This window comes from Muricauda sp. MAR_2010_75, assembly GCF_000745185.1.
GTDB lineage: Bacteria > Bacteroidota > Bacteroidia > Flavobacteriales > Flavobacteriaceae > Flagellimonas.
Genome location: NZ_JQNJ01000001.1, coordinates 692058 through 749728, shown reverse-complemented (window position 1 = coordinate 749728; position 57671 = coordinate 692058). Strand labels below are relative to the sequence as shown.

At 41.6% G+C, this 57671-nt stretch carries 56 protein-coding genes and 1 tRNA gene (2 of these 57 cut by a window edge); 36 read left to right on the top strand and 21 right to left on the bottom strand.

The annotated features are described in order from the left end of the window. The 6 genes from FG28_RS03365 to FG28_RS03340 form a co-directional block, all read left to right on the top strand. Nucleotides 1–136, top strand: partial view of a 6-carboxytetrahydropterin synthase gene (locus FG28_RS03365; protein ID WP_036379986.1) — the final stretch only. 275 nt of this gene lie to the left of the window's left edge; the window shows 136 of its 411 coding nt (coding positions 276–411); its start codon lies off the left edge, out of view; the stop codon is at nucleotides 134–136. A gap of 192 nt (nucleotides 137–328) precedes the next feature. After that, on the top strand, nucleotides 329–778 hold the full coding sequence (locus FG28_RS03360; protein WP_036379984.1) for a helix-turn-helix domain-containing protein: 450 nt from the start codon (nucleotides 329–331) through the stop codon (nucleotides 776–778). A gap of 418 nt (nucleotides 779–1196) precedes the next feature. After that, nucleotides 1197–4448 (top strand): SusC/RagA family TonB-linked outer membrane protein, encoded by a 3252-nt coding sequence (locus FG28_RS03355; RefSeq protein WP_036379982.1) that lies wholly within the window; start codon nucleotides 1197–1199, stop codon nucleotides 4446–4448. A 19-nt stretch (nucleotides 4449–4467) separates the two neighbouring features. Continuing rightward, nucleotides 4468–6201: a SusD/RagB family nutrient-binding outer membrane lipoprotein gene (locus FG28_RS03350; protein ID WP_036386104.1), complete on the top strand. Its 1734-nt coding sequence runs from the start codon at nucleotides 4468–4470 to the stop codon at nucleotides 6199–6201. A 35-nt stretch (nucleotides 6202–6236) separates the two neighbouring features. After that, nucleotides 6237–7133, top strand: coding sequence for a hypothetical protein (locus FG28_RS03345; protein WP_156102192.1), 897 nt, complete (start codon nucleotides 6237–6239; stop codon nucleotides 7131–7133). Nucleotides 7134–7400: 267 nt separating this feature from the next. Beyond that, nucleotides 7401–7475, top strand: a tRNA-Val gene (locus FG28_RS03340). A 5-nt stretch (nucleotides 7476–7480) separates the two neighbouring features. Here the strand turns inward: FG28_RS03340 and FG28_RS20555 are convergent. Continuing rightward, nucleotides 7481–7642: a hypothetical protein gene (locus tag FG28_RS20555; RefSeq protein ID WP_156102191.1), complete on the bottom strand. Its 162-nt coding sequence runs from the start codon at nucleotides 7640–7642 to the stop codon at nucleotides 7481–7483. Nucleotides 7643–7827: 185 nt separating this feature from the next. On the opposite strand from FG28_RS20555, the gene FG28_RS03330 reads away from it, so the two are divergent. Genes FG28_RS03330 through FG28_RS21110 form a run of 3 tightly spaced genes read left to right on the top strand, consistent with a single transcriptional unit; the run spans nucleotide 7828 to nucleotide 8738 of the window. Continuing rightward, nucleotides 7828–8034: a helix-turn-helix transcriptional regulator gene (locus FG28_RS03330; RefSeq protein ID WP_036379977.1), complete on the top strand. Its 207-nt coding sequence runs from the start codon at nucleotides 7828–7830 to the stop codon at nucleotides 8032–8034. Nucleotides 8035–8049: 15 nt separating this feature from the next. Further along, complete coding sequence (locus tag FG28_RS03325; protein WP_036379976.1) at nucleotides 8050–8517, top strand: hypothetical protein; 468 nt, start codon at nucleotides 8050–8052, stop codon at nucleotides 8515–8517. A 14-nt stretch (nucleotides 8518–8531) separates the two neighbouring features. Then, complete coding sequence (locus FG28_RS21110; RefSeq protein WP_081894204.1) at nucleotides 8532–8738, top strand: DUF6980 family protein; 207 nt, start codon at nucleotides 8532–8534, stop codon at nucleotides 8736–8738. Nucleotides 8739–8746: 8 nt separating this feature from the next. Here FG28_RS21110 and murF read toward each other — a convergent pair whose 3' ends face one another. Together murF and gldJ are read right to left on the bottom strand one after the other, a co-directional pair. Beyond that, entirely contained in the window at nucleotides 8747–10021 is a 1275-nt protein-coding gene (gene murF / locus FG28_RS03320; protein WP_036379973.1) for a UDP-N-acetylmuramoyl-tripeptide--D-alanyl-D-alanine ligase, read from the bottom strand. A gap of 63 nt (nucleotides 10022–10084) precedes the next feature. After that, nucleotides 10085–11737, bottom strand: a complete 1653-nt coding sequence (gene gldJ, locus FG28_RS03315) for a gliding motility lipoprotein GldJ (RefSeq protein WP_036379971.1) — start codon at nucleotides 11735–11737, stop codon at nucleotides 10085–10087. Nucleotides 11738–12138: 401 nt separating this feature from the next. Here gldJ and porV point away from each other — a divergent pair, with 401 nt between their 5' ends. The 6 genes from porV (at nucleotide 12139) to FG28_RS03285 (ending at nucleotide 18543) form a co-directional block, all read left to right on the top strand. Beyond that, nucleotides 12139–13287, top strand: a complete 1149-nt coding sequence (porV, locus tag FG28_RS03310; protein WP_036379969.1) for a type IX secretion system outer membrane channel protein PorV — start codon at nucleotides 12139–12141, stop codon at nucleotides 13285–13287. Nucleotides 13288–13362: 75 nt separating this feature from the next. Next, complete coding sequence (gene cdd, locus FG28_RS03305) at nucleotides 13363–13854, top strand: cytidine deaminase (RefSeq protein ID WP_036379967.1); 492 nt, start codon at nucleotides 13363–13365, stop codon at nucleotides 13852–13854. A gap of 81 nt (nucleotides 13855–13935) precedes the next feature. After that, entirely contained in the window at nucleotides 13936–14934 is a 999-nt protein-coding gene (gene pdhA, locus FG28_RS03300) for a pyruvate dehydrogenase (acetyl-transferring) E1 component subunit alpha (protein WP_036379965.1), read from the top strand. Nucleotides 14935–14938: 4 nt separating this feature from the next. Further along, nucleotides 14939–16576 (top strand): pyruvate dehydrogenase complex dihydrolipoamide acetyltransferase, encoded by a 1638-nt coding sequence (locus FG28_RS03295; RefSeq protein WP_036379960.1) that lies wholly within the window; start codon nucleotides 14939–14941, stop codon nucleotides 16574–16576. A 94-nt stretch (nucleotides 16577–16670) separates the two neighbouring features. Continuing rightward, the gene (locus FG28_RS03290) at nucleotides 16671–17666 is read left to right on the top strand and encodes a M28 family peptidase (protein ID WP_036379958.1); all 996 of its coding nucleotides are present in this window, start codon (nucleotides 16671–16673) and stop codon (nucleotides 17664–17666) included. Between the two features lie 193 nt (nucleotides 17667–17859). After that, the gene (locus FG28_RS03285) at nucleotides 17860–18543 is read left to right on the top strand and encodes an SDR family oxidoreductase (protein ID WP_036386098.1); all 684 of its coding nucleotides are present in this window, start codon (nucleotides 17860–17862) and stop codon (nucleotides 18541–18543) included. Here the strand turns inward: FG28_RS03285 and FG28_RS03280 are convergent. Further along, nucleotides 18540–20936 (bottom strand): glycogen debranching protein, encoded by a 2397-nt coding sequence (locus tag FG28_RS03280; RefSeq protein ID WP_036379956.1) that lies wholly within the window; start codon nucleotides 20934–20936, stop codon nucleotides 18540–18542. The two genes, FG28_RS03285 and FG28_RS03280, sit on opposite strands and share 4 nt — an antisense overlap. 99 nt (nucleotides 20937–21035) lie before the next feature. On the opposite strand from FG28_RS03280, the gene FG28_RS03275 reads away from it, so the two are divergent. The 3 genes from FG28_RS03275 (at nucleotide 21036) to FG28_RS03265 (ending at nucleotide 24251) form a co-directional block, all read left to right on the top strand. Continuing rightward, nucleotides 21036–21641 (top strand): SprT-like domain-containing protein, encoded by a 606-nt coding sequence (locus tag FG28_RS03275; protein ID WP_036379954.1) that lies wholly within the window; start codon nucleotides 21036–21038, stop codon nucleotides 21639–21641. Nucleotides 21642–21710: 69 nt separating this feature from the next. Further along, nucleotides 21711–22790, top strand: coding sequence for a mannose-1-phosphate guanylyltransferase (locus tag FG28_RS03270; protein WP_036379952.1), 1080 nt, complete (start codon nucleotides 21711–21713; stop codon nucleotides 22788–22790). Between the two features lie 6 nt (nucleotides 22791–22796). Beyond that, nucleotides 22797–24251 carry a DUF389 domain-containing protein gene (locus FG28_RS03265; RefSeq protein ID WP_036379949.1) on the top strand — a complete coding sequence of 485 codons (1455 nt, stop codon included), beginning with the start codon at nucleotides 22797–22799 and terminating at the stop codon, nucleotides 24249–24251. Between the two features lie 20 nt (nucleotides 24252–24271). Here the strand turns inward: FG28_RS03265 and FG28_RS03260 are convergent, their stop codons facing one another. Both FG28_RS03260 and FG28_RS03255 read right to left on the bottom strand, forming a co-directional pair. Then, nucleotides 24272–25039, bottom strand: coding sequence for an ABC transporter ATP-binding protein (locus tag FG28_RS03260; protein ID WP_036379948.1), 768 nt, complete (start codon nucleotides 25037–25039; stop codon nucleotides 24272–24274). Beyond that, nucleotides 25039–25776 (bottom strand): ABC transporter permease, encoded by a 738-nt coding sequence (locus FG28_RS03255; RefSeq protein ID WP_036379947.1) that lies wholly within the window; start codon nucleotides 25774–25776, stop codon nucleotides 25039–25041. The genes FG28_RS03260 and FG28_RS03255 overlap by 1 nt, the downstream gene beginning before the upstream one ends. Nucleotides 25777–25895: 119 nt before the next feature. Here FG28_RS03255 and pafA point away from each other — a divergent pair, with 119 nt between their 5' ends. Next, entirely contained in the window at nucleotides 25896–27566 is a 1671-nt protein-coding gene (gene pafA / locus FG28_RS03250) for an alkaline phosphatase PafA (RefSeq protein ID WP_036379945.1), read from the top strand. On the opposite strand, the gene FG28_RS03245 is transcribed toward pafA, so the two are convergent. The 4 genes from FG28_RS03245 to gcvP form a co-directional block, all read right to left on the bottom strand. Next, nucleotides 27567–28076, bottom strand: a complete 510-nt coding sequence (locus FG28_RS03245) for a GNAT family N-acetyltransferase (protein ID WP_036379942.1) — start codon at nucleotides 28074–28076, stop codon at nucleotides 27567–27569. Between the two features lie 56 nt (nucleotides 28077–28132). After that, nucleotides 28133–28978 carry a glycosyltransferase gene (locus tag FG28_RS03240; protein WP_036379940.1) on the bottom strand — a complete coding sequence of 282 codons (846 nt, stop codon included), beginning with the start codon at nucleotides 28976–28978 and terminating at the stop codon, nucleotides 28133–28135. 116 nt (nucleotides 28979–29094) lie between these two features. Next, entirely contained in the window at nucleotides 29095–30153 is a 1059-nt protein-coding gene (locus FG28_RS03235) for a 3-oxoacyl-ACP synthase III family protein (RefSeq protein WP_036379938.1), read from the bottom strand. A 162-nt stretch (nucleotides 30154–30315) separates the two neighbouring features. Next, on the bottom strand, nucleotides 30316–33168 hold the full coding sequence (gene gcvP / locus FG28_RS03230; RefSeq protein ID WP_036379935.1) for an aminomethyl-transferring glycine dehydrogenase: 2853 nt from the start codon (nucleotides 33166–33168) through the stop codon (nucleotides 30316–30318). Between the two features lie 124 nt (nucleotides 33169–33292). Here gcvP and FG28_RS03225 point away from each other — a divergent pair, with 124 nt between their 5' ends. After that, nucleotides 33293–34117 carry a hypothetical protein gene (locus FG28_RS03225; protein WP_036379933.1) on the top strand — a complete coding sequence of 275 codons (825 nt, stop codon included), beginning with the start codon at nucleotides 33293–33295 and terminating at the stop codon, nucleotides 34115–34117. On the opposite strand, the gene FG28_RS03220 is transcribed toward FG28_RS03225, so the two are convergent. Further along, complete coding sequence (locus FG28_RS03220) at nucleotides 34108–34344, bottom strand: hypothetical protein (RefSeq protein ID WP_036379930.1); 237 nt, start codon at nucleotides 34342–34344, stop codon at nucleotides 34108–34110. The genes FG28_RS03225 and FG28_RS03220 overlap by 10 nt on opposite strands. A 2-nt stretch (nucleotides 34345–34346) precedes the next feature. Then, the gene (locus FG28_RS03215) at nucleotides 34347–34901 is read right to left on the bottom strand and encodes a sigma-70 family RNA polymerase sigma factor (protein WP_036379927.1); all 555 of its coding nucleotides are present in this window, start codon (nucleotides 34899–34901) and stop codon (nucleotides 34347–34349) included. Nucleotides 34902–35126: 225 nt separating this feature from the next. Here FG28_RS03215 and FG28_RS03210 point away from each other — a divergent pair, with 225 nt between their 5' ends. Beyond that, a complete protein-coding gene (locus FG28_RS03210) occupies nucleotides 35127–35453 on the top strand; it encodes a hypothetical protein (protein ID WP_156102190.1) in 327 nt (108 codons plus the stop codon). A gap of 21 nt (nucleotides 35454–35474) precedes the next feature. On the opposite strand, the gene FG28_RS03205 is transcribed toward FG28_RS03210, so the two are convergent. From FG28_RS03205 to FG28_RS03190, 4 genes are read right to left on the bottom strand one after another with little or no spacing between them, the layout of a single operon-like run. Continuing rightward, nucleotides 35475–37502, bottom strand: a complete 2028-nt coding sequence (locus tag FG28_RS03205; protein WP_036379922.1) for a M3 family metallopeptidase — start codon at nucleotides 37500–37502, stop codon at nucleotides 35475–35477. After that, on the bottom strand, nucleotides 37499–37897 hold the full coding sequence (locus FG28_RS03200; protein WP_036379920.1) for a hypothetical protein: 399 nt from the start codon (nucleotides 37895–37897) through the stop codon (nucleotides 37499–37501). Before FG28_RS03200 ends, FG28_RS03205 begins: the two co-directional genes overlap by 4 nt. A gap of 10 nt (nucleotides 37898–37907) precedes the next feature. Next, nucleotides 37908–38399, bottom strand: coding sequence for a 5-(carboxyamino)imidazole ribonucleotide mutase (gene purE, locus FG28_RS03195; RefSeq protein ID WP_036379919.1), 492 nt, complete (start codon nucleotides 38397–38399; stop codon nucleotides 37908–37910). A gap of 4 nt (nucleotides 38400–38403) precedes the next feature. After that, nucleotides 38404–39558, bottom strand: coding sequence for a 5-(carboxyamino)imidazole ribonucleotide synthase (locus tag FG28_RS03190; RefSeq protein WP_036379917.1), 1155 nt, complete (start codon nucleotides 39556–39558; stop codon nucleotides 38404–38406). Nucleotides 39559–39677: 119 nt separating this feature from the next. Here FG28_RS03190 and FG28_RS20415 point away from each other — a divergent pair, with 119 nt between their 5' ends. The 8 genes from FG28_RS20415 to FG28_RS03150 all read left to right on the top strand — a co-directional run bounded on the left by FG28_RS20415 (nucleotide 39678) and on the right by FG28_RS03150 (nucleotide 47425). Continuing rightward, nucleotides 39678–40784 (top strand): adenylate kinase, encoded by a 1107-nt coding sequence (locus FG28_RS20415; RefSeq protein ID WP_081894202.1) that lies wholly within the window; start codon nucleotides 39678–39680, stop codon nucleotides 40782–40784. A 2-nt stretch (nucleotides 40785–40786) separates the two neighbouring features. Continuing rightward, nucleotides 40787–41347 (top strand): hypothetical protein, encoded by a 561-nt coding sequence (locus FG28_RS03180; RefSeq protein WP_036379915.1) that lies wholly within the window; start codon nucleotides 40787–40789, stop codon nucleotides 41345–41347. Next, nucleotides 41344–42345, top strand: coding sequence for a GTPase ObgE (gene obgE / locus FG28_RS03175; RefSeq protein ID WP_036379912.1), 1002 nt, complete (start codon nucleotides 41344–41346; stop codon nucleotides 42343–42345). Before FG28_RS03180 ends, obgE begins: the two co-directional genes overlap by 4 nt. Before the next feature lie 66 nt (nucleotides 42346–42411). Further along, entirely contained in the window at nucleotides 42412–42936 is a 525-nt protein-coding gene (locus FG28_RS03170) for a DUF4136 domain-containing protein (RefSeq protein WP_036379910.1), read from the top strand. A gap of 155 nt (nucleotides 42937–43091) precedes the next feature. Next, nucleotides 43092–45116 carry a S9 family peptidase gene (locus FG28_RS03165; RefSeq protein ID WP_081894201.1) on the top strand — a complete coding sequence of 675 codons (2025 nt, stop codon included), beginning with the start codon at nucleotides 43092–43094 and terminating at the stop codon, nucleotides 45114–45116. 254 nt (nucleotides 45117–45370) lie between these two features. Further along, nucleotides 45371–45583: a hypothetical protein gene (locus FG28_RS03160; RefSeq protein ID WP_036379908.1), complete on the top strand. Its 213-nt coding sequence runs from the start codon at nucleotides 45371–45373 to the stop codon at nucleotides 45581–45583. Nucleotides 45584–45641: 58 nt separating this feature from the next. Beyond that, nucleotides 45642–46700: a sensor histidine kinase gene (locus FG28_RS03155; RefSeq protein WP_036386092.1), complete on the top strand. Its 1059-nt coding sequence runs from the start codon at nucleotides 45642–45644 to the stop codon at nucleotides 46698–46700. Continuing rightward, entirely contained in the window at nucleotides 46697–47425 is a 729-nt protein-coding gene (locus FG28_RS03150) for a LytTR family DNA-binding domain-containing protein (protein WP_036379905.1), read from the top strand. Before FG28_RS03155 ends, FG28_RS03150 begins: the two co-directional genes overlap by 4 nt. Nucleotides 47426–47532: 107 nt before the next feature. On the opposite strand, the gene FG28_RS03145 is transcribed toward FG28_RS03150, so the two are convergent. From FG28_RS03145 to FG28_RS03135, 3 genes are all read right to left on the bottom strand, one after another. After that, the gene (locus tag FG28_RS03145) at nucleotides 47533–47910 is read right to left on the bottom strand and encodes a DoxX family membrane protein (RefSeq protein ID WP_036379902.1); all 378 of its coding nucleotides are present in this window, start codon (nucleotides 47908–47910) and stop codon (nucleotides 47533–47535) included. A gap of 96 nt (nucleotides 47911–48006) precedes the next feature. Continuing rightward, nucleotides 48007–48792, bottom strand: coding sequence for an SDR family oxidoreductase (locus FG28_RS03140; RefSeq protein ID WP_036379900.1), 786 nt, complete (start codon nucleotides 48790–48792; stop codon nucleotides 48007–48009). Between the two features lie 3 nt (nucleotides 48793–48795). Further along, the gene (locus tag FG28_RS03135; RefSeq protein WP_036386089.1) at nucleotides 48796–49107 is read right to left on the bottom strand and encodes a cupin domain-containing protein; all 312 of its coding nucleotides are present in this window, start codon (nucleotides 49105–49107) and stop codon (nucleotides 48796–48798) included. Nucleotides 49108–49203: 96 nt separating this feature from the next. On the opposite strand from FG28_RS03135, the gene murC reads away from it, so the two are divergent. Then, a complete protein-coding gene (gene murC / locus FG28_RS03130) occupies nucleotides 49204–50559 on the top strand; it encodes a UDP-N-acetylmuramate--L-alanine ligase (protein WP_036379898.1) in 1356 nt (451 codons plus the stop codon). Nucleotides 50560–50574: 15 nt separating this feature from the next. Here murC and FG28_RS03125 read toward each other — a convergent pair whose 3' ends face one another. Next, on the bottom strand, nucleotides 50575–51024 hold the full coding sequence (locus tag FG28_RS03125) for a DUF1569 domain-containing protein (RefSeq protein WP_036379894.1): 450 nt from the start codon (nucleotides 51022–51024) through the stop codon (nucleotides 50575–50577). Nucleotides 51025–51081: 57 nt separating this feature from the next. Here FG28_RS03125 and radC point away from each other — a divergent pair, with 57 nt between their 5' ends. The 6 genes from radC to FG28_RS03095 are packed head-to-tail and all read left to right on the top strand — an operon-like array spanning nucleotide 51082 to nucleotide 56684. Continuing rightward, nucleotides 51082–51780 (top strand): DNA repair protein RadC, encoded by a 699-nt coding sequence (gene radC, locus FG28_RS03120; RefSeq protein WP_036379891.1) that lies wholly within the window; start codon nucleotides 51082–51084, stop codon nucleotides 51778–51780. 13 nt (nucleotides 51781–51793) lie between these two features. After that, the gene (locus FG28_RS03115) at nucleotides 51794–53089 is read left to right on the top strand and encodes a polysaccharide deacetylase family protein (protein WP_036379889.1); all 1296 of its coding nucleotides are present in this window, start codon (nucleotides 51794–51796) and stop codon (nucleotides 53087–53089) included. Further along, nucleotides 53082–53771, top strand: a complete 690-nt coding sequence (locus FG28_RS03110; protein ID WP_036379887.1) for a YjjG family noncanonical pyrimidine nucleotidase — start codon at nucleotides 53082–53084, stop codon at nucleotides 53769–53771. The genes FG28_RS03115 and FG28_RS03110 overlap by 8 nt, the downstream gene beginning before the upstream one ends. Before the next feature lie 52 nt (nucleotides 53772–53823). Continuing rightward, nucleotides 53824–54372 (top strand): hypothetical protein, encoded by a 549-nt coding sequence (locus FG28_RS03105; protein WP_036379884.1) that lies wholly within the window; start codon nucleotides 53824–53826, stop codon nucleotides 54370–54372. Further along, nucleotides 54369–55823 (top strand): DUF5723 family protein, encoded by a 1455-nt coding sequence (locus FG28_RS03100; RefSeq protein ID WP_036379882.1) that lies wholly within the window; start codon nucleotides 54369–54371, stop codon nucleotides 55821–55823. Before FG28_RS03105 ends, FG28_RS03100 begins: the two co-directional genes overlap by 4 nt. A 12-nt stretch (nucleotides 55824–55835) precedes the next feature. After that, the gene (locus FG28_RS03095) at nucleotides 55836–56684 is read left to right on the top strand and encodes a hypothetical protein (protein WP_036379879.1); all 849 of its coding nucleotides are present in this window, start codon (nucleotides 55836–55838) and stop codon (nucleotides 56682–56684) included. On the opposite strand, the gene FG28_RS03090 is transcribed toward FG28_RS03095, so the two are convergent. Further along, a protein-coding gene (locus tag FG28_RS03090; protein ID WP_036379877.1) for a replication-associated recombination protein A crosses the window boundary here: on the bottom strand, nucleotides 56681–57671 show its 3' portion. It continues 287 nt past the right edge of the window; the window shows 991 of its 1278 coding nt (coding positions 288–1278); the start codon falls outside the window, past its right edge; its stop codon occupies nucleotides 56681–56683. The genes FG28_RS03095 and FG28_RS03090 overlap by 4 nt on opposite strands.

Here is a 57671-nt window from a genome sequence, read left to right as displayed (position 1 = left end):
GGGCATTTTCCCAACCACGGAATATTTTGTGAAAGTCATCTACGACATTTTAAAGCCGAAGCTGGAAAAAGGCCAATTATTGCACATTACCCTGCACGAAACGCAAAAGAATTCGGCAGAATATGGAGATTGGTAACAAATTTCCGAGATTAAATGCCTTTCTGATTATTTTGTGATTCAACTGAATCCGTAATTAAATATTCCATTTCATTCTCTCATTTGTCAATTGATTATGGGTATTCATCAATTGATAGGTCTCTGAGCTTTACTAACCCATTATATTATCTGTGACAAAAAAGTTTTGTACACGATAATGACTGATTTTTAGATGAAAGGGCTTTTCCATATTTTAATGCCAAATAGCAGCGTTCAGTTCTCTGGGAATAAAAATACCAATACGTCTAAATATGAGAAATCTGGTTTAACAAAGGAAGAAGCGTCAAGGATTAGGAGTAAAGTGGAAAAGGCGCTTAAAATTGATAAATTATACCGAAACAATGTCTTGGGTCTTAACGAGTTGTCCCAACATATAAAAGAGGACAGGTACAAGGTTTCCCAAGTCCTAAATGAATACTTGCAGAAAAACTTTTATGGATTGTTGAATCACTACAGAATCTGTGAAGCAAAAGACCTTCTTTTGGTACAACCATCATTGAGTGTAAAGGCGATAATGTATGAAGTTGGATTTAATAGCAAAACCAGTTTTTACAGTGCCTTTAAAAAAGAAACAGGCTTAAGTCCGAATGATTTTCGGAGTATGGAGGCATACGCTTCATAATTTATATTGAACACTACATTCCCAATTTACTTTTCATCCTTATTTCAAATTAATCTCGATTACTTCTTTGATTTGGGTCCAATTGTATCAGCTTTTTGGTTTATGTGAGTTTTGTTTTTGGTTGGGGAATTTTAAGGAGAGGTAAAAATTTGTTAAAAAAAGTACTTGCCGTTGGGAGACTACTTTTTTATCGTCCGCCCCGTTTTAAAAATACTCTTTCTATATAATGATACAATTGTTTTGTCCCTGCAATTGTAAAGGTAAGGTGGTGAGATGCCTTACTACCTTTTTAAAAAAGACTTTCCATTAAGTTTTGTTTTTTGTATTAAGGAATTATTTGAATTAGCTATCAAAACATTCTCCCACCTGCCTTTCTCAGTTGCACTAACTCAAATTTACTAACAAAACTGTTAACTCTATGAAAGTAACAAAACTGTTTGGGACATTAGCCTTTTTGGTATTGTTCATGACATCAGCATGGTCCCAAGAAAAAACAATCACGGGTACCATAGTTGACCAAGACGGATTACCACTCCCAGGGGTCAATATTGTGGTTGAAAACACCACAAACGGTACCCAATCTGACTTTGATGGCAACTATACCATTAGTGCCAGCACAGGTCAGATACTTGTATTTACATATCTAGGACAAAGAACCGCACGGCGTATAGTCGGTGCAGGAAATGTGATCAATGTCCAGATGGAAGAGGATGCCCAGGCTCTTGAAGAGGTCATTGTAACAGCCCTTGGTATCAAAAGGGAAAAACAGGCACTTGGATATGCCGTCGCTGAGGTGAGCTCAGAGGAGCTGGAAAACAAAGCCGAAGGAGATCTTGGCCGTGTGCTTATGGGTAAGGCCTCTGGGGTAAACATTACGGCCCAAAGTGGTCTTTCCGGATCTGGTACTAACATTATTATTAGGGGCTATAACTCCTTTAGCCAGAGTAACCAACCTTTGTTCATTGTGGACGGGGTTCCTTTTAATGCTGATACCAACCCTTCTGGTCGGCTAGGCTCCAGACAAGATTTTATTAATGGTAACAATGGTTCGAGCCGATTCTTGGATTTGGATCCAAATAGTATAGAAAGTGTTAATGTACTGAAAGGTCTAGCGGCCTCTACTCTATACGGCTCTTTGGGTAGGAACGGTGTAATCTTGATTACCACCAAGGCCGGATCAGGGGGAGAGGGAGCCAAAAAAACGGAGATTACTGTGAACTCTTCCATATTCTTTAATAAAATAGCTTCCACCCCTGATTATCAAGACCAGTATGGAGGAGGTTTTGACCAGTCTTTTGGATGGTTTTTTAGCAATTGGGGCCCCAGTTTCAACAGAGAAGGGGTTTCGGGCTGGGGCAATAGTGCTGCCTTTGATGCCAATGGTACGTTACCCCATCCCTACTCTACTTCTGCTGCAGGTCAACAGGCCTTCCCTGAATTTGCAGGGCAGCGTTATGAGTGGAGACCTTATGATAGTTTTGAAAATTTCTTCAAAACAGGTACTGTAGCCAATACATCCATAAACATTAGTGGTGCATCCAATGATGGAAAGGTTTCATATAATGCAAACTATGGTTATCTAAAAGACAATGGATTTACCCCTGGAAACAGTCTTAATCGTAATAATTTAAGTGTAGGAGGGCGAGCAGAACTTAGCAATAAGTTTACAGCATCTGGCACACTCAACTATGCCCGCACCAAGTTTATTTCTCCACCTGTTGCATTGAGTCAGGGTAATGGTGCAACTGGATCTGGTTCTTCTGTATTTGGTGATCTTTTCTTTACACCAAGAAGTATTGATGTAGTTGGTTTACCTTATCAAAGTCCTATTGACGGGAGAAGTATATATTACCGTCAAGGGAACGATATACAACACCCGCTATGGACAGTGCATAATGCGCGTACCTCACAAGAAACCAATAGAGTGTTTGGTAACATGGCTTTGCAGTACCAGTTTAGTGATAATTTGAACTTGGTATATCGTGTGGGACTTGATGTGTACAGTGAAAACAATGTAAACTACCAGAATAAAGGAGGTATCAATGGAAATGTTCCCCAACCAAGATTGGCCAGTGGTATTTATGAGACTTGGAACAATACCAATACCATTTGGGATCACAACTTTACATTAAATGGAGATTATGACATTTCTGAAACGGTTGGAGCCACTTTTAATGTTGGGTTCAATGGAAGAAGGGAGCTTTTTGACCAGAGTGGTGTCTCTAGTGATGGTCAGCAGGTATTTGGGGTGTTGAGACACTTCAATTTCTTAAACCAGAATGAAATCCAAGGAACATCTGAAAGAAATGTTGTAGGTGCTTATGGACAAGTGGAAATGGATTATGAAAATTATGTCTTCGTTACACTGGCAGGTAGAAATGATTGGGTATCCAATCTTGCCAAAGCCAATAGATCTTTGTTCTATCCAAGTGCAAGTTTGTCCTTTGTTCCTACGACCGCTTTTGACGGATTAAAGAGTGATGTGTTAAACTACCTTAAGATAAGGGCTGGTTATGGAACATCAGCAGGTTTCCCCGATGGAAACTCTGATAACTACCCAGTTTCCAATCGCTTGATTTTGGATACACAGGATTTCCAAGATAATACGGGGACCAATATTGTTACCAACACAAGTCCACTCACCTTGGGGAACCCAAATCTAAAGCCCGAACAAGTGGCAGAAATAGAACTGGGGATAGAGTCTAGGTGGTGGGATGGAAGAATAACAATGGATGCCTCGGTCTATGAGCGTACTACCACCGATCTTATTGTCTCACAACCCTTGGACCCCTCCACGGGATTTTACCAAACCAGCACAAATGTCGGAGAAATAAAGGGACAGGGCATTGAGGTTGATCTTGGGTTAAACTTCTTCAGGAGCAATGAAGAAGGTGGCTTTAACTGGAATGCCAATATTAATTTCTCTGCAACTGAGACCGAAGTTGTTGACTTGGGTCAAGATACTGACCAAATCGTCTACTCTGGTTTTGGTAACCTTGGGAACGCTGCGATAGAAGGCCAACCCTTAGGTGTAATTTATGGTAGCAGGGTACTAAGGAATAAAGATGGTCAGTTGGTTGTAAATACTATAGGGGATTATGTACAAGACCCGCAAGATGGAGTTATAGGGGATCCGAATCCAGACTGGGTAGCTAACCTTAACAATAGCTTTTCAATCAAGAATTTTACCCTAGGTTTTCAATTTAACTATACACATGGTGGAGATATGTGGTCCAGTACCATATCCACACTCTTGGGTAGGGGTCTTATAACGGAAACTATAGATAGGGAGAACACTTATATATTACCAGGGGTTCAACAGGAAGATGGAAGAGTGAACGATGTACAGATTAACAACTCAGATTACTTCTTCAACAATATTTTTGGCGGACCATCTGAATTACAAGTTTTTGATGCCTCGGTAATGAGGTTACAAGAAGTAAGTCTTGGATACAACGTGCCCAAAAAGTTTTTGAAAGACACCCCATTTGGCGCTCTATCTTTTTCAGCTACTGGTTTCAACCTATGGTATAGGGCGTTCAATACCCCCAAGGGCGCCAATTTCGATCCCAATACATCCGGTACTGGAGTAGGTAATGGTTTTGGCTTTGAATTTTTGAATGGGCCAAGTTCAAAAAGATATGGCTTCAGTGTAAAAGCAACTTTTTAAGATGAAAATAGACAGAAAAATGAAAAGAATAAATCAATATATAATATTGGCCTTTTTTACAGGCTTGTTCATGTTGACTTCTTGTGAGTCTACTGAATTAGATCTTACCAATGACCCAAATTTTTTAACACCTGAGCAAGCGAGCCCCGACTTCTTTATTGCCTCTTTGGAAGAAGATTTTGCCAGACAATTGGATGGAGATGCAAACGGAGATTCTGGGGATAATTACGTAACCGGTGGTTTCCAAAATGGCGATGGACTTTCTCCATTGGGCATGGAGCTTACACGTATTATGCAGATGCGTAGTAGGAACTATGAAAGTACATATCAAGATAGTGATGTGGATGATGAATGGGACAATGCATATAGAGGTATCCTGAAGGATATCCGTTTAATGACCCCATTGGCTGAAGAGGCGGGACTAACCAGACACATAGGTATTGCACAGTTCATAGAAGCCTATGTCATCTCATCATTGGTCGATTTCTTTGGTGATGTTCCCTATTCAGAGGCAGTTCAGGCACCGGATATTGTTAATCCGGTATTGGACACTGGAGAATCTGTTTATGCAGCAGCCCAATCTCTATTAGATCAGGCCATTGTAAACTTTACCAATACAACGGCAGCAAATCCGTCATTGGAACTGTTTTACAATAATGATTACAGCAAATGGGTAAAAGCAGCCAACACCCTTAAGATGAAACTATACCTTCAGACAAGATTGGTAGATCCAGGAGCCGTAACTGCGTTTAATGCAATTGTAGCATCAGGAAATTATATCACGGACTCGACGGATGATCTAGATTGGAATTGGCCAGGGACCAGTGCAGCACAGCCTGACAATAGACACCCTCGATATGGGTTGAACTATGTATCCAACGGGGCTTCGGATTATTGTTCCAATTGGCTAATGGGATTGATGCAAACAAATAACGATCCTAGGATTCGTTATTATTTTTATAGACAAACTAATGCTGTTCCTGGGCAGGAGATTGCTCCTGATGAACAAACCATTCGTTGTTCTCTCCAACCCTCACCTATCCACTATGTAAACGGTGGATTTACATTCTGTTCTCTGCCAAACGGCTATTGGGGTCGAGATCATGGTGATGATGAAGGTACTCCGCCTGATGGCCCTAAACGCACTACATGGGGTGTGTATCCTGTGGGGGGACGCTTTGATGACAACTACTTTAAGCCTGTGGCACAGCCAACAGATCCCCTCTCTTTTGGGGGGGGAGGTACTGGTATAACCCCTATCCTTAATGCTTTTATGGTTGATTTTTGGCGTGCTGAAATAGCTTTAGCGCAAAGTGATGCCACAACAGCACGAACTTTTATGGAAGCAGGTATTACAAAGCAGATTGCAAAGGCACGTGGTTTTGTCTCTCTGGACCCAAATGCAGACTTATCTTTTGAACCTACAATAATGGATGTTGCCAATTTTATTACCGCCCAAGGGGATGCTTTTGAAAACGCATCTGGGAGAGATCAATGGAACATTTTGGCAGAGAACTATTTTGTCTGTCATTATGGTAATGGAATTGAAACGTACAATTTTTACAGAAGGACTGGGTTTCCAAATAGTTTACAGCCCAATAGAGAAGGAAGTCCAGGAACATTCCCAAGGATAATGTTCTACCCAAACCAAGCAGTAACTTCAAATGCCAATATAACGCAAAGGACAACCTTGTCGGAGCAAGTTTTTTGGGACAACAACCCCTCGGGGCCAGCATTTCCGTTTTCGAACTAGTCAAATAAGAAATGACGAAACAAAAAATTAATATCATGAGAAAAATAAATTTATATATATCATTTGCCACCTTAGTTTTGTTGATGGGAATATCTTCGTGTAGTTCAGAAGACAAACTTGTAGATGAAGTTCTGGCAAAAACAGAGCGTGGATTAATATTGAGAACCATTGCAGTTAATAGTGCGACATTCGATTTCTTTGATCCGTCATTATCGTGGAGTGTAACAGTAGAAGCTCAGGATTCTGAGAATGGAGAGCTTCTTTCGGCAGTAGAAGTTTATATGACCTTTATTGATGGTAATACCCCTGGAACGGAAGCGTTGGTAAAAACCATTCCTGCCTCGGCTTTCTCCGAGGGCCCCTTTGGACTTCCAAGAGGCGAAATTTCCGCAACTTTGGCTGAAGTGCTTACAGCACTTGGATTACAAAATGGTGACTATGACAGTTCAGATTCCTTTAACATAAGACTTGTGGCTGTTCTTACTGATGGAAGAGAGTTTACAAACAATGCGGCTGGTACAGTAGCGAACGGTTCATTTTTTAGTTCGCCATTCGCTTATTCGGCTCAGTTTTTCTGTTCATTGACTGATGCCTCAAATTTTGACGGTAATTATGTTGTAGTGGCAGATGCATGGGCAGACTATGCTGAAGGGGATGCCATTCCTGTGGAGTTCGTTTCAGATTACACATTCCGAATTTTGTCTACAAATAATCCATTTATAGCAAATCCAGGGACTTCTTATATGGAGTTGACCATAGACCCGACGGATGGAAGTGTCACAGTAGCTTCAAACGAATGTTTTAATTATGGCGCGGGTTTCTGTCTTGACGTCACTGGAAGTGGAAGTGTCGGTACATGTACAGGGGACATAAATGTGGTCATTGATTTTGGAGGATTTACCGGTAACGCGTTCTCTCTCACAAAACCATAATTACTTTAAAAGCATAATAGAAAAAGCTCCTATTTGGGAGCTTTTTTGATTATGTTTATATCGATGCCTTCTGGTTATCAGCATTGGAACTACCCTACCTAATTGTATTTTCCTACCACAGAATATGTTGTAAAAATCATCTATAATATCCTAAAAACCAGCCTATAAAAAGAGCAATTACTGCGCATTATCCTGCACGAAACACAAAAGAATTCGGCAGAATATGGAGATTGGTGACAAATTTCCGATATTGCACCGCTTTTTAATGGGATATTAGCTCAGTTGGTTTAGAGCACTGCCTTGACAGGGCAGAGGTCACTGGTTCGAATCCAGTATATCCCACTTTTCTACTCGTATTTAGCAATCTGTTTTCTTAGTTTTTGGTTACTCCGCTCCAAACGTTCGTTTTGGTGCCGTAAACGGCCCAATGCCTTTTGTAGGGCTTGTAGGCTTTCTTGTTGCAGGCCAATGATTTGTTCTAGGTCTGATATGGTGAAACTTTTGCTCATGACTTCTAATTTATTTGCATATAAAGACAATAAATGTTGACTTAAAAATATAACAAAAAGCTTATTAAAGCAAATAAAATGATGTAAAAAACAAATAAAGTTGTTTATTAAATCAATAATTATTACTTTTTCAATCAATTAAATTTGTTTAATTCACAAATAGATTTAATCTAAGGGCAATAAAAGTGGCCAAAAAAGTAATTAATAGACTTAAAGTTGTTTTAGCGGAACAAGGAAGGACCAATAAATGGTTGGCTGGGAAGTTGGACAAAAATACCGCAACTGTATCTAGATGGTGTACCAACGACGTGCAACCTTCTCTTGAAACATTGGTGGAAATAGCAAAAGTGTTGGATGTGGATGCAAGGGAATTAATTGCTTCGACTAAATAAAGTTCAAATAACAATATGATGTTCAGGAAAATGTTACGAATAGCTGCTTGTCTTTTTATCATTTTTCAGTCAGTTTCGTGTATTTCTCAATCCACCAATGGTTTCAGTATTCAGGGAAATTGGTTTCCAGAATATCTAGGGAATATTAACGAAGCTTACACGGAATTCTATATCGATGATACTAATATTTATTATTTTAATCCTACTTCAGAGTCAATTTCGGCCAATGAATATTATATCACCAATTCAAAATTGTATTTCAGAAATGTCAATGTTGATTCTGATAAGCTAATGGGAACTTTTTCAATCAAAAAGGATACTTTAATTATTGTTAATGAAGCAGGAAATAGCTTATTCTTGAAACAAAAGGAATTGCCGAATTTGGAAGATTTAATCAATGATGATACTTCCTTTGATATTTTTTTCGAGGGTTATGTTAATCGTGAAGCTATTTGGAATGAAAACAAGCACAAGCCGCAATGATAAAGTTCAAATAAATGATTTCAGAAAGGAATCCTTATTGTTGTGAAATGATGAAAGTCTTCACAACATTTAATTGTGATTTACACAAAGACAAATATGAGTGCCCCGATACTTTAATTGACCATAATACTAAGTCGGAGTATTATTCGATAATCATTCATGATGGTGGAACTTCAGGAATTGAAATCAATTTTTGCCCGTGGTGTGGAACTAAATTATAATAATAAAACTACAACAAATCCAACACTCGCTCCAAGGCCATTCCTCTACTTCCCTTGATCAACACCATTCCCTTTTCTAATGGATTTTTTTGGAGGTGTTCTTTTAAAGCATCAAAGGAGTCAAATTTGGCAAGTGATGTTTTTGTTCCAAAAAAGCTCTGCCCTACCAAGAAGACAGCATCGAATTCAAGCGCTTTCGCCAAATCGGCGATAGCTTGGTGTTCTTCAGCAGCGGTTGGCCCCAGTTCAAACATATCACCAATAATGAGCGTTTTATTTTCCGCTTCCATGGCATTGAAGTTTTCCAAAGCAGCACGCATGCTGGTGGGGTTGGCATTGTAGGCATCCAAAATTATTTTCAGCCCGTTTTTCTCTATGAGCTGCGAGCGGTTGTTCTGCGGTTGGTACGATGCAAGAGCCGTTTTAATGTCTTCCAAGGGGACATTAAAATATTTGCCCATCAAAATGGCAGCGCAGCAATTGGGGAAATTGTACTTTCCAATGAGTTGCGTTTTCATTCGAATTCCTTCGACTTCAAGAACCACATACGGATTGGCTTCAATGAATTGGATATTATAGTATTGGTGGTCTTTTGTGCTGAACCCTATTTTTTTGATGTAAGAATCCAACTTTTCCCGTTGAATGGGGTCGTCCGCATTCATGAAGATATGCTTATCATGGGTCATAAGGTGTTCATACAACTCACTTTTCCCCTGAATGACACCTTCCACACCTCCAAAACCTTCCAAATGGGCTTTTCCAAAGTTGGTGATGTAACCGAAATCGGGTTGGGCAATGCCACATAGAAATGCAATTTCCCTTTTGTGGTTGGCGCCCATTTCAACAATGGCAATCTCGGTATCTTTTTCTATGGATAACAAAGTCAGTGGAACACCGATATGGTTGTTGAGGTTGCCTGTGGTGGCTATGGTCTTGTATTTTTTGGAGAGTACGGTGTTGATCAATTCCTTTGTGGTTGTTTTTCCGTTGCTGCCTGTAAGGGCAATGATTTGGGCCTTGCTTTGTTTTCTGTGATACAATGCAAGTTCTTGAAGGGTTTCCAAAACATTCTGGCATAGAATATATTGTCCTGAGGCATTGTATTCTTCCTCATCAATTATGGCATAGGCGGCACCTTTTTCCAAGGCTTCCTTCGCAAACTCATTTCCGTTGAAATTGGGTCCTTTCAAGGCAAAAAAGAGGCAGTTATCCGTGATTTTTCGCGTATCTGTGCAGATGGTGGGGTGCGCTAAAAAAAGCGTATGAAGCTGTTCCATTGTCATAAATCGAAGATAAAAAAAAGCCCCGACCAAATGTCGGGGCTTTTAAAAATTCGTAAGATAAATTTATCTAGCTTTTTTATGTCGAACCGTCTTGTTTTTGGTTTTGGATTTTGATCCAACCCTGGACATGGCACATCTGAATCCGATATCGTCCGTGGCCATATATTGTGGCAGGTATCTGCGTTGTGCTGGGTCTAACCAGAAAGCCCTGTCCCTCCAAGAACCTCCTTTGTACACACGAACTTCATCATTGATCAATGAGGTTCTATAGTTGGAGGTGTCATATTGACGAACAAGCTCTCCAGTGGAATCACGCTCTACCTTGTGTTTTGGAGAATCGTACATTTTCCTGTTGTCTTCTTCATCATTGAATCTACTAAAGAATCTGGAGGATCCTGGGTCACCATCTCTATATCCACGGTTATCGCTTTTGTCAAAATTTGTTCTTAAATAGGTTTCTTGCTCTGTAACCGGAACTTCTTTGATTTCACCGGGAAGGTTAACAGCAACAATTTTTCCGTTGGGCAAAGTGTCATAAACAATTTTGTCTTCCAATATCTCAACTTTGCCATCTTCACCAATGGCCTTTTTCATGAAAACGTTCCCACGATAGTAGTTGAAGTCACTGATTTCATCATCCACAATAGGTCGATATACATCGGCTACCCATTCGCTAACGTTTCCGGCCATATCATATAGGCCAAAATCATTGGGTTTGTACGATTTAACCTGGGCGGTAATATCGGCACCATCATCAGACCAACCTGCGATTCCACCATAATCCCCTTTTCCTTGCTTAAAGTTGGCCAACTGGTCTCCACGACCTACGCGCTGTCCATTTCGGGTATAATCTCCTTCCCAAGGATATTTTTTTCTACCGCGGTAGTTGTTATATTCCCTTGACCCTACAAGAGCCTGAGCGGCATATTCCCATTCGGTTTCCGTAGGAAGTCTATATTCAGGCATGATTACGCCACTGCTTCTTTTAGCAAATGCATTGATGGAATCACGCTTTTGTTTTCCTTGTAAAGAATCAATTTCACCACCATATACAGACTCTGGATTGTTCAGATAGGCCTCGGTGCTGAAGGTTCCCTCAACTTCACCATTCATTACTTTATACTTGGTGTCATCGGCCAAATAACCTTCTCTTTCCAACATTAATTCGTTTACCCTGTCTGTCCTCCACTCTGCATATTGAGTAGCCTGTACCCAATTAACACCAACAACAGGATATTCAGCGTAAGCTGGATGCCTTAGGTAGTTATTGGTCATGGTCTCGTTAAAGCCCAACCGGTTTCTCCAAACCAAAGTATCTGGCAAAGCCCCTTTGTAAATGTTGGCATAGGTGGGATTTTCTGGAGGGTAGACCTCTTTTAGGTAATCCAAGTACTCCAAATACATCACATTGGTTACCTCGGTTTCATCCATGTAGAATGATTGTACGTGTTGTTGTGTAGGAGTGTTGTTCCAATCATGCATAATGTCATCCTGGACCTTACCTTTGGTAAAGGTTCCTCCTTCAATAAAGACAGTTCCGGGAGGGGTTTCCTGCTCCTTAAAATCTGAATTGTATTGAAATCCACCTTCTTTCGCATTAATTTTCCATCCCGTGGCTCTGGAGACGTCTTTAGAGGATGATGAGTTTTTACAACTCGAAAAGCTTCCCACTACAATGGCGCAAGAAAGTACAACTTTGATAAAGTGCTTTTTCATAATTTGGGCTTGAGTACTTTAAACTTAAGGCTTTACGCCCTCAGTAACTTCAATTTGTTTTGATTTTTTAAATCCTTCAATGGCATTAAAACGATGTTTTAACCATAATATTTTGTGCTCATAAAATATTTGTATCAATGCCGTTATCAACAATTGCTACACTTCTGTAACGCATCTGGGTTTAAAATAGTATGGATCGTCTTTGTTTTAACGATTTTATATGTGATTAGAACGGAAAAACAGGATTTAATTCATACATTATCTTGTCATTTGTCTAAAATTTGTTCAAAAAACGGCACCACGCTATAAGAATTTGCCCAAAAGCCCGTTTACATGTAAACGTCTATGACAGTTTTTAAACCTAGAACTTTACTATTCACTAAATACACTAATACGTTAAAATGAAAAAGTTACTGATATTGGTAGTGTTCCTTGCCGTAATTCCTCGGTTGAGCGCACAGCAAGAAAGAGCCATTACAACAGCCGTTCCTTTTTTGACCATTTCTGCAGATGCCAGGGCCTCTGGTATGGGTGATATGGGCGTGGCTACCTCTTTTGATGCGTATTCGCAACAATGGAATCCCGCCAAATATGCATTTGCAACCCAAAAAATGGGAGTGGGTGTAAGTTATACGCCCTATTTGGAAACTATTGTCAATGATGTATCCTTGTTAAATGCCAATTTTTATAATAAGCTCAATGAACGAAGTGCTTTTGCTTTTAGCATTAGGTATTTTGGTTTGGGAGAGATTGAGTTCAGAAGGGATTTTACGGAAATTAATCCACGAATCGTAAAACCCAATGAGTTTGCATTGGACGGTTCCTATTCCTTGAAGTTGAGCCAAACTTTCTCTATGGCTGTTGGCGGGCGATTTATAAGTTCCAATCTAAGGTTTCAGGATGAGACACAGGACTCACAGGCGGCCAACGCCTTTGCTGTTGATGTAGCTGGGTTTTTCCGTTCCAGGGAAATTGCATATAACAATTTTGATGGCCGTTGGAGAGCTGGTTTCAATATTTCTAATATTGGAGGTTCCCTACAATACGATGAAGGAGGACAGGAAAACTTTTTGCCCACCAACTTAAAATTTGGTGGTGGATTCGATTTTATTTTCGACCAAGACAACGTTTTGGCCCTGAGCACCGAGTTCAACAAACTATTGGTGCCAACCCCAAGGGATTTTAATGGAGACGGGCAAATAACACCTGAAGACAATGATGAATACCAAAACATTAGCTTCTTTAAAGGAATTTTTGAGTCCTTTGGTGATGCCCCCGATGGTTTCAGTGAAGAACTTAAGGAAATCACTTGGGCACTTGGTGCCGAGTATCGGTTTAGGGAAGCCTTTATGTTGAGAAGTGGGTATTTTAATGAAAGTGAAGAAAAAGGATCCCGTAAATTCTTTACGTTGGGAGCTGGTTTCAAATTTAAATCGGCGCAGATAGATCTTTCGTATCTGTTCTCTACCTCACAGGTGAAGAACCCTTTGGAAAATACACTTCGTTTTTCGCTTACCTTTAATTTTGGCGAGGAGTTCTATAACGATTAAAGAACCATAAAATAGTATTGTGAAAAGCCTGTCCACCAACAGGCTTTTCTTATTTTTGGTAAAGACCCAATTAATATGGAAAAAAAGCAGATCAGTTTTGAACTTTCCATCTATGAAGATGTAAGCGAGCTTTCACAAAGTGAGCAAAAATTGTTACATGCCGCCGAGCAAGCCCGTGAAAATGCCTATGCGCCCTATTCCAATTTTCAGGTTGGGGCCGCTGTTTTACTTGCAAATGGGGAGACTGTTATTGGGAGTAATCAAGAAAATGCATCCTACCCTTCGGGACTCTGTGCAGAACGTGTGGCCGTATTTCAGGCTGGGGCAAGATACCCCAAAATCCCCCTTAAAATATTGGCAATAAGCGCACGATCAAAAGATCATTTGGTTGATTTGCCCGCCGCGCCCTGCGGCAATTGCAGGCAGTCCATTATGGAATACGAACAAAATCAAAAATCACCTATTGTTATCTTGCTAAAGGCAGAAAAGGGTCCAATATATAAATGTAGTTCCATGGCAGATATTTTGCCCTTGGCTTTCAATAGTTCATTTTTGGGGGATTCTTAAACCAATTCTTTTTCCAAAACAGATATATATGTATTTTTGCTCTCCCTACTGCTAGGGAATTTCACACTAATAGTATCGTTGATGAAAAAAATCACCAAAGAAGTTTACCTTAAATGGTATGAGGACATGTTGTTCTGGAGAAAGTTCGAGGACAAATTGGCCGCTGTATATATTCAACAAAAGGTTAGGGGCTTCCTCCATTTGTACAATGGCCAGGAAGCTGTTTTGGCAGGATCTCTCCATGCCATGGACCTTACCAAAGACCGGATGATAACCGCGTACCGTAATCACGTGCAGCCCATTGGAATGGGAGTGGATCCCAAACGTGTTATGGCCGAGCTTTATGGTAAGGTTACGGGAACCTCAAAAGGTATGGGAGGCTCCATGCACATTTTTTCCAAGGAGCACCGCTTTTATGGTGGTCATGGAATTGTAGGGGGACAGATTCCGTTGGGAGCTGGACTGGCCTTTGCCGATAAATATTTTAAAAGGGATTCAGTAACGTTATGTTACATGGGAGATGGTGCCGTGCGTCAAGGTTCGTTGCACGAAGCATTTAACCTGGCCATGTTGTGGCAACTACCTGTTGTGTTCATTTGCGAGAACAATGGTTACGCCATGGGAACATCAGTGGCCCGTACTTCCCACTCCACAGAAATCTGGAAATTGGGCTTGGGTTATGAAATGCCCTGTGGGCCTGTGGATGGAATGGACCCAGCCATTGTGGCCAAGGAAGTGGACAAAGCCATTGAACGTGCCAGAACGGGTGGTGGCCCAACCTTCTTGGAGATGAAGACCTATCGTTATCGAGGACACTCCATGAGTGATGCGCAGCATTATCGTACCAAGGAAGAAGTGGAGGAATACAAAAAAATAGACCCCATTACTCAAGTAAAAGATATTATTCTTGAAAAGGGATATGCTTCAGAAGATGATTTAAAGAAGATAGACAAAGGTGTAAAAGCTTTGGTGAGCGAATGCGAAAAATTTGCGGAAGAATCCGACTTTCCACCAGTACAGCAACTGTACGATATGGTATACGAACAAGAGGACTATCCATTTTTACAACATAAATTATAAGTAGATGGCAGAAGTAATCAACATGCCGAGATTGAGTGATACCATGGAAGAAGGTACCGTGGCAAAATGGCTCAAAAAAGTAGGTGATAAAGTGGAAGAAGGCGATATTTTGGCCGAAATCGAAACCGATAAGGCTACCATGGAGTTTGAATCCTTCCATGAAGGAACACTTCTTCACATTGGAATAGAGGAAGGTGATGGTGCTCCGGTTGATTCACTTTTGGCCATAATCGGTGAAGAAGGTGAGGATATTTCTGCCTTGCTCAATGGAGGAGGTGCAGCCGAATCCAAAGAAGAAACCGCTGAGGCTCCCGAAGCCAAAGCTGAGGAAAGCTCTACTGAACCAGCCAGTGCACCTACTGAAATACCAGAAGGGGTTGAAATCATTACCATGCCCCGTTTGAGTGATACCATGGAAGAAGGAACCGTGGCCAGTTGGTTGAAAAAAGTGGGTGATGAAGTGGAAGAAGGCGATATTTTGGCCGAAATCGAGACCGATAAGGCAACAATGGAGTTTGAATCTTTTTACTCCGGTAAATTATTGCACATCGGTATTCAAGAGGGCGAAGGTGCCCCTGTTGATTCACTTTTGGCCATCATTGGCCCAGAAGGAACAGATGTGGATGCCGTATTGAAGGCGCAAGCGGGTGGCGGCTCCTCGGCAAGTGCACCTAAAGAAGAAGCTACACCAAAAGAGGAGTCTAAAATAGAAGAAGCACCTAAGGTAGAAGCTACCACTTCCCAAGATGGAGCTCGCATTTTTGCTTCACCATTGGCCAAAAAAATAGCGGAAGAAAAAGGTATCGACCTTTCCAATGTAAATGGTTCAGGTGATAACGGAAGAATTGTGAAACGGGATGTTGAAAGCTATCAGCCTTCACAAACCACTGCTCCCACTGCAGAAAAATCCAGTGAAACAGCTACGGCACCCGTGGCCCCGATAAGTTCGCCTGTAGGTGAAGAGAGTATGGAAGAAGTGAAGAACTCTACCATGCGTAAGGTAATTGCCAAGCGTTTGGGTGAGTCCAAATTCACCGCGCCACATTACTATCTTACCATTGAGGTGGATATGAGCAATGCAATGGCTTCAAGGTCACAAATCAATAATTTGCCCGATACCAAAGTATCGTTCAACGATATGGTATTGAAAGCCTGTGCCATGGCCCTTAAAAAACACCCACAAGTAAATACTTCTTGGAATGGTGAAACTACGGTCTACAAACACCATGTGCACATGGGTGTGGCCGTTGCAGTGGATGAAGGACTTGTTGTTCCCGTGATTAAATTTGCCGACCAACTCAGTCTAACCCAACTTGGAACTGCTGTGAAGGACTTGGCAGGTAGGGCAAGAAGCAAGAAAATAAAACCCGATGAAATGGAAGGAAGCACCTTTACCGTTTCCAATTTGGGAATGTTTGGTATTCAGGAGTTTACTTCAATCATCAATCAGCCCAACTCCGCTATTTTGTCCGTGGGCGCTATTGTGGAGAAACCCGTGGTCAAAAATGGACAAATCGTGGTTGGAAACACCATGAAGATAACATTGGCGTGCGATCACCGAACCGTGGATGGTGCCACAGGGGCACAGTTTCTTCAGACCCTAAGGGCCTATTTGGAGAATCCGGTGACCATGTTGGCATAAATTGTCAGTTTCGAGAGCAGTCCAGAACTTACTATATAGAAGCATCCTTTTAGGATGCTTTTTTTATCTTTAGAAAATTCAAAAAACGAAAAAGATGAAAATGTTCTTACATGCATTTGCCCTGATATTTCTGATGTCGTGTGGCTCAACCCAGTTGGTGCAGACCCCTTCAAAAGGAGGAGAGCAGAGTGTAACGGTCAACACTGCAAAAAGTGATAATGACTCCTTTACCAATTCGGAGCGAATAGGTGAAATCATGAACTATCTCGCTTCAGATGATTTAAAGGGTCGTGATTCAGGGAGTGAGGGCATTGAAATGGCCGCCAAATACATCGAAAATTATTTTAAATCCTATGGGGTGAAGCCTTATTTTGATTCATACCGGGATACTATTGCCAATTATAAGGACCCTTCCTATAATATTGTGGGAATCGTTGAAGGGAACGACCCGGACTTAAAAAATGAATATATTGTGATTGGTGCCCATTACGACCATATTGGTACCATTGCACCTGAAAATGGTGATTATATTGCCAACGGAGCCAACGACAATGCATCGGGAACCACTTCTGTAATGGAAATGGCACGTTACTTTGGGATACATAAGACCAATAAGCGCAGTTTAATTTTTGCACTTTTCACTGCAGAAGAAAAGGGATTATTGGGATCAGAGCATTTGGCAAAAAAATTAAAGGAACAGGACCTGAATCTGTATACCATGCTCAATTTTGAAATGACAGGTGTACCCTTACAGGGTAAGGACTATTTTGTATACATCACAGGGTATGAGCGTTCCAACTTGGCCGAAGTGAGCAATGCCTATGCTAAGGAAAATCTTGTCGGTTTCTTGCCAACAGCAAAAGAATACAATTTATACGAGCGTTCGGATAATTACGCCTTTCATAAGGAATTTGGGGTTCCCTCACACACTTTTTGTACGTTTGATTTTACCAATTTTGGGCACTACCATAAAGTGGGAGATGAGGTTGACCTTATGGATTTTGGCCACATGGCCACCTTGGTGAATAAAGTACTACCTGTTATTGAGAGTATAGCCAATGGCCCTGAAAATGAAATTAAATTGAATTAAGTCCAAAAATATCACCTCTAATCCTTTAGGGAAAGTTTGATATATCTGTTTTGGATATTGGGTGCCGGTAGTTAGATAGTGGATGTCTTATTTTGGAGTTTTAGTGGCTATTCGTGAAATTCGTGTTGCACATAAGAACAGTGAACAATGAGCAATGGATTCCCAATTTCTAGGGAATGACAAAAAAATAATTATGGCAAACATAATCATCACCGGAACAAGTAGGGGAATAGGTTTTGAGTTGGTACAACTTTTTGCCCAAGAGGGGCATAATGTGCTCGCCTTATCCAGAAATTCCCAACGCATTGCTGATTTAGACCTGCCAAACGTTCATGCATTTCCTTTTGATTTGGCCAACCCAACAGATTTTAGAAAGGTAACCGAGTTTCTGGAACAGGAACAGTGGCATATTGTTGATGTGCTCATCAACAATGCGGGAAAACTGCTCAATAAGCCATTTTCGCAAACGACGACAGCCGAATTTGAAGCGGTGTATAAAGTGAACGTCTTTGGCGTGGCTGAATTGACCAAAACTGTTTTGCCCAAAATGGGCCAAGGAGGCCATGTGATCACCATCAGTTCCATGGGCGGGGTGCAGGGCAGTATGAAGTTTCCAGGATTGTCTGCATACAGTTCCAGTAAGGGAGCTGTAATTACATTGACGGAACTTTTGGCCGAAGAACACAAAGAAACCGGTCCCAGTTTTAATGTGTTGGCTTTGGGTGCCGTGCAGACCGAAATGTTGGAAGAAGCTTTTCCCGGCTACAAAGCTCCGGTGACCGCTTTGGAAATGGCCACCTATATCAAAGATTTTGCCTTAACAGGGCAAAAACTCTATAATGGGAAATTGTTGCAAGTGAGCAATAGTACGCCTTAATCCTGATAAGAAACTTCAATTCGCATTCCTTCAGGTTCAATCATAGTTTCATTATCTGAATCTGATAGGATTCCTTTCACAATTTGCAATTGGTCTGCATGACTTTCCGGAATTTTTAATTTGATTTTCCACTCCGGATTGGTCTGCTCAATTATAATACTGGTTTTCCCATCTTTTTTGGTGTAGAAGACGGAGATAGTGTTTGCGCCATCGCCAAGTTTTACATTTTCCAACGAGCTATTATCCCAAGTATCGGGCATTGAGGGAGAAATCACAACTTCTTTTTGCGAAGCATATGGTTGAATCCCAAAAAATTGGTTCACAATGGGGTAGGCAAAGCTGTAGATGTTCCAGGCTTGGGTAATCATTCCATAATCCGGGGAAACCTCGTACATGCTGCCAGGGAAGGCATAGCTAAAAGTGCGAGTCATTCGTTCCAAATAATTGAGGGCTTCGTTGGGCCTTCCATAGTTGTTTTCTGCCCTTGCTTGAACTCCTGTCGGCAATGTCATCACAGCACCCGTATAGGAGAAAATCTTGGAACCTTTAAAAGAACCATCATCCGAGCCGGCGGATTGGTCCCGATCAATGCCCGTCACAAAAACCCCAAACGGATTGACAAACTGTTTTGCGGTTTCCAAGGCTTTGAGGGCCTTTGTGGTATCGGCAATTCCCATTTCCATGGGTGTGTTCACCACCCAATTGTGGTGCATTACAAAAGGTCTTGGTTCGTTTGAGGGATGTGCTTTAATGAATTGTTTTGTGGCTTTTAGCTCTTCAATGGCCCAAGGTTTGTTCAAGGTGTCTGCACGTATAATGGCATCTTCGATTAGGTGTAAGGCTTGGGCATCCGTTCCAATAAAGTCGGCATACGAATTGAAATTTTCAGACCAAAACTCCGTGTTGATTTTAAGTTTCAGTTCTTCCGCAATCTTTTGATATTGCAGGGCGAGGGAATCCCTGCCCAATTCTCTTGCCATTCGGGAAGCATCGGCAAAAGCTTTTTGGGAATAGGCGGCCACATCTATCATTTCGCTGTCCAATCCATGAATTTCCATCATACCAAAACCTTCGGGAAACCCGTTGCCGTCCAAATCGTTTTCTTCCATTAACCAAGAAAGGCCTTTTTCTATTGTGGGAAAATATTTTTCCAAAAAGGATTTGTTCCCGTTCCATTGGTAAATACTCCAAATAAGGGAAGCAAATTGTGGGGTTTCGTTGATATTTCCTTTATTGAAAACCGCCCCATTGGTAGACATCTCGTGGATGATTTTCCCATTACCGTTCACACTGTTGGAAACACTGTCCAGTAAAGCAATGGTATTATACACCGCACTGGTTTGTCCAATGGACATGTATCCCTGGAGGGCATACTCACTGTCCACCCCAAACCACCATGGGTAATCGGGAATACCTGCGGTGATTCCTGTACCAATTTCAGGAACAGTTCTAATTAACCAATCGCAGTTGTACTTTAACCATTCAAAGGTCTGTTGCATTTTTTTATCCGGAATGGTCAATTTGGATTGCTGGGCCAATTCTTTGTACCGTTGTTTTTTGGCCTCCCACAGATTGAGCCAATCCGATTTTATGGTATTGAACGTAGTAAAGGCATTCTCCCTGGAAACATAAGAACCCGAAACAATAAAATTGATGGTTTTGGTTTCATTGGGTTCAATTTCCATTGCATAGGACAATTGGTTGGAAACACCCAATCCCCTGTAGCTGTTTTCTGCTTTGGATTTTTGTGTGGGAGCCATGTCACTGGCATAACATAAATACCAAGGATTTTTATTGTCTTTGACCATCCAACCCTGAATGGTTTCCTCAAAAATAGCCTTGTCTTCTGAATCGTTCATGTTGGTGCGTTCACCCAACCAAGTAGGTCTCAAATCCGAATGGCCGGTAAAATCCACATCAAAAATCAATGGAGTTGGGCCGGTATTGGTCAATTCGATCTGCACCAGTAGTCCTTCCAAATCATCGGGGACAAATTGCCAACGTTTCACAACAAGATTTTTTGAAGGGATATTATAGTGCTGTTTGTTGGCAAATGGGTAGTTGGTAAAGGTATCAGCTTTATTCAATATGTGCGATTCGTCATTCCATTTAAAGGCAATATCAAATCCATCCATTAACTTAATGGGATGGTCCCAAACGCCTCCCATTTCACCTTTTATGTGCCACCCAATTTCGGTGAAGGAACCATCTTGGTGCCCAACCATATACACCCTGTTTCCAGCAGTAAGAAAGGGAGAATCTAGGTATTCAGTTTTACCAACTATGCTGGGAACGTCCTGCACATATTGTGAAAGGGACACCTTTTTTTCTGTTTCTGTGCAGTTCCAAAAAAGAATGCACAGGAATGCCATTTTATATAGGGACCACTTCATGAGTGTCAAATTTTGATAAAAATACATAGATTAATTTTCTGAACATCGTTTAGATTAATTAGTAGCATGTAACTTCGTAATTGGAAGAACAAGCTAAAATTGAACAATACTTTACAGAAATATTTACCCGAACGCGCTGTGGCTCCTTGTTTTGAATTGATAAAAACCCATGGCGTGCATCTAAAGATTGTAAACCATCGGGTTACCCGGCATGGCGATTACCGGAGAATGCCCAACGGAATGCATCAGATTACGGTGAACGCTTCGCTGAATAAATACCGATTCCTGATCACACTCGTTCACGAAATAGCGCATCTGGTTGCTTTTGAGGCGTATGGCCGTCGCATAAAACCCCATGGCATGGAATGGAAGCGTACCTTTCAACATTTAATGGTCCCTTTTATTCGACCCGAGATATTTCCGTCTCAATTGCTGCCCATTATTGCCAACCATTTTAAAAACCCGAAGGCCAGTAGCAGCACAGATGCCCGATTGTCCATTGCACTAAAAGCTTTTGACGTGGAGGAGCGAACAAACAGTTATGTGTATGAATTGCCTGCGGGAAGTATTTTTCGACTGTACAATGGTAAACTGTTCAAAAAAGGAAAAAAGAAAGTAAAACGATACGAATGCGTGGAGTTGTCCACGGGCAGATTATATTTGTTCCAACCCAATGCAGAAGTGGAGGTTGTTGAACAATTGTAACCTTGAGCGAAGTCGAAAGGTCTTAAAAAGGTCTCGACTGCACTCGACCTGACATGCAAAACAACAAAAATGAACAATAATTATTATGCAGTTTTAATGGCCGGGGGGATAGGTTCCCGATTCTGGCCCGTGAGTACAACTGCCAACCCCAAGCAGTTCCACGACATGCTAGGAACTGGAAAGACTTTGATTCAAAAGACCTTTGATCGCTTGAATCGATTTATCCCAACGGAGAACATTTTAATTCTCACCAATGAGCGGTACAACGATTTGGTCTTGGAGCAATTGCCAAAAGTAAAGCCAGAGCAGGTTGTGCTGGAGCCGGCCATGCGAAATACCGCTCCTTGTATTTTGTACGCTTCTTTGAAAATTCAAAAAATGAATCCCGATGCTGTGATGATCGTAGCGCCAAGTGACCATTGGATCGAGGACGAAGAAGCCTTTGAAAAAGATGTTGTGGCCTGTTTTGATAAATGCGAACAAGAAGATGTGCTCTGCACGCTTGGTATTCAGCCCACTTTTCCCAATACCGGATTTGGGTACATCGAATTTGAAAAGGGAAGTGACCAAAAATTGAAAAAGGTGTCCCAGTTTAGGGAGAAACCGGACTATGAAACCGCAAAAGAGTTTTTGGCCCAAGGTAATTTTCTGTGGAATGCGGGAATTTTTATGTGGAGTGTGAAGTCCATAGTGGATGCGTTTAAAAGTTATCAGCCTAGTCAATATGAATTGTTTGAAAAAGGCATTTCTTACTATAACACAAAAGAAGAAAAGACCTTTATTCAAGAAAATTATGCCAAGGCAGAAAACATTTCCATAGATTATGCTATCTTGGAGCAATCCAAATCCATTTACACCTTACCGACCACTTTTGATTGGAACGACCTGGGAACCTGGGGCGCACTATATGATAAATTGGATAAGGACAACGCTAAAAATGCGGTAGTGAACAGCAAAGTGCTGTTGGAAAATGCCCAAGGCAACATGATTCGTTCCCCAAAAGGGAAAATAGTGGTTGTGGATGGATTGGAAGATTACATCATTGTGGACAAGGAAGAGGTGTTGTTGATTTATCCCAAATCCAAACAGCAGGATATTAAAAAAGTTTTGAGCCAGGTTAAGGAGAAATTTGGCGATCAGTTTGCATAAATATATATGAGTGAGCAACAGTTTGGTGAGGGAAAAACTCCAGAGCAGGAAAGTGGAGATGAAGTTAAAAAAGACTTCAAAGGACTTTTGGGCAGTGTTGGGAAGTTTATGTCCGATTTGTTGGAAATCCGTTCCAATACGGATGCCGTTGCCACCAAAGAATCCATTATAGCCGATATTCCATTTAAGGGACACACTTCTTGGATTTTGGTCTGTTCTATTTTTATCGCTTCTGTTGGGTTGAATGCAAATTCCACAGCCGTTGTTATTGGTGCAATGTTGATCTCTCCACTAATGGGCCCCATTTTAGGCATGGGGATGTCTTTGGCCATCAATGATATTGATACCTTGCGAAGATCACTCAAAAACTTTACCGTAATGGTGGTCTTGAGTGTGATCACTGCTTTTTTGTTCTTCTATCTTTTTCCGCTACGCGATGAATCATCCGAATTGTTGGCCCGTACCAAGCCGGATATCCGGGATGTGTTGATTGCATTTTTTGGTGGACTTGCCCTTGTGATCGCCCGTGCCAAAAAAGGGACCATTGCCAGTGTTATTTTTGGAGTTGCCATTGCAACCGCATTGATGCCACCACTCTGTACGGTGGGATTTGGACTGGCCATTGGCAAACCTTGGTATGCGGCCGGGGCCATGTACTTATTCACAATAAATACCATATTTATTGGATTGGCCACTTTTTTGGTCATCAAGTTTCTGCGATTTCCCATGGTCCGTTATGCCAATTCCCACAGAAGACGATTGATCGCCCGATTGGCTTCCATTACCGGTATTTTGGTGATGATTCCAGCTGGATTTACATTTTATCAGGTTTTCCAAGAATCACTCTTCAAAAAACAGGCCCAAGAATTTTTGAAGGAAACCATTGAGGTATATCAATTTGATGGAGCCGGTAGGTATGTGGATAATTTAACGAAAATTGAATATGTGGATGATGGTACCTCGCTTATTGAAGTGGTTTGTATGGGCGATGAATTGATTCCAGAGAATGTAGTGAATACCTGGCGTGTCCAAAAAAATCAATATGCACGATTGAAAGATGCCGAGCTCCACATCATTCAGGGAGGTAAAGACGACTCGGAGGAGAAGTTTACCTATGTCAGCGAGCTTTATGAAAAGAACAAGGCCGAACTCCTCAATAAAGATGAACAGATACGTTTATTGGAGGAAGAAGTGGCCAATTTAACCAGAAGTGTAGGGAAGCAAATACCTTTTTCCGTAATCAGTGCCGAGGCCAAGGCCAATTATGAAAACTTGGCAAGTATGGGCTTTTCCTATAGAATACAGACCGACTTTGACAAACTTGATACCGTTCCGGTTTTTGAGGTAAAATGGAAGGACGGTACAGGAAGCAGTCAAAAAGATACGGATACCAAAAAAATGTTGAGTTGGTTAAAGATAAGGCTCCAGGATTCTACCTTGGTGATCAATGAAGCAAAATAATCTTTTCTTCGATGTTCGATTCAGTTTCGTTCCTCAATGTACATTTGGCGCACTTTTTTAAAGAGTTCTGAGGAATACACAAAATCGGTTACAGCCTGGTTGTCCGTTTTAAAGATTTCTTTGTTGGTGCCTTCCCATTCTTTGTGCCCATTTTTTAGGAAGATGATTTTTTCCCCAATTTCCATCACGGAGTTCATGTCGTGGGTGTTTATTACGGTGGTTATATCATATTCCTGGGTAATCTCTTGAATCAAATTATCAATTAGAATGGCCGTTTTGGGATCGAGGCCAGAATTGGGTTCGTCGCAGAACAGATATTTCGGGTTCATTACAATGGCCCGGGCAATGGCCACCCGTTTTTGCATCCCTCCGGAAATTTCGGCAGGATATTTTTTATGGGCGTCAATAAGGTTGACACGTTCCAAAACAAAATCCACCCGATCTTGCATTTCAGCTTTGGATTGCTTGGTGAACATGTCCAAAGGGAACATTACATTGCCTTCCACAGTCATGGAATCAAATAGGGCACTACCTTGGAAAACCATGCCCATTTCTTGGCGAAGATCACGGCGTTCTTTTGCGGAAAGCTCAGAATAATACTGCCCGTTATAACAAATTTGCCCTTCGTCAGGTTCAAAAAGGCCCAGCAAGCACTTTATAAAAACCGTTTTGCCCGAACCACTCTGTCCTATGATCAGATTGGTCTTTCCTTTTTCAAAGATGGTTGATATGCCCTTGAGCACATGGTTGTCCCCAAAAGATTTGTGTATGTTTTCCACTTCGATCATTAGCCAAGGAGTAATTGGGTTAATAGGTAGTTCACTATAATGATAACAACACTGGTCCAAACAAAGGCCGTGGTACTGGCCTTACCCACTTCCAAGGCACCACCTGTCATGTAAAATCCATGGTATGAAGGTACCGTGGCAATGACAAAGGCGAAAACAATGGATTTTATAAAAGCGTAGGTAACATGGAACGAATCAAAATCCAATTGCAGCCCTTGTATAAATTCTCCACTGGGCGCATACCCGCCAAAAACAGCAGCGACCCAACCACCCAAAATACCTACGAACATGGAAATGGCCACGGCAAAAGGGTAGATCATGGTGGCAATGATTTTTGGAAAAACCAGATAGTTCAAGGAGTTTACCCCCATTACCTCCAAGGCATCAATCTGTTCGGTAACACGCATGGTCCCAATACTCGAAGTAATGTAAGACCCTACCTTTCCTGCCATAATAATGGAAGTGAAAGTGGGCGCGAACTCCAAAATCACGGATTGACGAGTGGCAAACCCAATAAGACTTTTGGGCAAAAGAGGGCTATTTAAATTGAGAGCCGTTTGAATGGTAACAACACCCCCTATGAAGAAAGAGATAAATATGATGATGCCCATGGCTCCATAAATGAGATCATCAATTTCCTTTAAGATCAAGGATTTCATGATGGGCCACTTGGTAGGCTTTTTAAATACTTCCCATATCATGATGAAGTACTTTCCAATCGCTTCAAGATATTTCATGCGCTTAAATTGGACTTGCGGGCATAAAAATAAGAATATTGTTAAGCTTTTAACCTTCAATTAAAATATTAAACAGGATAAATGAATAGTTTTGTTATCGTTTTTGATAAATCCAACCCATGAAAAACAACAACCTTATTTTACTGTTGCTCGCTTTTTGTATTACCACCTTTACCAATGGTCAGCATAGAAAGAAGAACATAGAGGAAAAAGCTCCTGTAGAAATAGCCCAATCACCCAAATTGGTGGTCGGTATTGTGGTAGACCAAATGCGGTACGACTACCTTACTCGTTTTTGGAACCATTATGGTGAAGGAGGTTTTAAACGGTTGGTAAATGATGGATTTAATTGCAAAAACAACCATTTTAACTATTCGCCCACCAGTACGGGACCAGGACATGCATCGGTATATACTGGAACCACACCAGCTACCCACGGAATCATAGGAAACAATTGGTACGATAAGGAAACTGGAGAAGAAGTGTATTGTGCCGGTGATGATAGTTATGAATCGGTGGGTACCACATCCGATGCAGGTAAAATGTCGCCCCACCGAATGATCACCACCACCATCACCGATCAATTGCGACTGCATACCCAACAAAGGGGCAAGGTAATAGCGGTTTCCTTGAAGGACAGGGGAGCGGTACTGCCAGGTGGACATACAGCCAATGCGGCCTATTGGTTTGAAGGAGGAAACACCGGCAATTGGATAACAAGTTCGTTTTATATGGATGCTTTGCCGCAATGGGTGAACAGTTTTAATGCTTCTGACGAAGTGGAGGCTTATAAGAAACCATGGAATACGTTAAAACCTATCAATACGTATGTGGAGAGTGGCCTCGATGCCAATAGCTATGAAGGAGTTTTGGATGGGGAAACAACCAATACTTTCCCACATGATCTTCCAACAATTTGGGAAGCCAACAGTCAGTTTGAATTGCTCCGTAAAACACCTTATGGGAATAGTATTACTGCCGATTTTGCTTTGGCCGCTTTGGAGGGCGAAGATTTGGGGGCGGATACAATAACCGATTTCTTGGCCATCAGTTTTTCCAGTACGGATTATGTAGGTCATTTTTTTGGGGTAAACTCGAAAGAGGTACAAGATACCTATTTGCGGTTAGATCAAGATTTAGCCCGAATTCTTACTGTTCTGGATGAAAAAGTTGGAGTAGGGGAATACACTGTGTTTTTGACTGCGGACCATGCGGCCATTAATGTTCCAGCCTATTTGGCGGACCAGAAAATACCAGCAGGCTATTTGGACATGGATGGAATGCGGGAAGAATTCAATGAGTTTTTGCAGTACAAGTACGGCACTACCGATGTGGTAAAGAACATTTCCAATTACCAAATATTCTTGGACCATAAAATCCTAACCAACTTGGATATTGACCTAGATGATGCAGAAGAAGAAATTGCTAAGGAACTGCTCACCTACGAAGCTGTAAATCAAGTCTACACGGGCCATCAAATGTGGACCAATGAGTATACCGAGGGGATTCCCTATATTTTGCAAAATGGGTACAACCAAAAACGTTCTGGGGATATTTTGTTTGTACCAAGACCTGGGTTTATCTCCTACGGAAGAACAGGTTCTACTCACGGCTCGCCAATGATTTATGACACCCACGCCCCATTGCTTTTCTATGGAAAGGGAATAAAACAGGGTAGTACGGTAGACCGAACAGAGATTCCTGATATAGCACCTACCATTGCGGCCTTGTTGGGTATAGCGTTCCCAAATGGGACTACCGGTAAGCCGATTGGGGAGGTATTGCAGTAGTTAATCTCTATCCTTTTTGAGGAACAACTGCATAAAAATCAAATCCAACCACTGGTCAAATTTGTAGCCCACTTCTTTGAACGTGCCTATTTCTTGGAAGCCAAATTTTTTGTGGAATTCAAAACTGCCCTTGTTTGAGGCATCCACGCCTGCAATCATGGTATGGTAGCCTTGTTCGGTAGCCAGTCGAATCAGTTCTGACATAATAAGTTTGCCGATTCCCATTCCCCTGCAAGTATGATGGGTGTAAATTGAATGTTCCACACTATATTGATAGGCATCCCAAGGCCTAAAAATCCCAAACGTACCAAAGCCTACTACCTTTTCTTCATTTTCAGCAACGATTACAGGCATGTTGTCCTGTAGTTTTTTTTCAAACCATGCCAGCTGCTGCTCATAGGTACGCTCCTTATAATCATATACCACGGTTGAGTGAAGAATTTCGTGGTTTATGATTTCCAAGATAACCTTTACATCCTTGGTTTCTGCTGGCCGTATTATGATACTCATCGACAAAAATTGGTGTGCAGTACAAAGATAGAATAGGGAAATCTATTTTATTGTGGTCAAGATAATTTAGACCAAATGCCCTTCCATCGATATGTTCTAATGAATTTCCCTTCCTCTTTGGAAACGTATCGGGGCTGTTGTTGAAATAATGCTATGAGATAACCAAAAACTGCTTGAAAATATAAAAGAATACTCTCGGCCTGCCAAGCCATTTTAAGCGCAGCGATTTTAGTGAGGACGATACCGTAGCGCATTTTGTACATGGCCTCTCCTTTGGTCTGATATTTCTTGGAACTATATCCATGGCCCGTGGGGCGAAGGTGTTTTACATGGAGTTCGGGAACCGTCAAAGTCTCAAAATCGTGGTATTGGGCCAGAAGGATGTCCACAGTGTCCCATCCTACACCGGGGCGCAAGCCACCAATCTTGTCAAAACAGACTTTGTGGTACAGTTTTATGGGGCCACGGATATGGGTTTTATCGGCAATGTTCTCGTAAATCCAGTTATTATCTTTTTTGATGTACAGCAATCCAGAGCACATACCCAGTTTCCAATTGGCTTGAAACCGGTTCAGGATTTCTTCAAAATAGTTGGTGGGCAGGATAATATCCGCATCAAATTTGCCGATCAAATTATAATCTGAAGCATGTTTAAGCCCAAAATTAAAGGTGTCCACCACTTTTTTTCCAGGACTATGTTCATTTGCAGATTCTCGCTGGACCACTTTTATCCAATCATATATTTTGGCAAATTCACTGGCAATGGCAAAGGTGTTGTCTGTTGAATTATCATCCACAACAATAACTTCATCAGGCTTGTGGGTTTGTGCCACAAAAGAATCCAAGCAATCCTTGAGGTAGACAGCTTCGTTATGTGCAGGGATTACAATGCTGATTCGCATCTGCTAAAATTCTAAAAAACAAATCAAATATCCCAGAAGATCTTGTGTTATTGGGGTTTGATGTAAGCCTCTACTTGGTTGAACTCTCTTTTGAACTTGGTTCTTGAACTTTGTGGTTAGTATCTATAAACCATAGCGTTGATATTCATTCCGGCGCCAACGCTTGCAAACATAACAACATCTCCCTTTTCTAATTGATGTACCGGCATTTCTCCTTTGGTAACCAAATCGAATAAGGTAGGAACGGTGGCCACAGAACTGTTGCCCAATTTATGGATGCTCATGGGCATGATGTTTTTGGGCACTTCTTTTTGATACAATCTATAAAACCGTTTTACAATGGCCTCATCCATTTTTTCATTGGCCTGATGTATGAATATCTTTTTAACCGAATCAACGTCCACGCCACTTTGGTCCAAACAATCTTTCATGGCTTGTGGTACGTGGGTACAGGCAAATTCATAAATTTTGCGCCCATTCATTTTAATATAGCGCGTATTTGTGCAAGCCCCTTCTTCATTGGACTTGTCAAAGTAGAGGTAATAAGCTTCTTCGTTGGCGTATGTTTCAGTGGCGTGCGCCAATACTTCTCCCGATTTAGGATTGGCCTCAAAAATGGCTGCCCCGGCACCGTCCGAAAAAATCATACTGTCACGATCATGTTTGTCTACCACCCGAGATAGTGTCTCTCCCCCAATGACCAAGCATTTTTTGGCCATGCCACTTTTAATAAAGGCAGAGGCTTGGATGGCACCCTCAATCCATCCTGGGCATCCAAAAATGATATCATAACATACACACTTTGGATTTTTAATGCGAAGCAGATGTTTCACCCGACTAGCAAGACTCGGTAGTATGTCCCCCTGAATCTTTCCATAGGTTAAGTCGCCAAAATTATGGGCAAAGATGATGTAATCCAGTTCTTCTGGATCTATTCCAGAATCCTCAATGGCCTTTTGAGCGGCCAAAAAACCCATATCAGAAGTCTTCAGGTTGGATGGTGCATATCGCCGTTCCGCAATTCCAGTGATAGATTTGAATTTTTCAATAATGACTGCGTTATCTTGTTGGAAGCTAGAACCGTCATTTTCCAAAAAAGTGTGGTTCAAAAAGTCTTCATTCTTGGTGACAATTGCTGGAATATAACTTCCAGTTCCTGTGATGCCAATCTCCATGGTAGAGGTTTTACCTGAAAGATAGTGAACAAATATTTAGGTGTTATGCATGCATAATACTTTTTACAGTGTCCAAGGCGAGATCAACATCCATTTAGAATCAAAATAGCCTTGATTTTATTTTCAAATCAAGGCTATTTTCCACTACATATCATGGGTTGGCTACACTTCGGCGTAGGCCTCAATGGGCGTGCAAGTACATATTAAATTACGATCCCCAAACGCTTCATCCGTTCTTCTAATTGATGGCCAAAACTTGTTTTCTGCAACATAGGGCAACGGAAACGCCGCCTTTTGTCTATTATAGGGATAATCCCAAGAATCACTTGTGAGCATTTCCAACGTATGTGGTGCATTTTTGAGCACATTATTGGGTTGGTCTGCACTAGCTTCATCAATTTCCTTTCGGATGGACAACAAAGCATCACAAAACTTATTTAATTCCACAAGGCTCTCACTTTCGGTGGGTTCGATCATCAAGGTACCGGCTACGGGAAACGACACAGTTGGTGCATGAAAGCCGTAATCTATGAGTCGTTTGGCAATATCCGTCACCTCAATGCCATTGGCTTTGAAGGGCCTACAATCAATGATCATTTCGTGGGCGGCCCTACCTCTTTCTCCTGTGTACAAGACATCAAATTTGCCTTTCAACCGGTCTTTGATATAATTGGCATTGAGAATCGCGGCTTTGGTGGCATTGGTAAGCCCTTCGGCCCCCAACATTTTAATATACCCGTAGGAAATCAAACAAACCAATGAACTGCCCCAAGGTGCTGCAGAAATGGCTGTAATAGCCTCTTCACCTCCGGTTTTTACCACAGGATTTGTGGGCAAAAAAGGTTTTAACTGTTCAGCCACACAAATAGGACCAACACCAGGACCTCCGCCTCCGTGGGGGATTGCAAAAGTTTTGTGAAGGTTGAGGTGGCACACATCGGCGCCGATGGTAGCTGGATTGGTAAGGCCAACTTGGGCGTTCATGTTGGCTCCATCCATATACACCTGACCTCCATTATCATGGATCAATTTGGTAATCTGCTTGATGGAGGATTCAAATACACCATGAGTGGATGGGTAGGTGACCATCAAAGCGGCAAGATTCTCGGAATGCAAGTTCGCTTTTTCCTCCAAATCGGCCATATCAATGTTTCCTTTCTCATCGGTTTTGGTCACCACTACTTTCATTCCGGCCATGACAGCCGATGCAGGATTGGTTCCGTGGGCCGATGCTGGAATAAGGCAAATATTTCTATGGCCTTCCCCTCTGGATTCGTGATACGCACGAATAACCATCAGTCCGGCATATTCTCCTTGTGCGCCCGAGTTGGGTTGCAATGAGGTTGCCGCAAATCCAGTGATCACATTTAATTGCTGCTCCAAGGTTTTCAACATTTCCTGATACCCTTCAGCCTGATTTAGAGGGGCAAATGGATGAATATTGCTCCAATGGGCCCAACTCAATGGAAGCATTTCCGAAGCGGCATTCAATTTCATGGTACAACTACCCAAGGAGATCATGGAATGGTTCAGGGCCAAATCCTTCCGTTCCAATTTTTTGATGTAGCGCATCAACTCGGTTTCAGAGTGGTAGCTGTTGAACACTTCGTGCTCTAAATATGGAGCTTTTCGCTGTAATGCAGGTGGAATAACATGGCCTGCCTCAACCTCTTGCCCACTATGATTTTTTATGTCATGGGATTCAGCAAAACAAGCGATCAGTGTTTTCAGATCTTCATTTGAAACGGCCTCGTTCAAAGAAATGGAAACAGTATTCGCATCAACATAATTTAGGTTGATGCCTTTACTTTCGGCAACTTCCTGCAACCGTTTGGAGTTATTAACGGCTACTTTGATGGTATCAAAATAAGCGGAATTCAATTGTTCAAAGCCAAGGGACCCCAAACTTTTGGCCAATTTTTTGGTTTGAGTATGGACCTTGTCAGCAATATATTTCAACCCGTTTGGACCATGGTAAACGGCATACATTCCTGCCATGACGGCCAAAAGTACCTGTGCGGTACAGATGTTGGAGGTGGCCTTGTCCCTTTTTATGTGCTGTTCCCGAGTTTGCAGTGCCATTCGCAAGGCCCGATTACCATCAGTGTCCTTGGTTACACCAATAATTCTTCCGGGAATGCTTCTTTTATATTCTTCTTTGGTGGCAAAAAAGGCAGCGTGTGGACCTCCATAGCCCAAGGGAATTCCAAAACGCTGGGTGGTTCCCACCACAACATCTACGCCCCATTCCCCTGGAGGGGTAAGGAGCACCAAGCTTAAAATATCGGCAGCAACCGCTACTTTGATTTCACGTGCTTTGGCTTTCTCCACAAAATCGGCATAGTCATGCACTTGCCCAAATTTTCCGGGATATTGAAGTAAGGCTCCATAAAAATCCTCGGAAAAGTCAAAAGTTTCATGGTTGCCCACCACCAAGTCAATACCTAAAGGTATTGCTCGGGTTTTTAGCAGGCTCAAGGTTTGTGGAAGAATTTCTTCGGACACAAAAAACTTAACGGTTTCGTCCTTTTTTTGCTGACGCGAACGGAGTTCAAACAGCATGGTCATGGCCTCGGCCGCTGCGGTACTTTCATCCAAAAGGGAAGCGTTGGCAATTTCCATTCCGGTAAGGTCGCTTACCATGGTCTGGAAATTCAACAAAGCTTCCAAACGGCCTTGAGCAATCTCAGCCTGATATGGCGTATATGCCGTATACCATCCTGGATTTTCCAAAATGTTCCGTTTGATCACGGAAGGGGTAAAGGACTCGTGATATCCTAACCCGATATAGGTTTTGAACACCTTGTTTTTTTGAGCCAGTTCCTGGATGTGGGTCAAGAACTCATGTTCGCTGATCCCTTCCGGAAGGTCCAAGGCTTTTTTCAATTTAATATCATCAGGAATGGTCTCATAAATGAGTTGTTCCATATTTTCCACCCCAATGGTCTCAAACATTTGGGACAGGTCTTTTTCTGCAATGCCAATATGTCTGGCGGCAAACACTTCTGTATTCATCTCAATCCAATAAAGTGCACAAAATTAGGGATTAATTCAATGAAAATAAGCAATTTTGAAGGTCTCTAAACCAAAGTTGTTAACCACAAATTAACCTTTGTGGCCGCGGCAGTGAATCTGTTCCATGCGCATGTTGAAATCCATTTTTGACTTTTATCTGGATGCCAGTATCCATGTGGCCTTGGCGGTCATATCCTTGGCTACGGTTACTTTTTATCTATTGGATGCTTCCTTTGATTCATCGCTCTTGGGGTTTATCTTTTTTGGAGTGATTGTCTGCTATAATTTTGTCAAATATGGGGTTGAGGCCTACAAATATTTGATTGTTTCCAATGCCTATCACAAAATCATCCAAATCTTCAGCTTTGTATCTTTCGGTTTTGCTCTTTATTTTTTGGTGCAGTTGGAGCGGGAAATTTGGATGGCCATAGCAGTTATGACCCTACTTTCTGCACTGTATGCCGTTCCCATGCTTCCCAGAGCCAAGAATTTACGGAATTTGGGTGGGTTCAAAATCTATATTGTGGCTTTGGTATGGATGGGATTCACGGTTTTATTACCTGCCATGGATGCCAAAATCGCATTGCATTGGGATATATGGATATTGTTTTTGCAACGCTTCATTTTTGTGGTGGTGCTCATACTGCCCTTTGAAATCAGGGATTTGCAGTGGGATGACAAGAATTTAAGAACACTGCCCCAAGTGTATGGAATTAAAAGAACCAAAAGGATTGGAATCGTTTTGACCGTGATTTTCTTTTTCCTGACCTTTTTTAGGGATGGTATCTATGAATATGAGGTATTGTTACGATCTATTCTTTGTGCTGCCATGATTTTTGTGCTTATATCCAACAAAAAAATGCAATCCCGATACTTTGTCTCATTTTGGGTGGAAGGAATGCCCATTTTATGGTTATGCTTGTTCTGGGCGGTGGAACGCTATTTCTGAAGCCGCTCTTCCAAATCACGCTTCATGCATTCCTTGTCATTTTCGGAAAGCGTTGTTAACCCAGCCTTATCGCAAAGGGATGTCAACTTGGAATTCTTTTTGGAATACATTGCACAGGTCTTGCAATACAAAACGTGCAAGCGGAGTTTTAGGACTTCCCAAAAACTTGCCTCGTCATATTGCGATTTGTTGCAGATATGTGATGCTTCATCGCATGATATCTTCATAGCTAAAACCAATTTTCATTTAAACAACCCATAAGGGCCGTCCTTGCCCGGTGGATCATTACCCAGAGATTGGACGGATTAATTTCTAGTTCATTACAAATATCCTCAGTGCTCATTCCTTGAATGGTCTTCATTGTAAAGACCTGAGCCTGTTTTGTGGGCAGCTTTTCAATACATTCCTGTAGTGCAAATCCCAGTTCTTCATTTTCGAGCACATTGTCACCATCCCTACTAAATGGGTCGGCCACTTGTTCTTCAAGCCAATCCCCATCAGAATCTGCATCCGTAGTATAGTTGATGCGTACCTCGGCCTTACCTTTTTTGGAATTGATCTTGCGATAATGATCGATCACTTTTCGCTTTAATATGGCAATGAGCCAAGTTCGTTCAGCGGCATCACCTTTGAAGTTTTTGGCCGAATTGAGTCCGGCAAAAAAGGTTTCCTGTACCAAATCTTTGGCAATTTCGGCATCACTTACGCGAGCCACTGCATAATTGAACAGATAGTCGGCGTAAAGGTCAACCCAAGTATCAGGATGTAGTTTGTGTTCTGCCATTAGTTAAAAACAGGTAGCAAAAATAATAGTTTTTGACAATGGTTGATGGTTTGTTCGCTGCAAATGACCTTAAAATTAGCTTGTTGGAAGCATACTTTAATCTAAAATTAACAGAAATCAAATGGATTATCATGCGTTTGGACCTGAAAATAACCTGAATTCCATTTGGATTATTTTCATAAATTTATGAAAACCAATAAGCTAACCATTTTTAAGTCCACATCGATGGAAAAAAAGCTAATCTTCATTTCCATTTTACTTTTCCTCAGTGGGTGCTATACCTACAAACCTTTACCAACCTATGAAAATGACTTTGTGGTCGGTCAAAAATATGAAATCCGAATTGGGAATCGACCCATGGAACGTGTATTTGTAAATTCTGTGACAGATTCAACTTTGGTGGTGCGCAAAGGAAGAACAGAATTGGTGGTGCAAAGGGATATGATCACCGAAAGTAAGTTTCGGAAATTTTCTCCAGGCAAAACTGTTCTAGGCATTGTTGTAGGGGGATTTTTGACTTACTCCATTGCAAGCATAGTGATTTGGCTGTAATTAATTACCAAAAAAGAGAAACTAAGCCTTGGCAATTAACCCAGCTCTTTCCAACAGTGCATCAATTTTGGGTTCAGTGCCTCTGAAACGTTTATAAAGCTCCATTGGATTTTCGGTTCCACCTTTGGAGAGCACATGCTCCTTAAATTTGTCCGCAATCTCCTTATTGAAAATTCCCTTTTCCTTAAAATAGGCGAACGCATCGGCATCCAAGACCTCGGCCCATTTGTAGCTGTAGTAGCCCGAAGAATACCCACCCTGAAAAATATGCGAAAATGAGGTGCTCATACAGGTTTCTGGAGTCTTGGGGAACAAATCTGTACCCTCAAAGGCTTTGGTTTCGTAGGCTTTCACATCTTTTATCCCTGTTGGGTCGGTGCCATGCCAAGCCATATCCAAAAATCCAAAACTCAATTGGCGCACTGTGGCCATGCCTTCTTGGAACGTAGAAGAGTCTTTAATTTTTTCAACCAATTCCATGGGAATCAGTTCACCTGTTTCATAGTGATGGGCAAAAAGTTCAAGGGCTTCTTTTTCATAACACCAATTCTCCATAATCTGACTGGGCAGCTCCACAAAATCCCAATACACCGAAGTTCCAGATAGTGAAGGATAGGTGGTATTGGCCAACATACCGTGCAGCCCATGTCCAAACTCGTGGAACAGGGTCGTTACCTCATTGAAAGTTAGTAACGACGGCTTTGTGCTCGTTGGCTTGGTAAAATTGCACACATTGGAAATATGCGGTCTGCTGTTTTTTCCATTCAAGGTGAATTGAGATTTGTAGGATGTCATCCAAGCCCCGCCACGTTTTCCGGCCCTGGGATGGAAATCGGCATAAAAAAGTGAGATGAAGTTGTTGGAATCGTCATGCACCTCAAAGGTTTTTACATCATTGTGGTATTTGTCAATGGTGGAGACTTCCTTAAATGTAAGTCCGAACAACATTTCGGCTACTTTAAAAACCCCATTGATTACATTTTCCAATTTAAAATAGGGTTTTAGCTTTTCATCATCCAGATTGAACAATTTCTGCTTTAATTTTTCAGAATAATAGGTGCTATCCCATTTTTCCAACTGGTCTATGTTGTCCAGTTCTTTCGCAAAAGATTCCAGTTCTTGAAATTCCCTTTCAGCCGCAGGTTTGGCCTTTTCCAGAAGTTCATTGAGAAAATCCATTACCTTTTCAGGAGTCTCGGCCATCCGTTCCTCCAAAACAAAATGGGCATGGGTTGGGTAACCCAGCAAGTTGGCGCGTTCATGGCGTAGGGCAACAATTTTGAGTACATTTTCCTGATTGTCCAATTCGTCATTATGGAACCCTTTGCTACCAAAGGCGATGGAAAGTTCTTTCCGTAGCGCCCTATTTTTGGCATACTTCATAAATGGAATGTAGCTGGGGTAATCCAAGGTGATCATCCAACCTTCCTTGCCTTTGGATTGGGCCAATTGTTCGGCGGCTTCTTTTTCTCCTTCAGGCAAACCATCGACATCTTTTTCATCGGTCAATAAAAGTTCGTATTTGTTGGTCTCTGCCAATACATTTTCACCAAAAGTCAATTTTAGTTTGGCCAATTCTGCGTCTATCTTACGCAGTCGTTTTTTATCCTCTTCTTTTAAATTTGCACCATTTCTGCTGAACTTTTTGTATCGTTTTTCCAAAAGGGTGTGTTGTTCAGGGGTGAGGTCCAAGTTATCTCGTTGTTCATAAACGGATTTCACTCTTTGGAAAAGCCCCTCGTTTAAAATGATGTCGTTTCCGAATTCAGACAACAAAGGCGAAATTTCTTGAGCTATTTTTTGGATTTCTGCATTGGTCTCCGCGGAATTCAGATTGAAAAAGATACTGGAAACACGATCCAACTGCTGTCCAGAAAAATCCAAGGCCTCCAACGTATTTTCAAATGTGGGGTGGTCCTGATTGTCAACAATGGCGTCTATTTCCGCCCGGGCATCTTCTATGGCCTGAAGAAAGGCCGGTTTAAAATGTTCGTTCTTTATTTTTGAAAATGGAGCTAGGTCAAAAGGCTCCAGCAATGGATTGTTCATAATTGATTCTTGGATTTTTTGATTTTCATTCTGGTGATGGTAAAATCAGCCAATAAATAAGCAAAGGATATCATACTTGAAAATAGGGCAACGGTTATAAAAGCAAATCCTCTTGCCGTATCTTGGGTAACTCTGTTCATGGCTTTTAGGGCCTCATCAGAATATTCGTTTAAATCTACAAAGCCATTGCCATCTAAGTCAAAGCTTTCAGCGTATGATTTTATATAGTGCCATCGAACTTCAACTGCAATAAGGAGAACCGAGTAAAGTATAAAAACCAATAAACCACTTTTCCATAAACTTTTTAGATAAGGGTTTTGGATTTTCTTCTTAGTAAGAAGAATAACAAGGATGGCGCATATCCCTAGTATGATTCCAATTTGGTTGTAGTTCATTTCTTTTGGACTACCCTTTTTTCTTGATTTCCTCGGCTCCTTTAATAACCTTCTCTTTAAGTCCTTCTTTATAAGCTACCATTTTGTTCAAGATTTCGCTATCTGAACTTCCAATGATCTGGGCGGCAAGGATTCCAGCATTTTTGGCGCCATTCAAGGCCACTGTGGCTACAGGGACACCTCCGGGCATCTGTAAAATGGAAAGTACCGAATCCCAGCCATCAATGGAATTGCTGCTTTTAACAGGAACGCCAATTACGGGCAAGGGAGATAATGAGGCCACCATTCCTGGAAGGTGCGCTGCGCCCCCAGCTCCGGCAATGATAACGGAATACCCATTTTTGTGGGCATTCTTTCCAAAATCGAACAGTTTCTCCGGGGTACGGTGTGCCGAAACGATGTCCACATCCACATCAATCCCGAATTCTTTTAAAATATCAATGGCATCTTGCATTACAGGAAGATCGCTGGTGCTTCCCATGATCACGGCTACTTTGCTCATATCTCTAATTGCTTGTCACTTTTATGGTTTCCTTTACTTTTTGTGCCACTTCCCGGGCTCGTGCCATATTTTCGTCCACAATGGTTACATGGCCCATTTTACGGAAGGGGCGGGTTTGTTTTTTGCCATAGATGTGCGGGGTAACCCCGTCCATCTCCAAAATGGATTCAATATTTTGGTAAACCACGTCTCCTGTATGTCCTTCAGCACCCACCAAGTTTACCATAATACCCGCCACTTTGCTATCGGTTTTACCCAAAGGTAAGTCTAATATGGCACGGATATGTTGTTCAAACTGATTGGTATAACTGGCCTCAATGCTGTAATGTCCACTGTTGTGAGGTCTTGGGGCGACTTCATTCACCAAAATTTCATCGTTTTGGGTCTGAAACAGCTCAACGGCCAAAAGGCCCACATGTTTCATCTGTTCCGAAACTTTAAGTGCAATGGCTTTAGCTTTTTGGGCTACCGCATCATCAATCCGAGCAGGGCAAATCACATATTCCACTTGGTTGGCCTCAGGGTGAAACTCCATTTCCACAACAGGATAGGTCTTTATTTCACCTTTGGAACTTCTGGCTACGATAACAGCCAGTTCATTTTTAAAATCCACCAATTTTTCAGCAATGCACTCCACATTGGGCAGGCCTCTAAGGTCATCCATTTTCCGAACTACTTTTACGCCTTGTCCATCATACCCAAATTGGGCACTTTTCCAAACAAAGGGAAGTTGAAGTCCACCGTTGGAAATGCTATCCTCTATCTCTGAGGTATAGGCAAACCGGGTAAAAGGGGATGTCGGAATCCCATGGTCGGTATAAAACAATTTTTGGGTTGCCTTGTTCTGAATGGTCCGCAATGTTTTGGTGGGTGGATATACGGTTATGCCTTCATGCTCCAGTTTTTCCAAAGCATCAACATTCACGTTTTCAATCTCAATGGTAAGGACATCCACATCCTTTCCAAAGTTGTAAACGGCATCAAAATCCATAAGACTGCCCTCCACAAATTCATTACAGGCTATTTTGCAGGGGGCTTCGGGAGAGGCATCCATAACTTTGGTATAAATGTCCCATTTTCGGGTTTCATAGAGCATCATTTTGCCCAATTGTCCACCTCCTAAAATTCCCAGTTTAAAGTCCGAAGAGAAAAATTGCATTGATCAGCGAATTGGAATGAAAGCAAAAATACATGAATTCCTTGAAGGGATAAAAGACTTAGGGCAATACCGCCCCCAAAAAATGCTATCTTTGCCAACCTGACTAAAATAATGTTGCCTTGATCAAGCTTCACGACAAGTTTTTTAAACCCTACCTCAAGGAAGAGCAAATTCTTCGGGCCATAGAAAAAATGGCCACGGAAATTGCCAAGGACTATAAGGATGAGACACCGCTATTTGTGGGGGTGCTCAATGGGGCCTTTATGTTTGTTTCGGATTTTTTAAAGGCATACCAATATCCTTGTGAGGTTTCTTTTGTGCGGTTGAGTTCCTATCAAGGACTTACCTCTACAGGAATTGTGGAAACCTTGTTGGATGTTCCGGAAGAAATAGAGGGGAAAAGTGTTATTATTTTAGAAGATGTGGTCGATACGGGAAGGACACTGAAACAATTGGTGCATCTGTTTTCGCAGACCAATGTAAAAGAATTTAAGATAGCCACGCTTTTTTATAAATCGGACATGTACAATGGTGAGTATGCCATTGATTACGTGGGCCTGGATATTCCCAATAATTTTATTGTGGGCTATGGCTTGGATTATAATGAGCAGGGGCGCAACCTAAGAGAAGTATACCAATTAAACCAAGCAGATATGATCAACCTAGTGCTCTTTGGAAAACCAGGCGCAGGAAAAGGAACGCAAGCACAGTTCCTAAAGGAAAAATACAATTTGAAGCACATTTCTACCGGGGATGTTTTCCGCTACAACATGAAAAACGGAACGGAATTGGGTAAATTGGCCAAATCCTATATTGATAAAGGCGATTTGGTGCCCGATGAGGTCACCATTGATATGCTCAAGGCCGAAGTTGAGAAAAATCCAGAGGCCGCAGGCTTTATATTTGATGGATTCCCTAGAACAGCTGCACAGGCAGAAGCCTTGGATAACTTTTTGGAATCCAAGGATATGAAAATAAATGCTACTATCGCGTTGGAGGCCGACGATGATGTTTTGGTAGCTAGATTGTTGGAACGTGGCAAGAGCAGTGGCCGTTCCGATGATCAAGACGAAAGTAAGATTCGTAACCGCTTTGACGAATACAACCAAAAGACGGCTCCACTGAAAGCCTTTTATGAGAAACAGGGCAAATTTCACTCCGTTAACGGGATAGGTGGAATTCAAGAAGTTACAGAACGCTTGTGTGCCATTATTGATACCCTGTAACCATGAAACGCATTTTTTTTCTTATCCCTCTAATTTTGGGCATTGCCTGTAATTCAAGATATGAATGGGTAGATGATTTGGATCGTAGCATCAAGGCTTATGACAAAAATGCACAGCCTGTGGAAGAGGCGTATCAGGTAAATTCTGGGACATCCACGTCCATCTTCATTGAACCCTACCAAGCACATGACGGCATACGAAAGACCATATTTAGGCATGCACGTACCGAAGTCATGTATTTTGAGCGACATATTTATCAACAAGGGGAAGATATTGTTTATGAGCATCATGTGGGAACTGCCCCAAGATTGATTAAGGAGGAAGGCCAAATTGTAAAAACATCGGATTACATGGTTTTCAACAAGCATAGCTATTTTAAGAACGATAAAGTGGGCAAACGTTTTGGTCAACAAAAACTGATTGATAAATATGTACCCAAGGATTCCGTGCCACATGCTATTAAAAATCTGAAGGTTGAGGAATCCTACCTCTACCATGAGGACTATCTAGAGATAAAGAACTACCTTAAGGATATCTTAGCTTTACAACGTGTAGAAGAATGACCGAGGGCAATTTTGTGGATTATGTAAAAGTGTATGCCGCTTCTGGAAACGGAGGTAAAGGTTCTACGCATTTGCACCGCGAAAAATATGTGGCCAAAGGCGGCCCGGATGGTGGAGATGGAGGTCGTGGTGGCCATGTCATTATAAAAGGGAACAAAAACCTTTGGACCCTGTATCATTTTAAATTTAAGAAGCATTTTAAGGCCGGCCACGGCGAACACGGAAGCAAAAACCGCAGTACGGGTGCCGATGGAGCCGATGTTTATTTGGAGGTGCCTCTGGGAACGGTGGTCAGGGATACAGAGACCAATAAGGTGTTGTTCGAGATTACCGAGGACCAAGAGGAGAAAATTATTTTGGAAGGTGGAATGGGTGGCCGGGGAAACTGGCACTTTAAAAGTGCTACCAACCAAACGCCAAGGTATGCCCAACCTGGGATTCCCGGCCAGGAAACTCAGATAACACTGGAGTTAAAGGTTTTGGCCGATGTGGGCCTGGTGGGTTTCCCAAATGCTGGTAAATCCACCCTGCTTTCCGTAATGACTTCGGCAAAGCCCAAGATAGCCAATTACGAATTTACGACCCTAAAGCCCAATTTGGGCATTGTGGAATATCGTGACTTCAGAAGCTTTGTAATGGCCGATATTCCAGGAATTATTGAAGGAGCAGCCGAAGGCAAGGGATTGGGACACTATTTTTTACGGCATATTGAACGCAATGCCACCTTACTCTTTCTGATTCCGGCGGACAGTAAGGATATCAGTCAGGAATATGCCATTTTGTTGGATGAACTGCGACGGTACAACCCGGAACTCTTGGATAAAGGCCGTTTGGTGGCCATTTCCAAATGCGATATGTTGGATGAGGAACTCATTGCCGAAATTCGGGAAGACATGAAGGAAGATTTTAAGGATGTGCCCTATATGTTCATTTCTTCAGTTAGTCAATTGGGCATTCAGGAACTCAAGGATAGACTTTGGGAGCTGTTGAACGAATAACAACCGTTATTCCATTCCAAAAGCCAAATATTCATTATTTTTAGTGGTAATCCAGATGCACTTGTCATGCGACACCTACTTTTTATAGCATTTTGTTGTCTATTTGCATCCTGTTCCACCATACGGGTGAATTATGACTATGACAAAGGAACGGATTTTTCCAACTATACCACATACAACTATTTTTCGGACATGGAAACAGGCCTCAGCCAATTGGATGAACGCCGATTGATACGTGCCTTGGATTCAACCCTGCAGTTTAAAGGATACCGTTTGGCCGAGGAGCCCGAATTTTTCATCAACATCCTCAGCAGCGAATACCAAAGTGCCCCCAATAGTTCCCTTGGTATTGGTATGGGCGGAACGGGCAGAAATGTAGGTGGAGGCGTTTCCGTAGGAGTGCCTATTGGAAATGGAGGTATTCAACGACACATACAGTTTGATTTTGTGGATGCCCAACGGGATGCGCTGTTCTGGCAAGCTTCTACGGAAAGTGGATATAGAGACAATGCCTCACCAAGTGTGAGGGAAGATCGTTTAAAAGCCTTGGTCAAAAAGGTATTTTCAAAGTTTCCCCCTGAAACTGATTGAGAACTCGTCATCATCTTCAGAATACCGTTGCCCATAATGGAGTAGGATTGGGTTGTTCTTGCCAATACATTTATTATCAAAATGTAACAAAAGAGCATAAAGTCAGTCTTATTTTATGGTAATTAAATTTCAATCGAACAATTAATTCAACACTTATGAAAACAACACAAAAGATCAATTGGGTCTGTGGACTTTCCCTATTCCTGTTTTTGGGAGGATCCATTCAGGCCCAAGAAAAACCAGGTGATACCACATTGATCAGCTCCGAAGAAGAACTGCAGGCTCTGGCAGCATTGGATCAAGGGGATTACCGGTATACCGTAGAAGATTATTTTGGCAATCCAAAAGCCTTTACATTTCGATTTTCCCCTGATGGGAAATATCTTTCCTACAGAGAAAGTGATGAAAATGGAAAGCGCCATATTTATGTGAAGAATTTGGAGACCAGTGAAGTGAAAAGAGCTATTGAGGAAAAAGAAGAATTGGTCCGAGTGTATGGCTGGCTTAACAATGAACGGCTATATTTTTCAATGGACACAGGAGGTGATGAGAACTATCATATCTATGCCGTTGACCTTGACGGCGACAACTTAAAAGATCTAACACCTTTTGATGGGGTCAGAGCCGATTTCAATGAGTTGTTGCGAGATGATAAGGAGCATATCATAGTCGATTTGAACAAGAATAACGCACAAGTATTTGAGCCCTTTAAATTGAATGTTGTTACGGGAGAGATTACCCAACTATACACCAATGATGACCCGGCCAATCCCATTCTTGGCTACGATTTTGACAAAACTGGAAAATTAAAGGGGTTTACAAAACTCCGTGATGGGGTGGAACAAGATGTGTACTATGAAGATGGTGAAGGTGGTTTCAAGGTTTTGAAACAGCTCAACTGGAAGGATAACTTCTTTATAGCCGATTTTAATTATGCCACCGAGTACCCACATGATGCTTATGTGATTTCCAATCTGGACAATGATAAAGCCGAAGTACAGCTTTATGATCTTAAAGAGAACAAAATCATTAAAAAGATTTTTTCCCATGATCAATATGATGTGCAGGAAGGGGGCATTTCCAGAACAAGGAATTATGAAATCGACTACTTTGCTTATGAAGGGGAAAAAAGTGTGATTGTACCCGTAAGCGATGTGTTCAAAAAAATGGATGCCAAGGTAAAAGAAGAGCTTCCCGGAATGCAGTATGATATTTTGGACAGTACCGAAGATGAAAACTTGTATATGCTCTACGTGGATAGCGACAGGGTATATGGGATTTACTACGCCTACAATGTGGCCAAAGATGAACTTACGGAGTTATATAACACCATGCCTCAACTGAAAAAAGAGGATATGGCCGAAATGCGTCCCATTACCTTTACCAGCAGGGATGGCATTACCCTGCATGGTTATATTACTTTACCAAAAGCAGTTTTAGCAGGTGAAAAAGTTCCTGTGATCGTTAACCCGCATGGTGGGCCACAGGGAATCCGTGATTCTTGGGGGTTTAACCCCGAAGCCCAATTGTTCGCCAGTAGGGGGTATGCTACACTTCAAGTAAATTTTAGGATTTCTGGAGGGTATGGGCGCGAGTTTTTGGAATCAGGGTTTAAAGAGATAGGAAGAAAGGCCATGGACGATGTTGAGGACGGTCTTAAATATGTAGTGGAACAAGGTTGGGTAGATCCCAAAAAAGCCGCTATTTACGGAGGCAGCCACGGAGGATATGCTGTTTTAAGGGGCTTGACAAAGACTCCGGACCTTTATGCTTGTGGTGTGGATTATGTTGGTGTGTCCAATTTGTTCACTTTTATGAAGACCATTCCGCCCTATTGGAAGCCCTATTTAAAGATTATTAAGGAGATTTGGTATGATGAGGACAATCCCGAAGAGAAGAAAATCATGGAAGAAGTTTCCCCGGTCTATCAAATTGATAAAATCAAAAAACCACTGTTTGTGGTACAGGGCGCCAACGATCCACGGGTGAACATTGACGAATCCGATCAAATTGTTAGTGCCTTGCGGGAAAAAGGCTATGATGTGCCCTATATGGTAAAATATGATGAAGGGCATGGATTTGGAAAAGAGGAAAACCGCTTGGATCTCTATAGGTCCATGATGGGTTTTTATGCCAAACATTTGGGGCAACAAGAAATACCTCAACCACTAAAAGATTAATAAAATCACTGACATTCAATGAAAAAGGGAGCATTTCGCTCCCTTTTTTTGTGTAAAACCATTCCATTTACCGTTCGCACGTTCATTTTTACCACTGCCCATAATCTCCTTTCGTTCTGGAGTAAAGTCCTCTACTTTAGCATCATACAAAACCATTAAAACAAAACGTAATGATCGCACTGGCAAAATTGATGATATCCGTATTGATGGACATCCTCTTATAATTGAATTTTTCAAACTTTAAAACCAATACAATGAAAAAACTAAATACAACACAGAAAGTAATTTTGGGAATGGGAATCGTGGGGGCCTCTATCGGGTTCTATGGCAAATGGATGGGATGGGCCTACGATGACTATTTTGTGTTCTTTTATACCGGGATGACCATGGTTTGGATAACATTTTTGCCGTCGAGCAAGGCCTGCTGTGTTCCTTTTTGGAAAAAAAGCGCCAAAAAACAGCAGTAAAGGAATTCCACAGGTTGCATTGCAAAGAGTATATTTGGGTTATCGCGGAACATATTCCATGGAATTAAATAGCAAGAGAAGAAATTACATTTTTTGGGTACTTCAACTTTTGGGTTGGGGATTTATTAATTCGGTATCCATTTTTGTGGTAAAAGGGCTTAGTCCCCAGTTACTGCTCTATTCGGTGGTGATGGGTACTTTTCTTGGCATTTTTTCCACTTCTTTGCTTCGGTGGTACTTGAAACGGAGTGTGCAATTTGAATCCTTTGGTGGGAAAGACTTTATTAAAATTCTTATCTCTTTTTTGCTGACGGCACTCGTGTTTGGTGCTTTGAACACCCTGTTTGGTTTCCTCTACGTAAAATTCGGACCAACATTGACCGAGGCCGAACATAATATGTTCAAAAACTATGATAACATCGGTATCCAAGTGCTCAATTCTTTGTTTTTGATTGGGGCTTGGACGGTAACCTATTTGGTCATTAAGCTGTTGTTGAAACTCAACCAAGACCGTATTGAGCGCTTGGAGTTGAACACGCATTTAAAGCAGGCACAACTAAATACCCTTAAAGGACAGATCAACCCACATTTCATGTTCAACAGTCTCAATAACATTCGTGGATTAATGCTTGAGGATGTAGAGAAATCCCGTGAAATGTTGACCAAACTTTCCGAAATTTTACGATATTCCCTTACCAAGAACAACATAAATGCCATTTCGGTTCGGGAGGAACTTGAGGTGGTGGATAACTATATCGACCTTTCCAAAATTCAGTTTGAGAATCGGTTGGAGTTCGTTAAAAATGTGGAAGCCAATACTTTGGATATCCAGATTCCTCCCATGATCATACAATTGCTTGTAGAGAATGCCATAAAACATGGTATTTCGAACCTTAAGCGTGGTGGAGCCATCACTTTGAACATTAAAAAAGAAGAAGCAATTTTGGTCATTGAAGTCAGAAATACGGGTAAACTTCAAATTACAAAAGATTCCACGCAATTGGGGTTGAAAAATATTGAACAACGCCTGAAACTGCTCTATGCTGATAAGGCTTCCTTTAGTTTAGAAGAGGTTTCCGATGAGGTGCTGGCGCTTATTAAAATTCCATTGGCATGAAAATAAAAGCCGTTATTGTTGAAGATTCACGCTTGGCCCGAAATGAGCTGAAGGAACTCATTAAAAAATATGGGGATATTGAGCTTTTGGGTGAAGCGGAGAATGTTGACAATGGTTTTGAGCTTATTCAAAATACAACACCAGATGTTTTGTTTTTGGACATCAATATGCCCGAAAAAGATGGTTTTGAACTCTTGGAAATGCTGGATGAGGTACCCATTACTGTTTTTACCACAGCTTTTGATGAATATGCCATAAAATCATTCGAGTACAATGCATTGGACTATCTCTTGAAGCCAGTAAGTGAAAAACGGTTTGCCATGGCTATGGATAAGGTCAAGGCCAAGTTGGAGAATGCAGATGAGGGTAAGGGCGCTGAAACCAAGAAATTATCGGAAAACAGTCAGATTTTCATCAAAGACGGAGAAGCATGCTGGTTAGTGAAAATTGGGGACATTTCCCTGTTTGAAATTGTAGGGAACTATACTAGGGTCTATTTTGAGGATAAAAAACCATTGTTGTACAAATCGCTCAACCAAGTAGAGGAAAAGCTTCCGGAGACTTCTTTTTTTAGGGCAAATCGCCAACAAATCGTAAATACCAATTATATAGAAAATGTGGTGCCTTGGTTCAATGGAAAATTGAAGCTTACCCTTAAAAATGGGGAAGAAGTTGAGGTGTCCCGAAGACAGTCCTATATCTTCAAGGATAAAATGAGTCTTTGATTGAACAACAAGAAATGATGTCAGTTCGAGCGCAGTCGAGAACGCCTTGATTATGCGCTGTAAGAACATCTCGACCCCACTCGATGTGACATTTAAGACATGTGGATTTAAGGTTTCAGCAAATCCTTGTACCGGTCTTTATAGCCAATAAGGGCCAATATGTTCAATATCAACAATGCCAGGGCGGGGCCTATGCCCTCCGGCAACAGTGTGGCATGAAATAGTACCGCATTTACGGAAACACTCATTAAAATTATGGCCATTAAAGCACCATATTTGTTGAAAATAAAAGCAAGACCTGCCAAAATTTCCACAATGGCTACCAATTTTAAGGTATAAGAGGATGAGACAGCCCCAAAAAAGGCAATAACAGAATCGGGCATTTCACCTCCCATTGGGATGAAATTTAAAAATTTGTTCAGTCCAAATATTAGGACAAATAGTCCCAATAAGATGCGGACCACCATAAAAACTTTTGAATTCATAGTCTTTGATTTTGTTGGTTACATATTAAATGTATGTAAAAATTATGAATTCAATAATTTTATACGGAATTTTTCTACAAATGGGAAAGGGGAAAATCACATGGATTTCAGTAGCCCTCCATCAATTGGAATATTGGTTCCGGTAATGTAAGCCGCTTGGTCCGATGCTAAAAAAGTTACCAGATATCCGTATTCCGCTGGTTTTCCTATACGCTTCATAGGAACCTTATCTTCCATAGCGGAAAGCACTTCTTCGGGAGATATTCCCATTTTTTCCGCCTTTTTGGTATTGAGCTGGGCAATTCGGTCCGTATCAAAATAGCCCGTCAAAATACTGTTCACCGTAATACCATCTTGGGCCACGTCAAAGGCCAAACTCTTTGCCCAAGTGACCACCGCAGCCCGAATGGTATTGGAAAGTGCCAAATAACTCAAGGGTTCCTTTACCGATATGGAGGCCACATTGATAATACGACCCCATTTATTGTTTTGCATCTGTTTTAGCGCGAGTTCTGTGGTGAAGACCACTGATTTGAACAACAAATCGAAGGCATTCTGATAATCATCAACACTTTTTTCCAAAGCACCGCCGCCTTCAGGACCTTGGGTGTTATTGACCAAGATATCAATGGTATTGCGTTCGAAAAAAGATGAAATGATACGCTTGAAAGCTTCAAAATTGGAAAAATCAACCGCCAAATACTGATGTTTTTGGCCTTGGGAACTGTCCATTTCTTGGGTTAATTCCTTCATCCGTTTTTCGTTTCGAGCCATAAGGGTGACGCTTGCCCCACTTTTGGCCAATTGCATTGCAATGGCTTCGCCAATTCCTTTACTACTCCCGCCCACTAGGGCTTTTTTTCCTTTCAGTGATATGTTCATGTGTTATCTATATTCGTCTCGTACCGGACTAAAAATGTCCATTAATTTACATTTGGTAAGTGCTTTTCCACGGTGGGGCATGTTGGAGGGAATAATGACCACATCACCAGGATGATAGGTATCTGTTTTTCCGTCCAAAGTAAGTTCAAAAGTGCCCTCCACCACATGCATGATTTGCTCGTGGATATGAAAATGTTCGGGTACTTCGGCATCTTGGTCCACGTCCCAAAAAACCCAACTCATGCTTTCGCCATGTACCAATTTTCCGTGGTAACCGGGCATAATTTCCTTGGATTTGATTTCTGATAGGTTCATCATTTTCAATTTTACCCCAATATAAAAATTAATAAGATGATTTCTTTGTTTGGATTGGTTTTGCCATTGGCTATTTTTGAATGATAAACAAGATTGATGAACATTCATTTTATTGCCATTGGGGGGAGTGCCATGCACAATTTGGCCTTGGCCCTGGAGCACAAAGGGTATCACATTACCGGAAGTGATGATGTTATTTTTGAACCTTCCAAAAGCAGATTGGAGGCGAAAGGACTGTTACCGGAACATTTTGGCTGGTTTCCCGAAAAAATCCATGATCGGTTGGATGCGGTTATTTTGGGTATGCATGCCAAACCTGACAATCCAGAATTGCTAAAAGCTCAGGAAATGGGGTTGAAGACGTATTCTTACCCTGAGTTTTTGTACGAACAATCTAAATACAAGACCCGGGTGGTCATAGGTGGAAGTCACGGAAAGACCACCATCACTTCCATGATTTTGCATGTGTTGGATTACCATGATATTGAAGTGGATTATATGGTTGGTGCCCAATTGGAGGGTTTTGACCGCATGGTGCACCTTACCGAGGAGAACGATTTCATTGTTTTGGAGGGGGACGAATATTTGTCATCTCCTATTGACCGAAGGCCCAAATTTCATCTCTATCAACCCAATATTGCTTTGTTAAGTGGGATAGCTTGGGACCATATCAATGTGTTTCCAACCTTTGAAAATTATGTGAAGCAGTTCCAGATTTTTGTCGATGGCATTGTAAGCGGAGGTAGTATTACCTATAATGCGGAGGATGCCGAGTTGGTCAAAGTGGTGGAATCCACAGAAAATACCATTCGGAAGTTTCCTTACCATACCCCGGAATATCGTGTTGAAAATGGGACCACTTTATTGCATACCCCTGAAGGAGAAATGCCTATTGAAATTTTTGGCAGGCACAACCTGAACAATCTGGCTGGAGCCAAATGGATATGTCAGCAAATGGGTGTGGACGAAGTTGATTTTTACGAAGCCATTGCCACTTTCAAAGGGGCTTCTAAACGATTGGAAAAAATTGCCGAAAGCCAAAATAAGGTCATTTATAAGGATTTTGCCCATTCACCCAGCAAGGTAATGGCCACCACCCAAGCCGTAAAAGAACAATATCCTGAACGCAAACTGCTTGCTTGCTTGGAACTCCATACCTACAGCAGTTTAAATGCTGGATTTTTGGAAGAATACCAGGGTGCATTGGATGCAGCCGAGGAAGCCGTGGTCTTTTATTCACCAGATGCGGTAAAAATCAAAGGATTGGAAGAAGTTACGGCTGACCAAATTGCCCAAGCCTTTAAAAGAGCGGATATAAAGATTTTTACAGACCCTAAAACCTTTAAAGACTACCTTTTTACACAAAATTTTGAGAATTCGGCGTTGCTGCTGATGAGTTCGGGAAATTATGGTGGATTGGATTTTGAGCGGGTCAAGACACTTTTTGAATAGGCCTGCCCAAAGAGATTAAACTCCAAACTGTCGCAAATGATGGTCCAAATGCTTATACTGCATTTGTCCCCATTGGTCATAGGTTAACTCTCCAAATGCAGGATGTGGGTCCCTTGTTTTTTTGGTTCTTTCTTCATGGAAATCATTGATCAATGCAACCAATTTGTCTTTTTCTTCTTTGAAATCTTTTTTGTCCTCAACCTTAAACCCCGGAGCGGTGGGTAGATTGCGTTTCCAAAGTTTGTCATTGTACATGCTTTTCTTGAATCCTTTGTAGAGCAATCGCATAAAAAAATTGGGTTTTTTTATTGTATGTTTGCCTAAAGCTACCTTCAAGGGAAACTGACAGTGGCGCAGCATTTGTCCAACCTCCATTTTGCCCCACTCCCTTTGAGAGGATTCAGAAAGATTATCAATTCTATTTAGAATTTCAGTGTGGGTTTCGGAGTCAAATAGGGATTTCATATAACTTGATTTCTTTACCGTGAAAATTACATAAATTTAATCTCCTATCTTTAAAGCATGCAAGAAAAAGTGGTTTCCTTTTCCATCAAAAATTGGGCAGATGATGACAAACCTAGGGAGAAATTGGTGCAAAAAGGAAGTTTTGTGCTGTCCGATGCAGAATTGATCGCCATTTTGATCGGTTCCGGGAACAGGGATGAAAGTGCAGTGGAGCTGTCCAAACGAATTCTGGCCTCAGTGGGCCATAATTTGAACGAATTGGGGAAGCTTTCGGTAAATCAGTTGAAAAAATTCAAAGGTATCGGGGAGGCCAAGGCCGTGACCATTGCAGCAGCTTTGGAAATGGGGCGACGCCGAAGAGGGGAAGAAGCCCAAAAAGTAACAAAGGTTTCGGCCAGTCAGGATGTTTTTGAATTACTTTACCCGTTGATGGGTGAATTGCAACACGAAGAATTTTGGATTGTTTATTTAAACAACTCCAATAAAGTCATTCATAAATCACAATTGAGCAAAGGAGGTATTACCGGGACCTTGGTAGACGTGAGGTTGGTGCTGAAGCAAGCCTTGGACTTGGGTGCGGTGGGCATTATTTTGGCGCACAACCATCCATCGGGCACTTTAAAGCCCAGTGCTGCAGACAAGCAGATTACCCAAAAGTTGAAAAAGGCTTCGGAAGCTTTGGATATAAAAATACTAGATCACCTAATTTTGGCACAACACCATTATTTTAGCTTTGCAGATCAAGGAATACTATAGTTGATTCAATTTTATGCTATTACTCTTTACCCATAAGGTTACCAATAGACTTACCTATACGGCAAAGCATATTTTTGAAAAAATACTGGGAATAGAGATTGCATTTACAACCAAGGTTGAAGATTTCATCAAGCATTCTGGTCCAAAGATGACCTACTCCAAGCAACCCCTGCAAAATGAATTCTTTATCCGAAGCAATGACTTGTTGTTTGAGCAGGGCATTAACGATTTGGACATAAAAGTATCGGATTGGGAGGGGATTCCCTGTTTTTTTGCTTCTGGGGAAAAGAGCACTGTTCCGTACGATATTTTTTCGGCAAGTTTCTTTCTTTTAAGTCGATATGAAGAGTATTTGCCCCATGTTAAGGACAGTGTGGGCCGATTTCCGGTGAAAGAAAGCATAGCCTATCAGAACAAATTTTTGGAGCTTCCGGTTGTTGATTTATGGGCTTATAAATTATTGGATTTCCTAAAAGAACGTTTTCCGGATATTGAATATGAGGAACGGAAGTATGATTTTACCTCCATTATCAATGTGACCACCTCCCACGCTTATGCCATGCGGGGTTTGGCAAGAAGCATTGGAGGTTTCTTTCTGGACTTGGGGAATTTTAAATTTAGGAGTGTTGCCGATCGATTTTTGGTGCTTCTGGGGGTTAAGAAAGATCCTTACGATAATTTCTATGAATTGGTGGATATTCATAAGAAGTATCCGATCAAGACCATGTTCTTCTTTCAGTTTGCCAAACATTCCGCGCACGACAAGAACATTTCCCCAAACAACAATAAGTTTAGGTATCTCATAAAATCCGTGGCGGATTACAGCATTGTCTCACTAAGCACCTCTTTTTTGTCGTCTACGGACAAATCTGTTTTACAGGAAGAAAAGAAACGCTTGAGCAATTTGATCAACAGGCCCGTAAGTTACTCCCGTCTTAGATACAATAGGGTCAGTGTGCCAACCACCTATCGGAATTTGGTGGAAACCGAATTCACCGATGATTTTTCCATGGGATACACGCATGAAATCGGTTTTAGGGCCGGAACCTGCACGCCATTTCATTTTTATGACATCAACATGGAGGTACGGCAACCCCTGAAAGTACATCCTTTTGCCATGCACGATTATGCATTGGTGAACTTCAAGAAAAGAGATGAGATTTTTGAAAAAATGGACCGCATGTATCGGTTGGTGAAACAGGTAAATGGCGATTTTATCATCGTATTTTCCAATGAGCTTTTGGGCAGTAAACACAAGTTGGATTGGATGGAGTTGTATCAATCTTTTTTAAAGCGATACTATGTTTGAACACCCTGTAACCGACATTTTTTTTGATTTAGACCACACCCTTTGGGATTTTGAAAAGAACTCTGCCCTCACTTTCCAAAAGATTCTTACAAAGAATTCAGTGGATGTGGTACTGGAAGATTTTTTGGGTGTTTATGCCCCCATCAACCTAGAGTATTGGAAATTGTATCGGGAAAACCGGGTAACAAAGGCTGAGCTCCGATTCCAACGGTTACGGCGCACTTTTGATACCCTTGGAGCGGTGGTACAGGACGATCTCATTCACATTTTGGCCCATGAATACATTGAACATCTTTCCTCATTTACACATTTGGTGCCCAATGCCGTGGAGACTTTGGAATATCTATCACCAAAATACCGATTGCATATCATTACCAATGGGTTTCAGGAAGTTCAGGAGAAAAAGATGGTCGGGAGCAACATTCACCGGTATTTTGATCAAATTATAAACTCAGAAATGGCAGGCGTTAAAAAACCACATCCTTATATTTTTGAGCTGGCTCTAACCAAGGCAAATGTAGACCCAAGAAATACCATTATGGTGGGCGATAGTCTGGAGGCCGATATTCTTGGGGCAAAGAGTATGGGCATGCAGGTTCTTCACTTTAATGCCAATGGCGAACCCGAACATGATCATTGCATTACCATTAACAATTTAATTGAAATAAAAAGCTTTTTATAGAGTTATAGTAGGGTATGATGCACTTCTACTGTTTTTAAAGAAAATACTTGATATGAAACGGTTGTTCCTGCGTCTACTTACAGGGTCTACACTTTTTTGTGTGCTCCTATCCTGTTCTGAAGAACAAGATTTTGATCAGTTTGAAGATCTTTCCATCACGCCTACGGTGGCATCCAGTATCTTTTATTTGGAATCAGATGAGGAAACCATAAATGCTGTTCCCGCAGGACCATTCTATTATCAAACCGTAAATTTTGATGCTTTTAATGAGGAGTATGTGGCAGAACGACTTCTGGAGGGAACTATAACCTATGAAATTGAAAACACAACGAGCAAAAGGCTAGAAGTTGCCATAGAATTTCTGGATCAAGGAGGCAATGTCCTTGATGTGGAGCTTTTTGAAATCGACCCCAATCTTCCTGAAACCTATACAAGAGAAGTCACCTATGGTCCAACGGGCAAGAGTTTAAATATTCTGGCAGCCACAGATGGTCTTCGCATTTCGGGAAATAACCAGAGTGATACAACCAGTGTTTCCAATGCATCTGAACCCAAAGTTATTTTAAGGTCGGCTGCTGAATTCTTATTTCGACTAAAATGAGAGGAATTCGGTTGTTCTTTTATATCACACTCTTGGGAGGTGCATCACTATGCGCCCAAAACAAGCAACTGCTCTACGATTTTTATGAGATTCCCCAATCGTTGATGGTAAATCCAGGGGTAAAAACATCAGAAAAATGGCATACAGGAATACCATTTATTTCCGGATTGGCTTTTCAAGTGGGGACAAGTGGTGTAACGGTAAACGACCTTTTTGCCAATGATGGTATAGATTTTACCACCAAGGTTCGGGAACGGGTATTGGTTGCCATGTCCCACAGAGACGATTTTAGCACCACAAGCCAAATAGAAGGCTTCAATGTAGGTTTTAGGAGTAGAAATAGACCTGACGATTACTATTCTTTTGGAGTTTATGGGGAGACAGACATTATTGTGTATTGGCCCAGGGATTTGGCCATTTTGGGGTTTGAGGGCAATGGCGGGGCCAATATTGGACGGAATTTTGATTTGGGGGATGTAAGTCTTAGGGGCGAAATGATAAACGTGTTTCATTTTGGAATCAACCGAAAAATAAGCAATACGCTTACTGTTGGAGGTCGTGCAAAATTGTATTCCAGTGTTTTCCAATTTCAATCCATAGGAAATTCCGGGTCCTTTAGAACAACCCAAGGGCAGGACAATATTTATGTGAGTACAATTACGGCCGATATGCAACTGCGAACCGCAGGTGCCAAGGAAATTTTTGACATTTTGGATGACGATACCCGAAGCGCACGGGAAGAATTGCCTCCCCTTTTTGCCAAGCGGGTGCTTTTGGGTGGAAATCTTGGTCTTGGTTTCGATGCCGGGTTTAGCTATAATCTTAATCCACAGACCACTATAACCGCAAGTGTTCTAGATGTTGGTTTTATCTACCAATCCAAAGACATACAGAACTACACGCTTCGCGGCAGTGCCAGTACCGAAGGGATTACGGTATTTCTACCGGAGGACATTAACAACGTCAACAATGACCTTTGGCAGGATTTGGTGGATGATATTGAGGAGTCCCTCCCCTATGAAGAAAATACGGAGAGCTATATTTCCCTCAGACCTGTCAAGGCCTATGGGTCTATCAGGTACGATTTTGGAGAAGGCGGCCTTGGATTTGATAATTGTGGCTGTGCTATTAATGGTCGAGGGGGTAGCAACTCGGATTTTTACCCGAACAGTGTAGGAGGGCAGCTATACATGATAAAGAGGCCCCGTGGCATTCAAGCAGCATTGACCGGATTCTATCAACGCCGATTTGGAAGGGTACTTGCCTTAAAGGGCACGTATACCGTCGACAAATATTCGCTCACTAATATTGGTTTAGGGCTTAATTTTCAAGCTGGACCTATCAATTTTTATGTATTGGCCGATAATCTTTTGAGTTATCGCAACATTGCCGATAGTCATTATGCTTCTTTACAGTTCGGATTTAATATCATATCTTGGAACGGTAATTGAGGAAACAACTATATGAAGAAAAGAGTAGTATTTGCGTTGGTGTTTGTTTTAGCGGCGAGCATGACCATGAGCGGGCAGTTGAACGGGTATAAATATATCATCGTTCCCAAAAAATTTGAGACGTTCAAAAAAGAAAATCAATATATGACCAGCACCATGGTCAAATATCTTTTTACCCAAAAGGGGTTTACTCCGGTTTATGATGATGCATTGCCCGAAGATTTGGCAAACAACAGATGTTTGGGTCTTTTGGCCAGTTTGTTAGATGACTCCTCTTTTTTTTCCACAAAGGTCACTGTAATACTGAAAGACTGTCAATCCATTGAGGTTTTTAGGACCATAGAAGGAAAGAGCAAGATAAAGGAGTACACTGCAGCCTATAAGGATGCCCTTGAAGACGCTTTTACTTCATTTGATGGAATGGACTATGCCTATGCGCCTAAAAAATCAGAAGCAAAAGAAACGGTTGAACAACCCATTACGGTAAGTTTTAAAGATGATGTGAAGAAATTGGAAGAAACACCCAAAACCTCCGTTGTAAAACAGGAAGCCACTTTGGAAAACCAAAGTTATGAAAGTGTTGAGCCAGAACCTTCCACGTTTACCAAAGCTGAGGTAAAAGCGGAGCCAGAGCCGGTCAATTCAGGTTTGTTGTATGCCCAACCCATAGGGGAAGGATACCAATTGGTGGATAACACACCCAAGGTGGTCATGAAGCTTATGTCAACTTCTGTGGATAATGTGTTCTTGACAGATTATCTAGGAAATAGTGGTGTGGTACTACAAAAGGATGGAAAATGGTTTTTGGAATATACTGAAGGGGGAGTGAAAAAATCGAAGGAACTCAACATCAAGTTTTAGAATCCATATTTATCCTTCCAGCGTTTTTTTAGAAATTCTCGCATGGCATTCTCTCTGGGATTATTTCCCGGGCGATAAAAAGCAGTGCCCGAAATCTCGTCAGGAAGAAATTCAAAATCCGCAAAATTGTTTTCGTGCTCATGGGCATATTGGTAGCCTTTGCCATACCCAATATCTTTCATCAATTTAGTAGGTGCATTTCTGATGGCCAATGGTACGGATAAATCTCCGGTCAACCGCACTTTTTGCTGCGCTTCATTTATGGCTGCATAGCTGGCGTTGCTTTTGGGTGAGCTGGCCAAATACGTGGCACACTGACTTAAAATAATTCGAGCTTCGGGATAACCAATGGTATTTACAGCCTGGAAGGTAGTATTGGCCAAAACAAGGGCCGTTGGATTGGCATTGCCAATATCTTCGGATGCCAAAATCACCATTCTTCGCGCAATGAATTTTACATCTTCCCCGCCCTCGATCATTCGCGCCAACCAGTATACGGCGGCATTGGGGTCGCTACCCCTGATTGATTTTATAAAGGCAGAAATAATGTCATAATGCTGCTCCCCGGTCTTGTCATAGAGTACAGTGTTCTTTTGTACCTTGTTCAATACCAGCTCATTGGTAATGGTAACCTCTTTGGTATTTTCGGAATTGACGATGAGCTCAAAAATGTTCAATAATTTTCGTCCGTCGCCTCCAGAAAGTCGTAAAAGTGCTTCAGTTTCTTTTAGATTGATTTTTTTATCCTTCAGCACCGTGTCTGTCTTTATTGCCCTGTTCAGCAGTGCCTCTAAATCTTCCTTTCCAAAAGGATTCAAGATATAAACCTGACATCTGGACAACAATGCGGGAATCACTTCAAAACTTGGATTTTCAGTGGTGGCACCGATTAAAGTGACCCATCCCTTTTCCACGGCGCCCAACAACGAGTCTTGTTGCGATTTGCTAAACCGATGGATTTCATCAATGAACAAAATGGGATTTTTA

Excerpts from the sequence above, each read along its gene's own strand:
- FG28_RS03360 (WP_036379984.1), top strand. The coding sequence starts at position 329 with ATGAAAGGGCTTTTCCATATTTTAATGCCAAATAGCAGCGTTCAGTTC.
- FG28_RS03355 (WP_036379982.1), top strand. The coding sequence starts at position 1,197 with ATGAAAGTAACAAAACTGTTTGGGACATTAGCCTTTTTGGTATTGTTC.
- FG28_RS03350 (WP_036386104.1), top strand. The coding sequence starts at position 4,468 with ATGAAAAGAATAAATCAATATATAATATTGGCCTTTTTTACAGGCTTG.
- FG28_RS03345 (WP_156102192.1), top strand. The coding sequence starts at position 6,237 with ATGAGAAAAATAAATTTATATATATCATTTGCCACCTTAGTTTTGTTG.
- FG28_RS20555 (WP_156102191.1), bottom strand. The coding sequence starts at position 7,642 with ATGAGCAAAAGTTTCACCATATCAGACCTAGAACAAATCATTGGCCTG.
- FG28_RS03325 (WP_036379976.1), top strand. The coding sequence starts at position 8,050 with ATGATGTTCAGGAAAATGTTACGAATAGCTGCTTGTCTTTTTATCATT.
- FG28_RS21110 (WP_081894204.1), top strand. The coding sequence starts at position 8,532 with ATGATTTCAGAAAGGAATCCTTATTGTTGTGAAATGATGAAAGTCTTC.
- murF (WP_036379973.1), bottom strand. The coding sequence starts at position 10,021 with ATGACAATGGAACAGCTTCATACGCTTTTTTTAGCGCACCCCACCATC.
- gldJ (WP_036379971.1), bottom strand. The coding sequence starts at position 11,737 with ATGAAAAAGCACTTTATCAAAGTTGTACTTTCTTGCGCCATTGTAGTG.
- porV (WP_036379969.1), top strand. The coding sequence starts at position 12,139 with ATGAAAAAGTTACTGATATTGGTAGTGTTCCTTGCCGTAATTCCTCGG.
- cdd (WP_036379967.1), top strand. The coding sequence starts at position 13,363 with ATGGAAAAAAAGCAGATCAGTTTTGAACTTTCCATCTATGAAGATGTA.
- pdhA (WP_036379965.1), top strand. The coding sequence starts at position 13,936 with ATGAAAAAAATCACCAAAGAAGTTTACCTTAAATGGTATGAGGACATG.
- FG28_RS03295 (WP_036379960.1), top strand. The coding sequence starts at position 14,939 with ATGGCAGAAGTAATCAACATGCCGAGATTGAGTGATACCATGGAAGAA.
- FG28_RS03290 (WP_036379958.1), top strand. The coding sequence starts at position 16,671 with ATGAAAATGTTCTTACATGCATTTGCCCTGATATTTCTGATGTCGTGT.
- FG28_RS03285 (WP_036386098.1), top strand. The coding sequence starts at position 17,860 with ATGGCAAACATAATCATCACCGGAACAAGTAGGGGAATAGGTTTTGAG.
- FG28_RS03280 (WP_036379956.1), bottom strand. The coding sequence starts at position 20,936 with ATGAAGTGGTCCCTATATAAAATGGCATTCCTGTGCATTCTTTTTTGG.
- FG28_RS03270 (WP_036379952.1), top strand. The coding sequence starts at position 21,711 with ATGAACAATAATTATTATGCAGTTTTAATGGCCGGGGGGATAGGTTCC.
- FG28_RS03265 (WP_036379949.1), top strand. The coding sequence starts at position 22,797 with ATGAGTGAGCAACAGTTTGGTGAGGGAAAAACTCCAGAGCAGGAAAGT.
- FG28_RS03260 (WP_036379948.1), bottom strand. The coding sequence starts at position 25,039 with ATGATCGAAGTGGAAAACATACACAAATCTTTTGGGGACAACCATGTG.
- FG28_RS03255 (WP_036379947.1), bottom strand. The coding sequence starts at position 25,776 with ATGAAATATCTTGAAGCGATTGGAAAGTACTTCATCATGATATGGGAA.
- pafA (WP_036379945.1), top strand. The coding sequence starts at position 25,896 with ATGAAAAACAACAACCTTATTTTACTGTTGCTCGCTTTTTGTATTACC.
- FG28_RS03245 (WP_036379942.1), bottom strand. The coding sequence starts at position 28,076 with ATGAGTATCATAATACGGCCAGCAGAAACCAAGGATGTAAAGGTTATC.
- FG28_RS03240 (WP_036379940.1), bottom strand. The coding sequence starts at position 28,978 with ATGCGAATCAGCATTGTAATCCCTGCACATAACGAAGCTGTCTACCTC.
- FG28_RS03235 (WP_036379938.1), bottom strand. The coding sequence starts at position 30,153 with ATGGAGATTGGCATCACAGGAACTGGAAGTTATATTCCAGCAATTGTC.
- gcvP (WP_036379935.1), bottom strand. The coding sequence starts at position 33,168 with ATGAATACAGAAGTGTTTGCCGCCAGACATATTGGCATTGCAGAAAAA.
- FG28_RS03225 (WP_036379933.1), top strand. The coding sequence starts at position 33,293 with ATGCGCATGTTGAAATCCATTTTTGACTTTTATCTGGATGCCAGTATC.
- FG28_RS03220 (WP_036379930.1), bottom strand. The coding sequence starts at position 34,344 with ATGAAGATATCATGCGATGAAGCATCACATATCTGCAACAAATCGCAA.
- FG28_RS03215 (WP_036379927.1), bottom strand. The coding sequence starts at position 34,901 with ATGGCAGAACACAAACTACATCCTGATACTTGGGTTGACCTTTACGCC.
- FG28_RS03210 (WP_156102190.1), top strand. The coding sequence starts at position 35,127 with ATGGAAAAAAAGCTAATCTTCATTTCCATTTTACTTTTCCTCAGTGGG.
- FG28_RS03205 (WP_036379922.1), bottom strand. The coding sequence starts at position 37,502 with ATGAACAATCCATTGCTGGAGCCTTTTGACCTAGCTCCATTTTCAAAA.
- FG28_RS03200 (WP_036379920.1), bottom strand. The coding sequence starts at position 37,897 with ATGAACTACAACCAAATTGGAATCATACTAGGGATATGCGCCATCCTT.
- purE (WP_036379919.1), bottom strand. The coding sequence starts at position 38,399 with ATGAGCAAAGTAGCCGTGATCATGGGAAGCACCAGCGATCTTCCTGTA.
- FG28_RS03190 (WP_036379917.1), bottom strand. The coding sequence starts at position 39,558 with ATGCAATTTTTCTCTTCGGACTTTAAACTGGGAATTTTAGGAGGTGGA.
- FG28_RS03180 (WP_036379915.1), top strand. The coding sequence starts at position 40,787 with ATGAAACGCATTTTTTTTCTTATCCCTCTAATTTTGGGCATTGCCTGT.
- obgE (WP_036379912.1), top strand. The coding sequence starts at position 41,344 with ATGACCGAGGGCAATTTTGTGGATTATGTAAAAGTGTATGCCGCTTCT.
- FG28_RS03170 (WP_036379910.1), top strand. The coding sequence starts at position 42,412 with ATGCGACACCTACTTTTTATAGCATTTTGTTGTCTATTTGCATCCTGT.
- FG28_RS03165 (WP_081894201.1), top strand. The coding sequence starts at position 43,092 with ATGAAAACAACACAAAAGATCAATTGGGTCTGTGGACTTTCCCTATTC.
- FG28_RS03160 (WP_036379908.1), top strand. The coding sequence starts at position 45,371 with ATGAAAAAACTAAATACAACACAGAAAGTAATTTTGGGAATGGGAATC.
- FG28_RS03155 (WP_036386092.1), top strand. The coding sequence starts at position 45,642 with ATGGAATTAAATAGCAAGAGAAGAAATTACATTTTTTGGGTACTTCAA.
- FG28_RS03150 (WP_036379905.1), top strand. The coding sequence starts at position 46,697 with ATGAAAATAAAAGCCGTTATTGTTGAAGATTCACGCTTGGCCCGAAAT.
- FG28_RS03145 (WP_036379902.1), bottom strand. The coding sequence starts at position 47,910 with ATGAATTCAAAAGTTTTTATGGTGGTCCGCATCTTATTGGGACTATTT.
- FG28_RS03140 (WP_036379900.1), bottom strand. The coding sequence starts at position 48,792 with ATGAACATATCACTGAAAGGAAAAAAAGCCCTAGTGGGCGGGAGTAGT.
- FG28_RS03135 (WP_036386089.1), bottom strand. The coding sequence starts at position 49,107 with ATGAACCTATCAGAAATCAAATCCAAGGAAATTATGCCCGGTTACCAC.
- murC (WP_036379898.1), top strand. The coding sequence starts at position 49,204 with ATGAACATTCATTTTATTGCCATTGGGGGGAGTGCCATGCACAATTTG.
- FG28_RS03125 (WP_036379894.1), bottom strand. The coding sequence starts at position 51,024 with ATGAAATCCCTATTTGACTCCGAAACCCACACTGAAATTCTAAATAGA.
- radC (WP_036379891.1), top strand. The coding sequence starts at position 51,082 with ATGCAAGAAAAAGTGGTTTCCTTTTCCATCAAAAATTGGGCAGATGAT.
- FG28_RS03115 (WP_036379889.1), top strand. The coding sequence starts at position 51,794 with ATGCTATTACTCTTTACCCATAAGGTTACCAATAGACTTACCTATACG.
- FG28_RS03110 (WP_036379887.1), top strand. The coding sequence starts at position 53,082 with ATGTTTGAACACCCTGTAACCGACATTTTTTTTGATTTAGACCACACC.
- FG28_RS03105 (WP_036379884.1), top strand. The coding sequence starts at position 53,824 with ATGAAACGGTTGTTCCTGCGTCTACTTACAGGGTCTACACTTTTTTGT.
- FG28_RS03100 (WP_036379882.1), top strand. The coding sequence starts at position 54,369 with ATGAGAGGAATTCGGTTGTTCTTTTATATCACACTCTTGGGAGGTGCA.
- FG28_RS03095 (WP_036379879.1), top strand. The coding sequence starts at position 55,836 with ATGAAGAAAAGAGTAGTATTTGCGTTGGTGTTTGTTTTAGCGGCGAGC.